Origin of the sequence: Methylorubrum thiocyanatum, from assembly GCA_014138645.1 — a bacterium.
Classification (GTDB): domain Bacteria; phylum Pseudomonadota; class Alphaproteobacteria; order Rhizobiales; family Beijerinckiaceae; genus Methylobacterium; species Methylobacterium thiocyanatum.
Window position 1 is genome coordinate 55148 of sequence record JACJIB010000002.1, and the last position, 57671, is coordinate 112818.

The 57671-nt window shown below is 71.5% G+C and carries 47 protein-coding genes (2 of these 47 running past the window's edge); 22 read left to right on the forward strand and 25 right to left on the reverse strand.

Annotated features, from left to right (window positions below; translation table 11 throughout):
- Positions 1 to 115, reverse strand: the 5' portion of a protein-coding gene (locus HNR51_RS04080) for a patatin-like phospholipase family protein (RefSeq protein ID WP_012456624.1). The gene continues 1079 nt to the left of window position 1, outside the view; the window shows 115 of its 1194 coding nt (coding positions 1–115); the start codon lies at positions 113 to 115; its stop codon lies off the left edge, out of view.
- A gap of 356 nt (positions 116 to 471) precedes the next feature.
- Between HNR51_RS04080 and HNR51_RS04085 the strand changes: the two genes are divergently transcribed.
- From HNR51_RS04085 to HNR51_RS04105, 5 genes are all read left to right on the forward strand, one after another.
- Positions 472 to 1026 carry a ComEA family DNA-binding protein gene (locus HNR51_RS04085; protein WP_182554062.1) on the forward strand — a complete coding sequence of 185 codons (555 nt, stop codon included), beginning with the start codon at positions 472 to 474 and terminating at the stop codon, positions 1024 to 1026.
- Positions 1027 to 1238: 212 nt separating this feature from the next.
- Entirely contained in the window at positions 1239 to 1454 is a 216-nt protein-coding gene (locus tag HNR51_RS04090; protein ID WP_012456626.1) for a hypothetical protein, read from the forward strand.
- Positions 1451 to 1969 carry a DUF3016 domain-containing protein gene (locus tag HNR51_RS04095; protein WP_012456627.1) on the forward strand — a complete coding sequence of 173 codons (519 nt, stop codon included), beginning with the start codon at positions 1451 to 1453 and terminating at the stop codon, positions 1967 to 1969. Before HNR51_RS04090 ends, HNR51_RS04095 begins: the two co-directional genes overlap by 4 nt.
- Positions 1970 to 2053: 84 nt before the next feature.
- On the forward strand, positions 2054 to 2953 hold the full coding sequence (locus tag HNR51_RS04100; RefSeq protein ID WP_182554063.1) for a diacylglycerol/lipid kinase family protein: 900 nt from the start codon (positions 2054 to 2056) through the stop codon (positions 2951 to 2953).
- A complete protein-coding gene (locus tag HNR51_RS04105; protein ID WP_012456629.1) occupies positions 2950 to 3834 on the forward strand; it encodes a metallophosphoesterase family protein in 885 nt (294 codons plus the stop codon). The genes HNR51_RS04100 and HNR51_RS04105 overlap by 4 nt, the downstream gene beginning before the upstream one ends.
- Positions 3835 to 3966: 132 nt before the next feature.
- Here the strand turns inward: HNR51_RS04105 and HNR51_RS04110 are convergent, their stop codons facing one another.
- From HNR51_RS04110 to HNR51_RS04165, 12 genes are all read right to left on the reverse strand, one after another.
- A complete protein-coding gene (locus HNR51_RS04110) occupies positions 3967 to 5427 on the reverse strand; it encodes a sodium:solute symporter family protein (RefSeq protein WP_182554064.1) in 1461 nt (486 codons plus the stop codon).
- Positions 5424 to 5627 carry a DUF3311 domain-containing protein gene (locus HNR51_RS04115; RefSeq protein ID WP_182554065.1) on the reverse strand — a complete coding sequence of 68 codons (204 nt, stop codon included), beginning with the start codon at positions 5625 to 5627 and terminating at the stop codon, positions 5424 to 5426. The genes HNR51_RS04110 and HNR51_RS04115 overlap by 4 nt, the downstream gene beginning before the upstream one ends.
- 142 nt (positions 5628 to 5769) lie before the next feature.
- Positions 5770 to 7839: an ATP-binding protein gene (locus HNR51_RS04120; protein WP_182554066.1), complete on the reverse strand. Its 2070-nt coding sequence runs from the start codon at positions 7837 to 7839 to the stop codon at positions 5770 to 5772.
- Between the two features lie 172 nt (positions 7840 to 8011).
- On the reverse strand, positions 8012 to 8461 hold the full coding sequence (locus HNR51_RS04125) for a tellurite resistance TerB family protein (RefSeq protein ID WP_012456633.1): 450 nt from the start codon (positions 8459 to 8461) through the stop codon (positions 8012 to 8014).
- A gap of 61 nt (positions 8462 to 8522) precedes the next feature.
- The gene (locus tag HNR51_RS04130; RefSeq protein ID WP_182554067.1) at positions 8523 to 9269 is read right to left on the reverse strand and encodes a nucleotidyltransferase family protein; all 747 of its coding nucleotides are present in this window, start codon (positions 9267 to 9269) and stop codon (positions 8523 to 8525) included.
- A gap of 34 nt (positions 9270 to 9303) precedes the next feature.
- A complete protein-coding gene (gene tsaE, locus HNR51_RS04135; protein ID WP_182554068.1) occupies positions 9304 to 10926 on the reverse strand; it encodes a tRNA (adenosine(37)-N6)-threonylcarbamoyltransferase complex ATPase subunit type 1 TsaE in 1623 nt (540 codons plus the stop codon).
- Between the two features lie 154 nt (positions 10927 to 11080).
- Positions 11081 to 13669, reverse strand: coding sequence for a sensor histidine kinase (locus HNR51_RS04140; protein ID WP_182554069.1), 2589 nt, complete (start codon positions 13667 to 13669; stop codon positions 11081 to 11083).
- 491 nt (positions 13670 to 14160) lie between these two features.
- Positions 14161 to 15567 carry an adenosylhomocysteinase gene (ahcY, locus tag HNR51_RS04145; RefSeq protein ID WP_012456637.1) on the reverse strand — a complete coding sequence of 469 codons (1407 nt, stop codon included), beginning with the start codon at positions 15565 to 15567 and terminating at the stop codon, positions 14161 to 14163.
- Positions 15568 to 15765: 198 nt separating this feature from the next.
- Positions 15766 to 16146: a hypothetical protein gene (locus tag HNR51_RS04150; protein WP_182554070.1), complete on the reverse strand. Its 381-nt coding sequence runs from the start codon at positions 16144 to 16146 to the stop codon at positions 15766 to 15768.
- 4 nt (positions 16147 to 16150) lie between these two features.
- Entirely contained in the window at positions 16151 to 16417 is a 267-nt protein-coding gene (locus HNR51_RS04155; RefSeq protein WP_012456639.1) for a DUF433 domain-containing protein, read from the reverse strand.
- Positions 16418 to 16477: 60 nt separating this feature from the next.
- Positions 16478 to 18097 (reverse strand): AMP-binding protein, encoded by a 1620-nt coding sequence (locus tag HNR51_RS04160; protein WP_239681462.1) that lies wholly within the window; start codon positions 18095 to 18097, stop codon positions 16478 to 16480.
- Positions 18098 to 18207: 110 nt separating this feature from the next.
- The gene (locus tag HNR51_RS04165; RefSeq protein ID WP_012456641.1) at positions 18208 to 18819 is read right to left on the reverse strand and encodes a nitroreductase family protein; all 612 of its coding nucleotides are present in this window, start codon (positions 18817 to 18819) and stop codon (positions 18208 to 18210) included.
- A gap of 125 nt (positions 18820 to 18944) precedes the next feature.
- Here HNR51_RS04165 and HNR51_RS04170 point away from each other — a divergent pair, with 125 nt between their 5' ends.
- From HNR51_RS04170 to HNR51_RS04185, 4 genes are all read left to right on the forward strand, one after another.
- The gene (locus HNR51_RS04170) at positions 18945 to 19250 is read left to right on the forward strand and encodes a type II toxin-antitoxin system RelE/ParE family toxin (protein ID WP_182554071.1); all 306 of its coding nucleotides are present in this window, start codon (positions 18945 to 18947) and stop codon (positions 19248 to 19250) included.
- Positions 19240 to 19530, forward strand: coding sequence for an addiction module antidote protein (locus tag HNR51_RS04175; RefSeq protein WP_012456643.1), 291 nt, complete (start codon positions 19240 to 19242; stop codon positions 19528 to 19530). Before HNR51_RS04170 ends, HNR51_RS04175 begins: the two co-directional genes overlap by 11 nt.
- Positions 19531 to 19584: 54 nt before the next feature.
- Positions 19585 to 20382, forward strand: coding sequence for an enoyl-CoA hydratase (locus HNR51_RS04180; RefSeq protein WP_182554072.1), 798 nt, complete (start codon positions 19585 to 19587; stop codon positions 20380 to 20382).
- Between the two features lie 79 nt (positions 20383 to 20461).
- Positions 20462 to 21241, forward strand: a complete 780-nt coding sequence (locus HNR51_RS04185; RefSeq protein WP_141953956.1) for an endonuclease/exonuclease/phosphatase family protein — start codon at positions 20462 to 20464, stop codon at positions 21239 to 21241.
- Here the strand turns inward: HNR51_RS04185 and cls are convergent.
- Positions 21132 to 22568, reverse strand: a complete 1437-nt coding sequence (gene cls, locus HNR51_RS04190; protein ID WP_182554073.1) for a cardiolipin synthase — start codon at positions 22566 to 22568, stop codon at positions 21132 to 21134. The genes HNR51_RS04185 and cls overlap by 110 nt on opposite strands.
- A gap of 225 nt (positions 22569 to 22793) precedes the next feature.
- On the opposite strand from cls, the gene addB reads away from it, so the two are divergent.
- The gene (gene addB / locus HNR51_RS04195) at positions 22794 to 25931 is read left to right on the forward strand and encodes a double-strand break repair protein AddB (RefSeq protein ID WP_182554074.1); all 3138 of its coding nucleotides are present in this window, start codon (positions 22794 to 22796) and stop codon (positions 25929 to 25931) included.
- Positions 25928 to 29371 (forward strand): double-strand break repair helicase AddA, encoded by a 3444-nt coding sequence (gene addA / locus HNR51_RS04200; protein WP_182554075.1) that lies wholly within the window; start codon positions 25928 to 25930, stop codon positions 29369 to 29371. Before addB ends, addA begins: the two co-directional genes overlap by 4 nt.
- Positions 29372 to 29427: 56 nt before the next feature.
- Here the strand turns inward: addA and HNR51_RS04205 are convergent, their stop codons facing one another.
- Positions 29428 to 30726 carry a PQQ-dependent sugar dehydrogenase gene (locus HNR51_RS04205; RefSeq protein WP_012456649.1) on the reverse strand — a complete coding sequence of 433 codons (1299 nt, stop codon included), beginning with the start codon at positions 30724 to 30726 and terminating at the stop codon, positions 29428 to 29430.
- A gap of 319 nt (positions 30727 to 31045) precedes the next feature.
- On the opposite strand from HNR51_RS04205, the gene trxA reads away from it, so the two are divergent.
- Positions 31046 to 31366 (forward strand): thioredoxin, encoded by a 321-nt coding sequence (gene trxA / locus HNR51_RS04210; protein WP_012456650.1) that lies wholly within the window; start codon positions 31046 to 31048, stop codon positions 31364 to 31366.
- A 173-nt stretch (positions 31367 to 31539) separates the two neighbouring features.
- Here the strand turns inward: trxA and HNR51_RS04215 are convergent, their stop codons facing one another.
- The 6 genes from HNR51_RS04215 to HNR51_RS04240 form a co-directional block, all read right to left on the reverse strand.
- A complete protein-coding gene (locus HNR51_RS04215) occupies positions 31540 to 32448 on the reverse strand; it encodes an outer membrane protein (protein WP_012456651.1) in 909 nt (302 codons plus the stop codon).
- A 583-nt stretch (positions 32449 to 33031) separates the two neighbouring features.
- Complete coding sequence (locus HNR51_RS04220) at positions 33032 to 34357, reverse strand: bifunctional folylpolyglutamate synthase/dihydrofolate synthase (RefSeq protein ID WP_012456652.1); 1326 nt, start codon at positions 34355 to 34357, stop codon at positions 33032 to 33034.
- A 32-nt stretch (positions 34358 to 34389) separates the two neighbouring features.
- The gene (accD, locus tag HNR51_RS04225; RefSeq protein WP_012456653.1) at positions 34390 to 35310 is read right to left on the reverse strand and encodes an acetyl-CoA carboxylase, carboxyltransferase subunit beta; all 921 of its coding nucleotides are present in this window, start codon (positions 35308 to 35310) and stop codon (positions 34390 to 34392) included.
- A gap of 126 nt (positions 35311 to 35436) precedes the next feature.
- On the reverse strand, positions 35437 to 36273 hold the full coding sequence (trpA, locus tag HNR51_RS04230) for a tryptophan synthase subunit alpha (RefSeq protein WP_182554076.1): 837 nt from the start codon (positions 36271 to 36273) through the stop codon (positions 35437 to 35439).
- A 169-nt stretch (positions 36274 to 36442) separates the two neighbouring features.
- Complete coding sequence (gene nudC, locus HNR51_RS04235) at positions 36443 to 37402, reverse strand: NAD(+) diphosphatase (protein ID WP_182554077.1); 960 nt, start codon at positions 37400 to 37402, stop codon at positions 36443 to 36445.
- A gap of 10 nt (positions 37403 to 37412) precedes the next feature.
- Positions 37413 to 37829, reverse strand: a complete 417-nt coding sequence (locus HNR51_RS04240; protein ID WP_141953971.1) for an HIT domain-containing protein — start codon at positions 37827 to 37829, stop codon at positions 37413 to 37415.
- A gap of 171 nt (positions 37830 to 38000) precedes the next feature.
- On the opposite strand from HNR51_RS04240, the gene HNR51_RS04245 reads away from it, so the two are divergent.
- Together HNR51_RS04245 and HNR51_RS04250 are read left to right on the forward strand one after the other, a co-directional pair.
- The gene (locus HNR51_RS04245; RefSeq protein WP_182554508.1) at positions 38001 to 39053 is read left to right on the forward strand and encodes an HD-GYP domain-containing protein; all 1053 of its coding nucleotides are present in this window, start codon (positions 38001 to 38003) and stop codon (positions 39051 to 39053) included.
- A 172-nt stretch (positions 39054 to 39225) separates the two neighbouring features.
- Complete coding sequence (locus HNR51_RS04250) at positions 39226 to 40929, forward strand: DEAD/DEAH box helicase (RefSeq protein WP_182554078.1); 1704 nt, start codon at positions 39226 to 39228, stop codon at positions 40927 to 40929.
- 272 nt (positions 40930 to 41201) lie between these two features.
- Here the strand turns inward: HNR51_RS04250 and HNR51_RS04255 are convergent, their stop codons facing one another.
- On the reverse strand, positions 41202 to 42122 hold the full coding sequence (locus HNR51_RS04255; RefSeq protein WP_182554079.1) for a hypothetical protein: 921 nt from the start codon (positions 42120 to 42122) through the stop codon (positions 41202 to 41204).
- 512 nt (positions 42123 to 42634) lie between these two features.
- Between HNR51_RS04255 and HNR51_RS04260 the strand changes: the two genes are divergently transcribed.
- The 4 genes from HNR51_RS04260 to HNR51_RS04275 all read left to right on the forward strand — a co-directional run bounded on the left by HNR51_RS04260 (position 42635) and on the right by HNR51_RS04275 (position 47241).
- Positions 42635 to 44155 (forward strand): ATP-binding protein, encoded by a 1521-nt coding sequence (locus tag HNR51_RS04260; protein WP_012456660.1) that lies wholly within the window; start codon positions 42635 to 42637, stop codon positions 44153 to 44155.
- Between the two features lie 10 nt (positions 44156 to 44165).
- Positions 44166 to 44855, forward strand: a complete 690-nt coding sequence (locus HNR51_RS04265) for a response regulator transcription factor (RefSeq protein WP_085985415.1) — start codon at positions 44166 to 44168, stop codon at positions 44853 to 44855.
- 41 nt (positions 44856 to 44896) lie between these two features.
- Positions 44897 to 45580 carry a TenA family protein gene (locus tag HNR51_RS04270; protein ID WP_182554080.1) on the forward strand — a complete coding sequence of 228 codons (684 nt, stop codon included), beginning with the start codon at positions 44897 to 44899 and terminating at the stop codon, positions 45578 to 45580.
- A gap of 170 nt (positions 45581 to 45750) precedes the next feature.
- Positions 45751 to 47241 (forward strand): amino acid permease, encoded by a 1491-nt coding sequence (locus tag HNR51_RS04275; protein WP_182554081.1) that lies wholly within the window; start codon positions 45751 to 45753, stop codon positions 47239 to 47241.
- Positions 47242 to 47363: 122 nt separating this feature from the next.
- Here the strand turns inward: HNR51_RS04275 and HNR51_RS04280 are convergent, their stop codons facing one another.
- The 3 genes from HNR51_RS04280 to HNR51_RS04290 form a co-directional block, all read right to left on the reverse strand.
- Positions 47364 to 48269, reverse strand: a complete 906-nt coding sequence (locus tag HNR51_RS04280; protein WP_012456664.1) for an MBL fold metallo-hydrolase — start codon at positions 48267 to 48269, stop codon at positions 47364 to 47366.
- Between the two features lie 190 nt (positions 48270 to 48459).
- The gene (locus HNR51_RS04285; RefSeq protein WP_182554082.1) at positions 48460 to 49662 is read right to left on the reverse strand and encodes a L,D-transpeptidase family protein; all 1203 of its coding nucleotides are present in this window, start codon (positions 49660 to 49662) and stop codon (positions 48460 to 48462) included.
- A gap of 131 nt (positions 49663 to 49793) precedes the next feature.
- Positions 49794 to 52397 carry an ATP-binding cassette domain-containing protein gene (locus tag HNR51_RS04290; protein ID WP_182554083.1) on the reverse strand — a complete coding sequence of 868 codons (2604 nt, stop codon included), beginning with the start codon at positions 52395 to 52397 and terminating at the stop codon, positions 49794 to 49796.
- 440 nt (positions 52398 to 52837) lie between these two features.
- On the opposite strand from HNR51_RS04290, the gene HNR51_RS04295 reads away from it, so the two are divergent.
- The 4 genes from HNR51_RS04295 to HNR51_RS04310 form a co-directional block, all read left to right on the forward strand.
- Entirely contained in the window at positions 52838 to 54850 is a 2013-nt protein-coding gene (locus HNR51_RS04295) for a DUF3341 domain-containing protein (RefSeq protein ID WP_182554084.1), read from the forward strand.
- The gene (locus HNR51_RS04300; protein ID WP_182554085.1) at positions 54847 to 56079 is read left to right on the forward strand and encodes a hypothetical protein; all 1233 of its coding nucleotides are present in this window, start codon (positions 54847 to 54849) and stop codon (positions 56077 to 56079) included. Before HNR51_RS04295 ends, HNR51_RS04300 begins: the two co-directional genes overlap by 4 nt.
- 51 nt (positions 56080 to 56130) lie before the next feature.
- Positions 56131 to 56952 (forward strand): class II glutamine amidotransferase, encoded by an 822-nt coding sequence (locus HNR51_RS04305; protein ID WP_041372182.1) that lies wholly within the window; start codon positions 56131 to 56133, stop codon positions 56950 to 56952.
- A gap of 239 nt (positions 56953 to 57191) precedes the next feature.
- On the forward strand, positions 57192 to 57671 hold the 5' portion of the coding sequence (locus tag HNR51_RS04310) for a sigma-70 family RNA polymerase sigma factor (protein ID WP_012456670.1). 255 nt of this gene lie beyond the right edge of the window; 480 of the gene's 735 nt are visible here — the first part of the coding sequence; the start codon lies at positions 57192 to 57194; its stop codon lies off the right edge, out of view.

Below are 57671 nucleotides of genomic sequence, written 5' to 3' on the forward strand. Positions count from 1 at the left end.
CGGCATCCGCCTCGTCCTTGGTGTAGCTCGTCCGCGGCAACGAGGAGCAGGCCGCGGCCTGCCCGGCAACCGCCGCGGCGAGGAGCAGGCGCGACCAGCGGAAACCCTTTGGCATCGACATGACCTGAACAAGCCCGGAGGAAGGGGGGCCAGCCTACACCAAACGAGCTTGGCCGTATTGCGTTCCCACACAGGGCCGCCGCGCTCGGCTATCGGCTGATGCCGCGCTGCCACAACGGGAGACGGCGGCCGGCCCTGACCGATCTCTCCTGACTCCGCTCGCTTGCGCGAGACTGTGGCGGCGAGCGGGAGCGGTCGGCGGGCGCTGCGGGTTAGGGTCGGGGTGTGCCCTATCTCTCGGAATTGTCATATGTTCTGCCCGTGCCCGCAGGTTAGGAGTCCACCGATGTCCGGAGCCGAGCACGAGACACCGATTGTGTTCCCCGTCCCCGGTGCGGGCGGGAGGCGCGCATGCTGAGTGGGTCGGCGATCCTGCGGGTTCTGCTCCTGATCGTGGCGGCGGCGGGCTTGGCCTGGATCGTCCAGTCCCTCTGGCTCCATGCCCCGGAATCGGGGGGGGCCGCGCCGGCCAACGGCACCGCGACCTCCGGCCGTCCGGCGGAGAGGGCCGCGGCGCCCCCTGCCCCCGAACCGGTGCGCGTGGTGAGGCCGGCCGAGCCTGTGAGGGAGCCGGCGCGGTCCGCCGAGGCGCCACCTCCGCCCGCCTCCGCACCGCCGGTCGAACCGACTCCTTCACCCGCTCCTGCCCCGGTCGCGCAGACGCCGCCGCCGCCCGCGCCGGATCCGGTGGCCGAGGCCGAGGAGAACGCTCCGGCCGCGGCGGTCGCCCTCGTCGATCTCAACACCGCCTCGCTCGCCGACCTGAATGGGCTGAAGGGCGGCGGCGCCATCGGCCGCACCATCATCCAGCACCGGCCCTACGCTTCCATCGATCAGCTTCTGAGCAAGCGCGTCCTCAACCGCGCCACCTATCAGCGGATCAAGGATCAGGTGACCGTCCGGTGACGGGCGGGGCCGTGAAGGGCGGGCCGTGCGAGGCCGAGGGCGGAGGGCCCCCGCCGGCTCGTGAAAAGCCGTTTCCCGGGAGACGAGCGGGCGCGAGAGAAACCGGCAGGCCGCTCTCCGGCGGCCGCAGCCCGCATCCGACCCTGGCACAGCGCGCGCCGAGGCCCTAAACAGGGGGGAACGTTCCCGTAAACGAAGGCCGAGGCCGCTCCATGCAAACGACATCCGGCGCACCGATCCTCCGCCGGGATCTGGGCGTCGAGGAGACGACGGAATCCGACAACATCGTCCGCTGGGACGGCGAGCGGCTCTACGTCGAGCAGGACATCTACCACAACGGCCAGCTCGTCCACCGCAAGTACCGGCGCACGATCACCGAGCCGGTGGCCCGCGCCCTGCAGGCGATCCTCAAACGCTCGCAGCAATGAGGGCGGCGGCCCTCGCCCTTCTCGCGGTTCTGGCCCTTCCGCCGTCGCTTCCCCTGGCCGCCTCGCCCGCGGCGGCCCAGGTGCGGGTGACCTTCGTCGCGCCCGAGCGCTACACGGATGCCCAGAACCGCTTCGGCTCGGGCCTGCCGCTGCGGGTGGTGCTGGCCGAGATGCGCCGCCTGTTCGAGACTTTGGGCAATGCCGTGCTGGCGCCGGGCCAGACCCTGGACATCGCGGTGCTCGACATCGACCTCGCCGGGCTGGACCAGCCGAGCTTCGGCCCGGCCCAGGGTGTGCGGGTGGTGACCGACATCACCCCGCCCCGCTTCCGCCTGCGCTACGCCCTGAAGGAACGGGGCCGCACGGTGCTCGCGTCGGAAGAGACCGTCAGCGACATCAACTTCCTGCTGCGCGCCAACCGCCTCTCGTCCGGGCAGACCTTCTTCTACGAGCGCGAGGTGCTGCGGGACTGGTTCCAGGCGCGCTTCGTGCAGCGGCGCCCGCCGCCGGGCTGATCGACGGGGCCGTCACACGCCCGACGCCCGCGCCTGCCATGTCCGTACCGTCACGGGCCGGACACAGGCGAGTCACCGAACGGCATGCGGATCGTCCTCGTCGTCAACGCCGCGTCGGGCGCCTTCGCCGACGGTCTGAGGCCGGACGCGATCCGCGCACGCCTGACGGCGGCGGGCCTCGACCTCGCGCCGGAGCCGGACGAGAGCCTCGCCCTGCCGGAGCGCCTGCGGGCCGCGCTCCGCACCGAGGGCGTCGGGGCGGTGGTGGTGGCGGGCGGCGACGGCACGCTCAACGGCGCGGCCGGCGTGCTGGCGGGAAGCGGCGTGGCGCTCGGCATCCTGCCCCTCGGCACCATGAACCTGCTGGCCAAGGATCTCGGCATCCCGCTCGATCTCGATGGCGCCATCGCCGTGCTGCGGGCCGGGCATGCGCGCGCCATCGATGTCGGCCGCGTCAACGGCCACGTCTTTCTCATCAACTCGGTGCTCGGCATGCCCGCCCGCATGGCCCGCCACCGCGAGGGGTTCCGCGGGCGGCGCCTCGGCCCGTCGGCCCTGCTGCGTCTGGCGGTGGCGATCCTGCGCCATCTCGGCCCCTACCCGCCCCTCTCCGCGGTGATCTCGGAGAGCGGACGGCGGACCCGGCGGCGCGTCCGCCTGCTCGCGGTCGTCAACAACGACTACGCGCAAGCACCGGGAAAGCTTCTGGAGCGGAGCCAGGTCGATGGCGGTGAGTTGACGCTCTACATCGCCCGCCGGCTCTCGCCGTGGCGCCTCGCCCGGCTGGCGCTCGGGTTCGGACTCGGCCGCTGGCGCGACGGGCCGGATCTGGAGCGCCGCGGCGCGACCCGGTTCGCCGTCGCCGCCCGGCGGCGGGCGCTGCGGGTGATGAACGATGGAGAGGTTCGCTTGATCGCCCCGCCCCTGCGCTACCGCCTGATGCCCCGCGCGCTCACCGTGATCGTGCCGGAGCCGGTCCGGTGAGACGGATCGCCCATATTTCCGACCTGCATTTCGGGCGCACCGATACGGCGGTGGTCGACGCGCTCGCCGCCGAGCTGAATCGCGATCCGCCGGACCTGATCGTGGCATCGGGCGACTTCACCATGCGGGCCCGGCGCAAGGAATACGTGGAGGCGCGCGCCTTCCTCGACGGGCTCACCGCGCCCTGGATCGCGGTGCCGGGCAATCACGACATCGCCTATTTCAAGCTCTTCACCCGCTTCTTCCACCCGTTCGGACGCTACCGCCGGTTCATCGCGCGGGACACCGAACCGACCTTCCTCGACGACGAGATCGCGGTGGTCTGCCTCAACACGGTGCGCACCTGGGCGCCGGAGACCGACTGGTCTCAAGGGAAGATCACCCGCGCACAGATCGCCCGCACCGAGGAGCGGCTGGCGGCTTTGCCGGAACACGTCTTCCGGATCGTGGTCGGGCATCATCCGTTCATGCCGCCGCCCTGGGACGCGGAGGCCCGCCTCGTCGGCCGCGCCGACGAGGCGCTCGATGCCTTCCGCCGCCACGGCGTCGGGCTGACGCTCGCCGGCCATCTCCACCGCCACTACGCCCGCTTCGCCGAGGCGCCGGAGACCGGTGCCGAACCCGACAGCGTCGCCGTCGATCGCGGCTCGGCGCAGGCCGGCGGCACGCGGCTGCTCGCCGTCCAGGCGGGCTCGGCCACCTCGACGCGGCTGCGCGGCAACGAGCCCAACGCCTACAACCGCATCGTCATCGAGGACGGCCGCGCCACCGTCACCGTGCGGGTCTGGACCGGCGCGGGCTTCGAGGACGTGCGGGAGGACGGATCCGCGCCCGCTGCGGTGGAGGAGCGTCCGGGCGCGACGGCGCCGGCCGGGCGCTGAGCCTCCGCCCCTGTTTGCGGGTGCGTCCGGCCTCGACGGACCGTCATTCCGGGTTCGCCTGCGGCGCCCCGGAATGACCGCGGGGACGCGACGGCTCGGTCGATGGCGCGCCGCCCTTCCCGGGTCGAAGGCTTACGGCATCGCCGTCCGCCGTGCCCCCCGCCCCGCGAGGCTGACGGCGAAGGCCACCGCGAGGTTGAGCGCCAGGGCCACGACGCCGATATTGAGATCCTGCACCGGTCCCGGCAGGTCGGGGAACAGCTTGGCCAGGGTGTAGCCGCCGACCACCGTCACCGCCACGGCGGCGACGCCCGCCAGGATGCCGGCCATCGCCCCCGCCCGCGTCAGCGGGTTGTTGGGCAGGAGGCTGAAGAAGAAGGCCGGAAACAGCTGCGTCACGACGGCGTAGCCGATCAGCAGCAGTTGCACGATGGTCTCGCCGCCGTAGAGGGTGAAGCCGACGCAGGCGAGCGCCAGCAGCGGCGCGATTCCCTTGGCGAGCCGGCCGGTGGTGGCGTCGGTCGCGTTGCGCGCCAGCGGCCGGTAGAGGTTCTGCGCGATCAGCGTCGAGCCGGCGATCAGGATCATGGAACCCGGCACCAGTGCGGTCAGTACGCCGGTGGCGCCGATGACGCCGACGAACCACGGCGGGAAGGTCTGGAGCGCGATCTTGAAGAGCGAGAGATCGACGTCCGGCCCCGTCAGCCCCGGCACCTGCAGCACCGCGGCGAAGCCCGCGAAGAACACGAACAGCAGCATGAGCTGGTAGAGCGGCAGGAACACCGCGTTGCGCCGGAAGGTGCGTTCGTCGCTCGCGGTGTAGATCGAGGCGAAGATGTGCGGAAACATCCAGCCGCCCAGCGCCGTGAGCAGGGTGGTCGAGGCGAACCATGTCGCGCTCTGGCCGCGATCCGGCAGCGCCAGGAAGCCGGGCTTGGCCCCATCGATCGCGGTGAACATCGCGCCGATGCCGCCATAGTAGTGATAGGGCAGGTAGATCCCCAGAAACAGCACCACGAACAGGATCATGAAGTCCTTGAGCACGGCGGTCCAGGCCGAGCCGCGCACGCCCGAGACCATGACGTAGACGGTGAGCACGGCCGCGCCGATCCAGATCGCCAGCGTCGGCGAGATCGCCCCGTAGGAGGCGGTGGCGACGATGATGCCGAGCCCCTTCAACTGGAGCACCATGTAGGGGACCAGCGCCACGATCCCGACGAGCGCCACGAGGATGCCGAGGCTTTTGCTGTCGTAGCGCGCCGCGAAATAATCGGGCTGCGAGAACAGGTTGCGCTCCTTGGCGAAGCGCCAGGCCGGCGGCAGGATCCAGTAGGAGATGACGTAGATCAGCGTCAGGTAGCAGAGGATGTAGTAGGTCGGCCCGCCCTTGCCGTAGGCCCAGCCCGAGCCGCCGAGGAAGGTGAAGGTGGTGTAGATCTCGCCCGCCATCAGCAGGAAGACGAGCAGCGTGCCGAAGCCGCGCTTGCCCACGCTCCACTGCTCCATGTCCATGTCGTGGCCCGACCGCGCCCGCAGGCCCAGACCGAGCGCCACAAGGACGGCGAGCGCGATGATCGGAAGCGCCGCGTTCATGGCTCCTCTCCCGGTTCCCGATTGGCGGGATCGGTGAGGTAGATCAGCGCCATGATCGCCGAGGTCGCGACCGTGCAGCCGACGAGCCACGCCAGCAGCAGCGGCATGCCGAGCACCAGCGGCTCGACCCGGTTGAGGAAGAACGGACCGGCCATCATCCCGAGGAAGGGAAGGGCCGCGAGCCATTGAAGCGATTTCATCGCCGGGCCCTCCCCGGCGATGCCTTGCGGAAACGTGCCTGCGGTCCGGTCATGCGCTCCCCGTCGGTTCGGCGCTGGACCATGAGGCAGAATTTGCACCAGGGCGAGGGGATGAATTCCTCTTTTCCGTCCGGGCCGCCGCTCAGGCCGCCTCGGCGCGGCGGTTCAGCAGCCCCGGCAGGGCCCGCAGGTTGAGGGGTTTGGGCAGGAAGTTGTCGAAGCCCGCCGCGAAGGCGGCGGTCACGTCCTCGCGGCCGGTATTGGCGGTGAGCGCCACGAGATGGAGCGGCTCGGCACCGGTCTCGGCCTCGCGGGCGCGGATGCGGCGGGCCACCTCCAGGCCGTCGAGGCCGGGCATGCGGATGTCGATCAGCGCGAGGTCGAACGGCCCCTGCCCGTCCACCGCCGCCAGCGTCTCGAGGCCGTCGCGGGCGAGGATCACCTGCGCGCCGAGCCGCTCCAGCGCCTTGGTCGCGAGCAGGGCATTGATCGGGTTGTCCTCCGCCAGCAGCACGCGGCGGCCCGGCCCGGATTGCGCCATTGCGGATTGGACCGGCTCGGATTGAACCGGCGCAGGCAGGGCCGGGGCATCGGCGGTACCGCGGGCCGGCGTGGGTCTCGGCTCCAGCAGACGGTCGAACAGGGAGCGGGCGCGCACCGGCTTGATCAGGTAGCTGTCGAAGCCCTTGGCGCTCGGCGCGCCGAATTCCCGCCGGTCGAAGGGCGAGAGCAGGATCAGGCTGCAGCGCACGCCGCTGCGGGCGGCCTCCGCCGCGAGCCGCCGCACGGCCGCGTCGCCCAGGCTGCGGTCGGCGATGAGCGCGTCGAAGGCAACCCCCGACAGCGCGTCAAGGCCGGCTTCCGCACTGTCCACGACCACCGCCGCCGCGCCCGAGCGGCTGAGCCGCCGCGCCAGGAACGGCGCTTGGTAGGGCGAGGCTGCCACGATCAGGATTTTCCGCGGGGCCAGGGTGGGTTGGGGGACGGGGACCGGCGCTCCCTCCGCCGCCGGCAGCGGCAGCACGACCCGGAAGATCGAGCCGCGTCCCACGGTCGATCGGGCCTCGATCGTGCCGTTCATGCGCTCCACGAGGCGGCGGGTGATGGCCAGCCCCAGCCCGGTGCCCTCGTGGCTGGCGCTGTCCTCGCCCTGCTCGAATTCCTCGAACAGGATCGGGATACGCTCCTCCGGGATGCCCGGTCCGGTATCCTCGATCGTGAGGACGAACCCTTCCCGTTGCCCCTCCCCCGCCCGGGCGAGGCTGACGCCGACGCCGCCGGCTTGCGTGAACTTGATGGCGTTGCCGGCCAGATTCACGAGGATCTGCCGCACCCGGTCGGCATCGCCCACGCGCAAGGCGGTGAGATCGTCGGCGATGTCGAGGGCGATCTCCAGGCCCTTGTCCTGCGCCCGCGGGGCCAGCAGCTCGACCACGCCCTCGACCAGGGCGGCGACGTCGAAGGGCTCGGCGGCGAGGTCGAGGCGGCCGGCCTCGATGCGGGAGAAGTCGAGGATGCCGTCGACGAGGCCGAGCAAGGCCTTGCCGCTGGTGCGGAAGGCCTCGACATAGGTGCGCTGCTCCGGATTGAGCGGCGTGTCGAGCAGCAGGTCGGCCATGCCGAGGATGCCGTTGAGCGGCGTGCGCAGTTCGTGGCTGACGGTGGCGAGGAATCGGGATTTCGCGACGTTGGCGGCCTCGGCCCGGCTCTTCGCCTCGTCCAGCGAGCGGGCCGCCTCGACGCGCCCGGTCACGTCCTGCCCCGCCCGGAGCCAGCTCGGACCGTCGGTACGGCCGGCCGCCGGCATCTCGATGAACGAGAACCAGCGCGGCACCCCGTCCACCGGCACCAGACGCTCCTCCACCACCCGCACGCCGTCGGGGCGCTGCTCGCTGGCGCCGCGCTCGATCACCTGCGGCGTCAGGGTCGAGCCGATCAGCTCCAGCGGCTTCACGCCGAGCAGCGCGGCGAAGCCCTCGCTGGCGAAGGTGATCCGCCCCTGCCCGTCCCGCTGCACCACGGCCTGGGTCGTAGCCTCCACCAGCACCCGGTAGCGCTCCTCGCTCTCGGCGATCTGCCAGAGCCGGTCCTGAAGCGCTTCGGCGATGTCGGAATCCGGCACGACCGGCTCGCGGCGGCGGAGCGAGACCAGGATCAGCGCCAGCATCGCACCCGCGATGCTCAGGCCCATCACGCTCACCGCAAGGGTCATCGGTTCCACGCTCGTCCCCCAAGGCTGCCCGTGCCGGAAGCCCGGCGCGTCAGGGGATCGACAGTGCCAGCCGCGCGTGAAGCGGCGCTTGAGAAAGAGGCTTAAGGGGGGATGAGCGGGATCGATGGGATTTTGACGACCGGATGCTGCCGCGCACCGGTCGGCCGACGGCTCACACCTCCGGAAACCGCTGGAGCAGCGCGTTCCCGTCGAGCCGGAGTGCGGCGCCGACCTCGGCCAGGGCCGCGTGCTCCTCGCGTCCGATGCCCTCGTGGTCGGCGACATCCGTAGCGACGAGGAAGACGTTGCGGCGCTGCTCCTCCGGCCGCTCCGCGATGGCGCCGATCCGCACGAGGTTCTCCGCGCGGCCGGCGCGGGTGCGGGCGCGGCCGAGCGCCTCGTAGAGGGCGTGTTCCAGCATCAGGCTGTCATAGCCCTTCTCGATGATCGGGTTCGCGCGGATTCCGGCCAAAGCCGTCTCGAATTCCTCACTCATCAGTTCGCCGTCGGCGACCGCGACATTGGCGCAGGCCGAGACCGCCGCCTGCATCAGCGACTCGTCGCCGGCATAGGCCTTGAGGGTGGTGCGGAAGCGCTCGACCGCGTCGTGAAGAAGACCCATGTCCTGAAAAAATCCTGCCCGACAAAACCCCATCTCGGAGCCCCGACAACGGGGATGCCGGTCAAACGATCCGCGCGCTGTCCCGCACCCGCGCCTCGGCGGCTTGAATCGCCTCCGGCGTGCCGACATGCAGCCACTGCCCGTCGAGGCGCAGACCCTTGAGGCGGTTGCGTCGGATCGCCCGGTCGAAGAGCAGGGTCAGCGAGAACGGACCCTCCGGCGTGTCGGCGAACAGCTCCGGCTTCAGGATCGCCACGCCGGCATAGATGAAGGGCGCGACCTCTCGCTCGCCGCGCCACGACAGGCGGCCGTCCGCGTCCATGTAGAAATCGCCCGCCCCGTCGTAGCCGAGGCTCGTCGCGGTCGGGGCGACGAGGAGCAGGATGTCGGTCGTGTCCGGATCCCAGGCCTCGATCAGCCGGCCGAGATTGGGCCGCGGCCCCTCCAGCCAGAACGAATCCGAGTTGAACACCACGAAGGGCTCGTGCCCGAACCGGTCGATCGCCCGCTTCACGCCGCCGCCGGTCTCGAGCAGCGCGTCGCGCTCGTCGGAGACGACGATCTCCGGCGCGCCCGTGCGATGGGTGAGGTGACCCTCCATCAGGTCGGCGAGCCAGTGGACGTTGACCACCGCCGTCTCGATGCCCCCCGCCGCCGCCCGGTCGAGGGCGTGGTCGATCAGCGCCTTGCCGGCGACCTCGACCAGGGGCTTGGGCAGCGTCGCGGTGATCGGGCGCATGCGCTTGCCCAGGCCCGCCGCGAGCACGAAGGCGCGGGTGATCTTCTTGGGATTCTGCTCGTCGCTCATGACGCGTTCGCGGGCCGGTTCGAGGGGAGAGCACTCAGGGGGCGGGGTCGGCGTCCGGCCGCGGTGCGACGAGGCTCGGCAGATGGGTCTCGTGCCAGGTCCGCAGCCCTGCCAGCGCCGGATGGGCGAGATTGCGCGCGAGATAGCCCTCGATCCGCGGCAGGTGGGCGAGGTAGCCCGGCTTGCCGTCGCGCTTGTCCAGGCGGGCGAAGATGCCGAGGATCTTGGTGGCGCGCTGGGCCGCCAGCACCGCGTAGGCGCGGGCGAAGGCTTGCATGTCGAAGCCGATATCCCGGCCGCGGCGCTCGCGGATGTAGAGGCCGAGGAGACGCAGCTCGAAATCCGCGCTGGCATCGACCCGCGCGTCCTGCAACAGCGAGGCGACGTCGTAGGCCGGGTGGCCCATCACCGCGTCCTGGAAGTCGATCACGCCGACCCGCTCCAGCCCGGTCCGGTCGGGCAGCCAGATCAGGTTGGGCGAGTGGTAGTCGCGCAGGGTCCAGGTGGCGGGCTCGGCCACCAGCTCCTTCAGCGCGTCGGCCCACAGGTCGCGGAAGGCGCCGCGCGCCGCCGGCGACAGGCTCGTGCCACGGATCGCGGGGGCGTACCATTCCGGCAGCAGATCCGCCTCGAACAGCAGCGCTTCGAGGTCGTAGGGCGGGATGACGTGGTCGATCCCCTCGCTCACCGGCACGGTGGTGGGCAGGTCGGTGGCGTGGAGCTTGGCCAGCAGCCGCACGGCCTCGGCGTAGCGCTCGGGCCGCGGCGCGCCGTTCTCGATCACCGGCTCGGTGCCGAGATCCTCCAGGATCAGCAGGCCGGCCTCGAGGTTCTCGCCCAGGATCTTGGGAGCCGAGAAGCCGATCGCCCGCAGCGCCCGGTCCATGCCGACGAAGGCGTGGACGCTCTCGGCGAGCTTGACGATGGCGCTGTAGGGCTTGCCGTCCTTCACCGGCGGCCCGTCGGGCCGGGGGGGCGAGATCATCAGCACGGCGGTCTCGCCGTTCGGCTTCACCAGCCGCTCGTAGGCGCGGGCCGAGGCGTCGCCCTGCATCAGCACCCGGTCGGCCTCGTCCCAGCCACTGCGGGCGAGAAGCGCCCGGACGGCGCGGGCGCGCTGCAGCCGTTCGCGCATCTCGCCGCTGCCGTCGATCCGCACGAGGCGGGCCTCCTCGCCGAACTCCGCCCGGAGCGACAGCTCGACGGTGAGCGTGGGGTTTTCGCGCACGCCCAGCCGCTCGGGCCACTCGACCAGGGTGATCGCGGTCTCGGAGAGTTCGTCGAAGCCGAGTTCCACCAATTCGTCCGGCCCGCGCAGGCGGTAGAGGTCGGCATGGATCACGCTGCGGCCCGAGCGCGTCTCGTAGGGCTGCATCAGGGTGAAGGTCGGGCTCGGCACTTCGAGTGCGGGATCGCCGGCCAGCTCGCGGATCATCGCGCGGGCGAGCGTGGTCTTGCCCGCGCCGAGCCCGCCGGAGAGGGCCACAAGGTCGCCGGGCCGGAGGATGCCGGCGAGGAAGGCGGCCATGTCCTCGGTGGCGCTCTCCTCGGGCAGCAGCACCTCCCAGGCGGCGCGCCGCGGCGCCGCGGGCGGGGCCTCGCCCTGCGACGGGCCGGGCTGCGGGCTTCCCGCCGTGCCGTCCGGAACCTCGCTCAACGCCCCAATCCTCCCCAAGGCCAAGACCGGCCACCCCGATCAGGATGAAGCCTCGACCATCCTAGCGGGGGATGTTTAACCATTTTCGGCGCCCGCGGTGAGCCCTGCCCATCGACGGCCGCCGACCTCATCCCGATTCCGTGAACGCGCGATCCTACTCGGCGGCCTCGGCGAGACGGCCGTTGCCCGGCGGCGGCTCGACCGGGAACAGGCAGGTGACGCGCGTGCCCGTGCCCGGCGCCGAGTGGATCTCGACCCGGCCGCCATGCAGCTCGACGAAGGAGCGCACGATCGACAGGCCGAGGCCGACGCCGCGATGTTTGGTGCCGAGCGTGTTGCTCTCGAACCGGTCGAACACCCGGTCGATGACCTCGGGCGCGATGCCGCGGCCGCGGTCGATCACCGTCAGCCGCAGTTCCGCGCCCTCGCGCCGCGCCTCGACGCGGACCTGCTGGCCGGGCTCGGAGAAGCCGACGGCGTTGGAGAGCAGGTTAAATAGGATCTGGCGCACCCGCTTGCCGTCGGCGAAGACGCTGCCGACGCCCTCCGGCACGTCGAGGTCGAGGCGGATATCGGACTCCGCCAGCCGGTCCTCGATGCCGCGCACGGCGGCGTCCACGGTGGCGCGCACGTCGATGGTCTCGCGCTGGAGTTCGAGCGAGCCGGCATCGATCGAGGCGAGGTCGAGGATATCGTTGATGATGACGAGGAGCGCCGCCGACGAGCGCATGATGTGCTCGGAATATTCGCGCTGGCGCTCGTTGAGCGCGCCGACGGTCTCGTCGCCGAGAAGTTGGGTGAAGCCGATGATGTTGGTGAGCGGCGAGCGCAGCTCGTAGGAGACGTGGTGGACGAAGGTGTCGCGCAGCTGCGAGGCACGCTCCAGGGCGTCGTTCTTCTCGGTCAGCGCCCGCTCGACATTGGCGCTCGCGGTCACGTCGATGAAGGTCAGCAGTGTGGCGCCGAGCGGCAGCGGCTGCGAGGAGCAGTCGAGGACGGTGCCGTCGTTGATGTCGAGGCGGCAGGCATGGCCGCTGCGGGTTTCGGAAAGGCCGGTGATGGATTGCCGGATGCCGGCCCAGGGGCTCTGGTCCGGGGTCAGCGCCCGGCAGGCGGCGATCACCGCGTCGACATGCGGCTTGCCCGCGAGCGTCGCCGGATCGAGGCGCCAGGTCGCGGCGAAGGCACGGTTGGCCACCGTCAGGCGCCCGTCTGCGCCGAACACCGCCACCGGCTCCTTGAGCGCCTCCAGGGTCTCGGCCTGCTCCTTCATCAGCGCGTCGTAGCGCGAGGCGAGCTTCATGCTCTCCGAGACGTCGTGGTAGAGATAGGTCAGGCCGCCCTGCGGGTTGGGATCGGCGACGACGCGCAGCGTCCGCCCGTCGGGCAGGTACCAGGGCGTGTCGGTCGGCTCGACCGCGCGGTAGGCGGCGAGCACATCGGTCTTCCACGAGCGGAAATCGGCCTGCTCGGGCAGTTTGCGGGCGGCGCGCAGCCGGTCGAGGATCTCGCCGTCGAGAGGGCGGCCTTCGAGGAAGGCCGGATCGAGATCCCACAGGCGCTGGTAGGCGGCATTGTGGAAGATCAGGCGCTGGCGCGCATCGAACATCGCCACCGCGGTCGGCAACTGGTCGAGGGTGCGGACGTTGGCGTCCATTTGCCGCTGCAGGTCGGCGCGCACGCTCTCCAGCTCCGAGACGTCGACGGCGATGCCGACGCGGCCGGTCTCCAGGGTGCTCTCGCTCACGTCGAGGGTGCGGCGGGCACCCGCCACCACCGCCGACAGACGCAGAGGCTGCGCGACGAGCCCCGGCCGGCCCGTCTGCCGGGCGATCTGCTCGCGGGCGCTCCGATCGAGCAGTTCCAGGCCGTGGCTGAGGGCGGCTTCGCGGTTGGGCGCCTCCACGGCGGCGGCGTAGGCGGTGTTGACGAAGGCGAGCGCCCCGGCCGTGTCGCGGTGCCAGACCGGCTGCGGCAGCGCGTCGAGCAGGCCGGCAAGCGCGGAGAGGCCGCGCTTGGCTTCCTCCAGCCTGTGGCGCAGCTCGATCAGCTCACGGCGCTCCTCGGTGGTCTCGCGCAGGCGCAGCAGCGCCCGGCCGCCCACCGCCTGCCCCTGCGCCTCGATGAAGCGCCCGGCGAGGCTGCGCAGGTTCATCCGGAAGCCGGTGCCGCGCTCGCGCAGGGTCGCCACCGCCGCCTCGAGCAGCTGCGCGTCCTGAGCGGCGAGCCAGGTGCCGAAGGTGAGCAGGTGCCGCGAGCCGCGCGGAGCCCCCTGCGGATCCTGCCCCCAGGCCTCGTAGCCGCGCAACTCCTGGTTCCGCAGATCCGGGTTTCGCAGGTCCTGATTCCGAAGGTCCTGGTTCCGAAGGTCCTGGGCGAAAGCCGGATCGCCCACGATCATCGGCTCGCCGCGCCCGGCCCAGGCGACGAGGACTTGGCGCTCGGAATGGAGCAGCATCTCGGCCCGGTCGTGCGCGCCGCGCAGATCGGTGAGTTCGTCCTGAAGCGCGCGCTCCTTGCGCATCCAGCCGACGCGCTCGCGCAGGTAGACCAGCGACAGGATGGTCGCGAACAGGATCAGGCCGAGGATGACGGCGAGGCCGGCAACGTTGTGCGTGTGCATCGCTCCCAGCATCGGCCTCGCTTCGATGGACGGAGCGCCCTCGGCGCGTGCCGCGAACGGTGCCGCGACGACGAGGACGCCGACGCGCGACAGGACGCGCGCCGCCCGTTCCAGACCCATGTCCCGCCCCCACCCCAAACCCGCCGCCCCGCGGAGCACCGGTCCACCACGTGGAACGGCGCCTGCAACGCGCCGGGCAAACACCGGCCGCCGCGTCCGGCTTTTCACCGCCGCGCAGGCCCCTGCTTCCGAAGATTCGCGCCACTGTAACGCGGGGGCGATTCCGGCTGAAAGCGCCTTTATGAGCTTGAGCCCGCCGCACCTGCATTCGGGCGGCGCACAGCGCACAAAAGCCACACCACCCAAATGAGGCCTTGACGGTCGCCCGGAGGGATCCGGCGGCCCGGCCGCCGCCGTCACCGCGCCGCTAAGCGACCGGCGGCGCTCGGAAATCGCGGGCGCCCCCGCTCGCATCGCCGGCCGGCGGCGCTCGACAGCGCCGCGTAAAACGGCGAAAGCCCGACCAGGGGCCGGGCTTTCTCGTGAACATCGACCGAAATTCCGTCGGCCCCGGGCAGCCCCCACGGAGGGGACGGCCGCCCGAGGAGCGATCAGTAGCGGTAGTGCTCGGGCTTGAACGGGCCGTTCTGCGACACGCCGATATAGGCGGCCTGATCGGGGCGCAGCTTGGAGAGCTTCACGCCGATCTTCTCGAGGTGCAGCGCCGCGACCTTCTCGTCGAGGGTCTTGGGCAGGGTGTAGACCTGACGCTCGTACTTGCCCGGGTTCGTCCAGAGCTCGATCTGGGCGAGCGTCTGGTTGGTGAACGAGGCCGACATCACGAAGGACGGGTGGCCGGTCGCGTTGCCGAGGTTCACCAGGCGGCCCTCCGAGAGGAGGATGATGCGGTGGCCGTCGGCGAACTCGATCTCGTCGACCTGCGGCTTGATGTTCTGCCACTTGAGGTTCTTCAGGCCGGCGACCTGAATCTCGTTGTCGAAGTGGCCGATGTTGCAGACGATCGCGCGGTCCTTCATCGCCCGCATGTGCTCGATCGTGATGATGTCCTTGTTGCCCGTGGCCGTCACGAAGATGTCGGCGCGCGGGGCGGCCTCCTCCATGGTGACGACCTCGTAGCCTTCCATCGCCGCCTGGAGCGCGCAGATCGGATCGATCTCCGAGACCAGCACGCGGCAGCCGGCGTTGCGCAGCGAAGCGGCCGAGCCCTTGCCCACGTCGCCGAAGCCGGCGACCATGGCGACCTTGCCGGCCATCATCACGTCGGTGCCGCGGCGGATGCCGTCGACCAGCGACTCTTTGCAGCCGTAGAGGTTGTCGAACTTCGACTTGGTGACCGAGTCGTTGACGTTGATCGCCGGGAAGAGCAGCTTGCCCTCCTTGGCGAGGTTGTAGAGGCGGTGCACGCCCGTGGTGGTCTCCTCGGAGACGCCCTTGATCGAGTCGGCCAGACCCGCGAACCAGCCCTTCGGCTTCTCGGCGAGCTTCTTCTTCAGGAGCGCGAAGAAGACCTCCTCCTCCTCGGATTCCGGCTTGTCGAGGAAGGCGGTGTCGCCGTTCTCGGCGCGCAGACCCAGATGGACGAACATGGTGGCGTCGCCGCCGTCGTCGAGGATCATGTTCGGCATGCCGCCGTCATGCCAGTCGAACAGCTTCGAGGTGTAGTCCCAGTACTCGGTCAGCGTCTCGCCCTTCACGGCGAAGACCGGGATGCCGGCGGCGGCGATCGCGGCGGCGGCGTGGTCCTGGGTTGAGTAGATGTTGCAGGACACCCAGCGGATGTCGGCGCCGAGATGCTTCAGGGTCTCGATCAGCACCGCGGTCTGGATCGTCATGTGCAGCGAGCCGGCGATCTTGGCGCCCTTGAGCGGCTGGCTGGCGCCGTATTCGGCGCGAGTCGCCATGAGGCCCGGCATCTCGGTCTCGGCGATCGAGATCTCCTTGCGGCCGTAATCGGCCAGCCCGATGTCGCGGACGATGTAATCGTTGGCAGCTGCCATCTCGGTATCCCTTTCAGTCGTGGCCGGCGCGAAACGGCCAGCCGTTCCGGCCCTTCGGCCCGGCGCGTCGGCCGGTTCACCCGGCCGGGTCGGCCATCCCTGTAGCAGGGGTCGGCTTAGGGAGCAATCAAGACATAAAGATGTCTTTATGCGTTTAATTCCAGAGGGGCCGGAGGGGAGCCGCGTAGCCGGATGGCATCATCCACGGAAGGAACGGACCGGACCGAGTTCGACGGCGGTCGCCCCGGCGGCATCCAGGCGGCGCAGGCTGCGGCGACCCCGCCAATCGAGGGTGACGATGACCCGATGATCCAGGGCAGCAATCTCGTCCAGCGTCTGAAGGATCGCCACGCCATTGGCACGCAGATGCGTGAGGTTGTTGGTTGGGACGACGATCATCGAGAGAGCGCGTCCCGCCAGCGTCTGCTGGTAGGCAATGTTCCCGTCGGAAGTCAGGATGAAGTCGAAACGCCCCTCGACCAGAGCCAGCAACTCGCCGTTCTCCTTGCCCTTCCAGCCTTCCTTTTCGACGTAGGAGACCTCGTGCCCGGCCAGCGCGTGGCGCAGCGGGCGCGGCATGTTCTCATCTAGGAACACGCGCATCGGCGGTCGCCTTCGGTTCCGTCACATTGGGGGCGGCGCGCTTGAGTGCCTCGCAGGCCTGCGCCAGAGCGACCTGGAGATCGGCGCGATCCAGCGTCGGGAAATTCTCGACGATCTCGTCGAGACTGTAACCCTCCGCCAAATTTTCGAACAGCAGTTCCACTTGCACACGTGTGCCGCGGAAGACAGGGCGGCCGCCGAGGACGCGTTCGTGACGGACGACGATGGGATCGGAAGCGGCGGGCATGACCGAACCTCGCTGTGACGGTGGATTGGTCCTGATATAGGTCTTACCACGCGGATCGCGTCAGCCCTCGTCCCGCAACTGCCGCCGGATGATCTTGCCGCTCGTCGTCATCGGCAGGCTGTCTCGGAAGGCCAGCGTCCGCGGCACCTCGTGGGCCGAGAGCCGAGCTTTGGCGAAGGCGAGGATCTCGGCGGCGAGCGACTCGGAGGGTGAGAACCCCTCGCGCAGGGTCACGAAGGCCTTCACGACCTCGGTGCGCAGCGGGTCGGGCACGCCCACCGCGGCGGCCAGCGCCACCGCCGGATGGGCGCACAGGCAGGCCTCGATCTCGGCCGGGCCGATCCGGTAGGCGGCCGAGGTGATGAGGTCGTCCTCGCGGCCGACGAAGCGGACATAGCCCTCGCTGTCGCGGCGCGCCCGGTCGCCGGTCATCCACCAACCGTCGCGGAATTTCTTCGCGGTCGCCTCCGGCTGGTTCCAATAGCCGAGGAACAGCACCGGATCGGGTGCGCGCACGGCGATCTCGCCGGTCTCGTCCGCATCCGCCTCGGTCCCGTCCTCGCGCAGGACCGCGACGCGGTGGCCCGGCACCGGTTTGCCCGTGGCGCCGGCCCGCGCCACGCCGACCCGGGCGCAGGAGGCGAGGACAAGATTGCACTCGGTCTGCCCGTAGGCCTCGCCGATGGCGAGGCCGAGCGCCTCTCGCGCCCATTCGAAGGTCTCGGCCCCGAGCGCCTCGCCGGCCGAGGCGATGTTGCGCAAGGCGGAGAGGTCGAATGTTTTCCGCGGCTCGGCAACCCCGCGCAGCATCCGCAGCGCGGTCGGCGGCAGGAAGGCGTTGGTGACCCCGAGATCGGCCATCAGCCGGAACGCCGCCTCCGGCTCGAACCGGCCGAAGGGCCGGGCCACCACCGGCATGCCGAGGCGGAGCGACGGCATCAGCACGTTGAGGAGCCCCCCGGCCCAGGCCCAGTCGGAGGGGGTCCACATCAGGCCCGTCCCCTCGGGCGGGAAGCCGTGCATCAGGGTCCAGCCCGGCAGGTGGCCGAGCAGCACGCGGTGGCCGTGCAGCGCGCCCTTGGCGAGCCCGGTGGTGCCGGAGGTGTAGATCATCAGCGCCGGGTCGTCGGGCCCGGTGGCCCGCGTCTCGCAATCCTCCGCGGCGGAGGCGAGGACGGCGGAAAAATCCTCGGCCGGGCCGGAGGCGCCGTCGACCGACAGGATCAGGGCAAGGTCCGGCAGGTCGGCCCGCAGGCGCTCCAGCTTGGCCAGGCCGGCCGCATCGGTGACGACGGCCCGCGTGCCGGAATCGCCGAGGCGATGGCGCAGGGCCGCCTCCCCGAACAGGCCGGCGAGCGGCAGCGCGATCGCCCCGAGCCGGTAGGCGGCGAAGTGGGTGATCACCACCGCCGCCGATTGCGGCAACAGCACCCCGACCCGGTCGCCCGGCCCGATGCCGCGCGCGGCGAGCGCCGCGGCGAGCCGCAGCGAATCGGAGCGCAGACGGCCGTAGCTCACCGGTTCGGGGCGGTCGTCGGGCCCGAGCACGAGGAGCGCCGTACGGTCGGGCTCGCTCAGCGCCCAGCGGTCGCAGACATCGGCCGCGATGTTGTAGCGCTCCGGGATTTCCCAGCGGAAATCGGCCACGAGTGCTTCGTAGGTGTCGGCCGGCTCCAGCACGGCAATGTCCTCGACCCTGCGGCCGCGCTGCCTCCGAGCGCGGCCGGGCGCCTCTCATCCGTCCCCGCCGGGGCCGGCGCAATCCGCCTTTTACACTCAGCCTCGCGAACTCAGCCTTCGCGCTGCGGAAAGCCGCCGCGGAAGGCGAAGTCGGTGATCGGGCGGCGGGCGTTCGGGCGCTCCTTGGCCTGCTGCTCTTCGGTCAGCTGCGCCCAGGGCGTGGCGCGCCCGACGCCGTAGGCTGCCTCGACCCGGTGATGCTCGGGCACGTTCAGCACCGTGACCGCCCGTTCGCGGTCGAAGCCGGTCATGCCGTGGACGTGCCAGCCCTGCCGGTTGGCCTGGAGCGCGAAGGCGAGGGAGGCGGCGCCCGCGTCGAGGGAGTGGCTGGTGGAGGGCTTGAACTCGTCGCCGACCTTCATCCGGGTATTCGAGACGAGGACGACGAGGGCGCCGGTATCCTTGGCCCATTTCTGGTTGCCGGGCACCAGAAGGTCGAAGAGCGGCTGCCATTCCGGCGTGTCGCGCAGCGCGTAGAGGAAGCGCCAGGGCTGGGAATTGTAGGCGGAGGGCGACCAGCGCGCGGCCTCGAACATCCGCAGCAGCTCGGCCTCCGGCACCGCCTCCCCGGTGAAGGCGCGGGGCGACCAGCGCTCCGTGAAGATCGGGTCGATGGCGTGGTCGGGCGTGCGGGTGATGGGTCGGGTCGTCGCGTCGGTCACCGGGGGCGGTCTCCAGGTTCGTCGGTGCTTTGGTGCGGCGCACGGTATGGCAGCGCACAAAGGCCGGCTAGGGGGCGTCCCCGCAGAATGCTTGATCGCATGTAGCCTTAAAGCTACAAAGTGCGATGCCGACGATCCGCCAGACCCGAACCTACAGCGATTGGTTCGATGGTTTGACCGATCGGCAGGCCCGAGCCCGGATCGATGTGCGTGTGCGCCGTCTTTCGCTCGGTAATCCCGGTGATGTGCGGCATCTGACCGGGGGCGTGTCCGAACTTCGGATCGATCACGGACCTGGATATCGGGTTTACTATACGCAGCGGGGCCAGGAGATCGTCATTCTGCTGTGCGGTGGGGACAAGCGCCGACAGGCACGCGACATCGCGCTGGCTCTGGAGATGGTGAAGGAGGTTTGGTCTGATGGCTCTTGAGACGAAGCCCTGGGACGTCGCCGAACATCTCCAGGACGAGGAGGCGATGGCTGCCTATATCGAGGCTGTGCTGGAAGATGGCGACCCGGCCCTTGTCGCTGCCGCAATCGGGGACATCGCCCGTGCCCGGGGCATGGCGCAGATCGCCCGCGAGACGGGGCGCTCACGCGAGAGTCTGTACCGGGCGCTCTCTGATCGGGGCAATCCGGAACTCGCGACCCTCATGGGTGTGCTCAAGGCCATGGGGCTGCAACTGAGCGTGCGCCCGCGAACCGCGTGAGCGAGCGCGGCAGCATACCTCACTCATTTCGATTTCTCAGGGGAGACACGCGCCGTGACCGGTTCCGATCGTCCATCGGAGGATCTCCTGCTGCGCGAGGATCGCGACGGCGTCGCCACCCTCACGCTCAACCGGCCGCAGGCGCGCAACGCTCTTTCGCTCGGTCTGCTCGAAGCCCTGCGCGAGGCTTTCGCCGGCTTGTCGCAGGATGACAGCGTGCGCGCGGTGGTGCTGGCCGCGTCCGGCCCCGCCTTCTGCGCCGGGCACGACCTCAAGGAGATGACCGGCTACCGGGCCGCCAGCGACCGCGGCGCGAAAAAGTTCGAAGAGCTGTTCGCCCTGTGCTCGGGCGTGATGATGGCGATCCCCGCCCTGCCCCAGCCGGTGATCGCGGCGGTCGAGGGCGTCGCGACGGCGGCCGGCTGCCAGCTCGTGGCGTCCTGCGACCTCGCGGTGGCGGGGGCGGAGGCGCGCTTCGCCACGCCCGGCGTGCAGATCGGCCTGTTCTGCTCGACGCCGATGGTGGCGCTCTCGCGCAACCTGTCGCGCAAGGCGGCGATGCGGATGCTGCTCACCGCCGAGATGACGGATGCGGAGACGGCGCGGCACCTCGGCCTCGTCAACGATGTGGTGGAGGCGGGCGGGGCTCTCGCCGCCGCGCAGGCGCTGGCCGCGGGCATCGCCGCGCGCAATCCCTACACCGTCCGCGTCGGCAAGCGGGCCTTCTACGAGCAACTGGAGATGCCGCTGGCCGAGGCCTACGCCCATGCCGGCCGGGTCATGGCGCAGAACATGCTGGCGCGGGCCGCGGAAGAGGGGATCGAGGCCTTTCTCCACCGCAAGACGCGGTAAGGCGCGAACCGATCCGCGGCCCGCGCATTGCCTCCGCGCCGCCCTGAAGCGGTCACGCGCCCCGGGCAAACGGACTCGCATGCTCCTCAGACGCCCCCCTCCGATCACCCCCGAGCCGGGCCCGAACGCGAAGAAGATCGTGAGCTGGAATCTGCTGCGCCGCACCGGCGCGGCGGTGGATTGCCTCGTCACGCTAATCGAGCAGGAGCGCCCCGACCTGCTGCTGATGCAAGAGGCAACGAAGGAGATCGCCGCCCTGAAGGACCGGGTTGGCGGCGTCTATGCCTGGGCGCAACTGCCGGGGCGCATTCACGGACTGGCGATGTGGAGCCCGATTCCCTGGGCCAAGCCGCCGGAGATCGTCACCCTGCCCCCGGGCGTGCTGATCGACCGGGTCTGCCAAGTGCTCGACTGGGGCGAATTCGGCGTCGCCAACGTCCACCTCTCGCACGGGCAGGTGCTGAACCGACGCCAGCTCCGGCGCATCGAGAGCCATCTGCCGGTCCGCGCCGCGGTGCTCGGCGACTACAACATCGTCGGCCCGGCCCTGCTGCCGGGCTTTCGCGATGTCGGCCCGCGCCGTCCGACCCACGCCATGGTCGACGTGCTGCCGCTGCGGCTCGACCGCTGCCTCGTGCGCGGCCTCGTCTGCCACGAGCGCATGGTCCTGCCCCGCGGGCTGTCCGATCACCATCCGATCGTGGTGCGGCTCTCGCCCGCGCCGGAGGGCGCCGCCTCGGTGGGGCGTCTCAGAGGTATGGCAGAAGCAGTCGGACGGCTGCGTCGCGCAAACGTACGGGGAGCGCGCGCGCGTCGAGATCGGCCTGGGTCAGACGGGTCCGCCGCTTCCCCGCGATGAAGGCTTCGAGCGCCTGGGCCAGCGGCACGTCGTAGACCTCGACATTCAGCTCGAAATTCAGGCGGAAGCTGCGCGAATCCCAGTTCGCGCTGCCGATGAAGCACCATTGCCCGTCGACGGTCATCGCCTTCGAATGGTCGAAGGGCGGGCCGTCGATCCAGATCCGCACCCCGCTCTTGAGGAGCGGGTCGATATGGCCGCGGGTCGCCCAGTCGACGAAGCGGTGGTCGCTCGCCTTGGGGATGACGACATCGACCTCGATGCCCCGCGTCGCGGCGAGGCAGAGCGCGTTCACGATGAGGTCGTTGGGCAGGAAGTAGGGCGTCGTCAGCCGGATCGAATGTCTTGCGCAGGCGATGACCTGCAGGATCACGGTGGCGATCTTCTCGATGTCGGCATCCGGCCCCGAGGTGACGACCCGGGCGGTGACGGTGCCCGCCGGCGCCAGCGGCGGCAGCCACGCCTCCCCTTCCAGCTCCTCGTCGCTCACGAACAGCCAATCGGCGATGAAGGCCTGGGTCAGGTGCTCGACCACCGGCCCTTCGATCCGGAAATGCGTGTCGCGGATCGGGAAGTCCGGCTTCTCCCGGACGCGGTTGCCGTCGGAGATGTTGACGCCGCCGGTGAAGGCGATCTGCCCATCGAGGATCAGCAGCTTCTTGTGGGTGCGCAGGTTCAGGAACGGCATCCGCCAGGGCAGGACGGAATGCATGAACAGCCCGGCCGGCACGCCGAGCCGGCGCAGGCGTCGCCACGCGGCGGGGAAGAAGTAGCCGCTGCCGATGCCGTCGAGGATGACGCGCACCTCGGCGCCCCGCTCCTGCGCGGCCTTCAACGCGTCGCAGAAGGCCCGGCCGATCTCGTCGTCGCGGAAGATGTAGCTCGACAGGGCGACGCTGCGGCGCGCCTGCCCGATCGCGTCGAGCATCGCCGGATAGGCCTCGTCCCCGTTGCGGAAGATCTCGATCCGGTTGCCCGCCACCGTCGGCAGGCCGGTGATCGCCTGCACCGCCCGGTCGAGCGCGCGGAAGGCCTCCGGCACGTGGGCGGAGGGCTGGGGCGTGTCGTCGATCGTCTGCGACGGGCGCCGCTTCAGCCGCCGGGCGCGCCGCTCCACGCGGTTGATGCCGAAGGTGATGTAGAGCAGGCTGCCGAAGACCGGCGCGAGCCAGGCGAGCCCGATCCAGCCGATCGCCGCCCCCACCACCCGCTTGCGCAGCAGCACGTGAACGCTGACGCCGAGGGAGATGACGAGGCCGATGGCCGCGACGATCTCGGTCCGAAGCGAGGCCGTCGTGCCGAGCCATCGGGTGAGGACTTCTTCCACCGGTCCGCCTGCCGTCCTGCTCTGTCGGGTAACGGCGGGGGAGATAGGCCAAGCCTGAGGCGGCGAACAGGCGGGCCTCCACAAATCGCCGTCACGTGCTAGAACAAACCTCGAACGGCGGGTGGGCCGGCCGAGACCGGCGCCCGCCGCTTTTCGAAAGCCTTCACCATCTTGCCCTCAGGTGGTCGCCCCCGACCACAGCGCGTCAGGTTTCAAGCGTCGAGCATGTCCGCGACCGCCGCTCCCCGCGTCTTCACGATTCCCCCCGGCGCGCCGTTCCTGCCGACGCTGGCGGATGCCCTCGTGTCCGGTCGGCTGGTCGGCGCGGTCGGCCACGATCCGTTCGCGCTCGCCTCTGTCACCCTCTACCTGCCGACGCAGCGCGCGGTGCGCGCCCTCTCCACGGTGCTGGCGCAGCGCCTCGGCGGGGCGGCTTTGCTGCCGCGGATGATCCCCCTGGGCGAGGCCGACGAGGCGGAACTCGATCTCTCGGCCAGCACCCTGCTCGACACGCCCGAGGATCTGCTGCACCCCTCGATCCCTGCGCTGGAGCGCCGGCTGATCCTGGCCCGCCTCGTCCAGAAATGGGCCGAGACGGTGGACCGCGAGTTGCTGCCCATCGACGACGAGGTGCCCTTCCTCGTTCCCTCCTCCCCCGCCGATGCGGTGGCGCTCGCCGCCGACCTCGAGGGGCTGATGGATGCGCTCACCGTCGAGGGCCTGCCCTGGAGCGAGATCGCCTCCGCCGTCGAGGCCGAGCATTCGCGCTATTTCCGCCTCACCCTCGATTTCCTCAGGATTGCCGCCGAGCACTGGCCCGAGATCCTCGCCGCCCGCTCGCTCGCCGACCCCACCGCCCGCGCCCGCCGCCTCGTCCTGGCCGAGGCCGACCGGCTCACGCGCGACCGGCCGGACGATCCGGTGATCGTGGCCGGTTCCACCGGCTCGGTGCCCGCCACCGCCCGGCTGATCGCCGCGGTGGCGCGCCTGCCCCGCGGCGCCGTGGTGCTGCCGGGGCTCGACCTGCATCTCGACGAAGAGGGCTGGGAGGCGATCGATGGCGCCGGCGGCACGCGGGACGAGATCGCCCACGGCCACCCGCAGGCGATCCTGCGGGCGCTGACCGGGCGGACGGGGCTCGCCGTCGCGCGCGGCGAGGTCGAGACGCTCGGCACGCTGTCGCCCGAGGCGGTGGCCCGGGAAAGGCTGCTGTCGCAGGCCCTGCGCCCGGCCGAGACCACCGACGCCTGGGCCCGGCTCGATGCGGCCGAGCGGCTGGCGCTCGCACACGAGGGCATGGAAGGCCTCGCCGTGGTCGAGGCGGCGGACGAGCGCGAGGAGGCGCTGGTCGCCGCGCTGGCCCTGCGCGAGACCCTGGAGACGCCCGGCGCCACCGCTGCCCTCGTCACCCCCGACCGGGGGCTGGCGCTCCGGGTCTCCGCCGAACTCGCCCGCTGGGGCATCGCGGCGGAGGATTCGGCGGGCCTGAGCCTGGCCCGTTCGCAAGCAGGCCGCTTCGCCCGGCTCGTCGCCGAACTCGCCGCCGAGGTGGCACCGGCCCGCGTCATCGCGCTGCTCGCCCACCCCTTCGTCCGGCTCGGGCTCACCCGCAGCGAGGTCGTGCGCGCCGCCGCCGCCCTGGAGATCGGCGGCCTGCGCGGTCCCGCCCCGATCCCGAAGAACAGTTTCGACGGCATGCGCGCCGCGGTCGCCCTGCAGCGCAACGCCACCGAGCGGGTGCCGCGGGCCAAGAAGCGCCTCAAGGCGATCGACTGGGATCTCTCTGAGACCATCCTCGACCGGCTGGAGATCGCCCTCGATCGCTTCCGCACCGACCTCCAGCCCGCCATCGGCAACCTCGTGGCGCTGGCCGCCCTCCACCGCGAGGCCTGCGAGCGGATGATGGGCGGGGCGGAGGCGGAGGAGGAGATCGACGACCCCTCCCTCGACACCCTCGACGGGCTGTTCGACGATCTCGAATCGGCCGAGCAGGAGGCGCTGCCGGGCCGCTTCTCCGATTACGCCGCCTTCTTCACCGCGCTCGCCCGCGATCGCACGGTGGCCTGCGCCCAGCGCGACGCGCATCCGCGCCTGCGCATCCTCGGGCCGCTCGAAGCGCGCCTGCTCTCCGTCGACCGCATCGTGCTCGGCGGGCTCGACGAGGCAGTCTGGCCGGTGCGCCAGACCACGGACGCCTTCCTCAACCGGCCGATGCGCGGAGAAGTGGGCCTGAGCCCGCCCGAGCGGCGGATCGGACAGGCCGCCCACGACTTCGTGCAGGGCCTGGGCATCCACGACGCCGTGGTGACCCGCGCGGCCAAGCGCGAGGGCTCGCCGACCGTGCCCTCGCGCTTCCTCCAGCGCCTGCGCGCCTTCGGCGGCGACGCGGTCTGGGCCGGGGCCATCGCCCGCGGGCAGCGCCTGCGCGGGCTCGCCGCGCGGCTCGACCGCGGTCGGGAGGCGCCGCCGCCGCGCCTGACAAGGCCCGCGCCGAAGCCCGATCCCGCGCTGTTCCCGTCGCGCCTCAGCGTCACCGAGATCGAGACGCTGGTGCGCGACCCCTACTCGATCTTCGCGCGGCACATCCTGGGGCTGGAGGCGCTGGAGCCGATGGCGGTGGTGCCCGGCGCGGCCGAGCGCGGCAGCCTGATCCACAAGATCCTCGGCGACTTCTCGCAGGCCCATCCCGGCCCGCTGCCGGCGGATGCGGAGACGCTGCTCTACGCCATCGCGCTCGACGCCTTCGGCCCGCTCCAGGACCAGTATCCGGAACTCTACGCCGAGTGGTTCCCCCGCTATGAGCGGATGGCGGTCGCCTTCCTCGAATGGGAGGCGAGCCAGCGGCAGGGCCTGCACGCCATCCATGCGGAGCGATCCGGCAAGCTCACCATCCCGCTCGGCGAGCGGACCTTCACCCTCTCGGCCCGCGCCGACCGCATCGAGGTCCGCGCCGACGGCGGCTACTGCATCGTCGACTTCAAGACCGGCACCCCGCCGAGCAACCGCACGGTCTTCGCCGGCTTCTCGCCCCAGCTCACCCTCGAGGCGGCGATGCTGATGCACGGCGCCTTCGAGGGGCTGAAGGCGGCTTCCGCCCCGGATCTCCTCTATGTCCATGCCTCGGGCGGACGTGAGCCGTTCCGGCCGATACCCGTGAAGGCCCCACCGGGTGACGCGCGGGCGGTGGAGGCCATCGTCGAGGAGCATCTGGAGCGCCTGCGCGGGCTCATCGCCCGCTACATGACCGGCGAGGCCGCCTATCCGTCGCGCCCCTACCCGCAATATGTGCGCGCCTACAACGAGTACGACCATCTCGCCCGCGTGCTCGAATGGTCGCTGGCGGGCGAAGGAGAGGCCGCGTGAACGCCCCGCTGACCGGCTTCACCGTCGATGACCTGACCAAGGCGGCCCAGCGCCGGGCGGCGGACCCGCGCCTCTCGGCCTGGGTCTCGGCCAATGCGGGAGCGGGCAAGACCAAGGTGCTCACCGACCGGGTGCTGCGCCTGCTCCTCGACGGGGCGCCGCCCGGCCGCATCCTCTGCCTCACCTTCACCAAGGCGGCGGCCGCCAACATGTCGATCCGCGTGTTCCAGCGCCTCGGCCGCTGGGTGACGCTGGACGACGCGGCGCTGACCGCCGAACTCATCGAACTCACCGGCGAGCGGCCGGCCCGCGACACCCTGCGGCTCGCCCGCCGCCTGTTCGCCCGCGCCGTCGAGACGCCGGGCGGCCTCAAGATCGAGACCCTGCACGCGCTCTGCGAGCGGCTGCTGCACATGTTCCCGTTCGAGGCCAACGTGCCGGCCCGCTTCGTCGTGCTCGACGACAACCAGTCGCGCGAGGCGTTCGAGATCGAGACCGACAACGTGCTCGCCGACGCGTTCCTCGGCAACGATCAGACGCTCTCCGACGCGTTCGCCGTCGTGGGCGCGGAAGCCTCCGGCGATACCCTGCGCGAGGCGATCCGCGCCGCCATGCGGACCCGCGCCCTGTTCTCCGACCATCGCGCCCTGGAGCCGGCGCTCGCCCGCCTGCCCCGCGCGCTGGCGCTCGCGGACGGCGCCAGCGTCGAGACCATCGAGAGGGCGATCCTGGAGGGCAGCACGCTGGGCGACTGGCGCGCGGTCGCGGGCCGGCTGCGCACCGGCAAGGCCACGGACGAGCGGCTCGCCGACGGGCTCGTGGAGGCGGACGCCGCCCTCGAAGCGGGCAAGGCCCTGGCGCCCTACCGCTCGGTCTTCTTCACCGACAAGGACGAGCCGCGGGCGGCGAAGTCGTTCGGCACCAAGGCGGTGCCGGAGGAGGTGAAGCAGGCGCTCCTCGACGAGCAGGCCCGGCTGATCCCGCTCTTCGACAGCTTGCGCGCCGCCCGCGCGCTCGCCCGGACGCAGGGGCTGTTCCGGCTGGCGGCCGAGATCCACCGCCGGGTCGAGGCGCAGAAGACGCGGCTCGGCGCCCTCGATTTCGACGACCTGATCCACAAGACCCTCGACTTGCTCTCGCGGGTCGGCGCCTCCTGGGTCCTGTACAAGCTCGACCGCGGCGTCGATCACGTCCTCGTCGATGAGGCGCAGGACACCAACCCGCAGCAATGGGAGATCCTGCGCACGCTCACCGCCGAGTTCGCAGCGGGCGAAGGCGCGCGGGGCCTGACCCGCACCCGCTTCGCCGTGGGCGATCCCAAGCAGTCGATCTACAGCTTCCAGGGTGCCGACCCGCGGGAGTTCGAGCTGACCCGCCGCGCCTGGGAGCGGGCGGCGAAAGGCGCGGAACTCGACTTCGCCGATGTCAGCCTGCGGCTGTCCTTCCGCACCGCGAGCCACGTGCTCGCCGCGGTCGATGCGGTGTTCCGCGTGCCGGAGCACTTCGCCGGCCTCTCCTTCGAGGCCGGCACGCCGGGCACCGTGCACGCCTCCGCCCGGGCCGGGGTGCCCGGCGCGGTCGAATTGTGGGGCATCGAGGAGCCGGCGGAGGCCGAGGAGCCCGATGCCTGGGCCGCGCCCGTCGATGCGCTCGAGCCCAACGCTCCGGCCATCGTCACGGCGCGCCGCATCGCCCGCGCGGTCAAGGCCTGGACGACCCGGGGCGATGCCTGCGGCCGGGTCTGGCGGCCCGGCGACGTGCTGATCCTCGTGCGCAAGCGCTCGGCTGCCTTCGAGGAGGTGATCCGCGCGCTCAAGGGGCTCGGCGTTCCGGTGGCGGGTCAGGATCGGCTGGAGGTCGCCGGGCACATCGCCGTGCTGGACCTCGTTGCGGTCGGCCGCGCCGGGCTTCTGCCCGCCGACGACCTGACGCTCGCCACCGCCCTCAAGACGCCGCTGGTCGGGCTCACCGACGACGACCTCACCCGGATCTGTGCCCGCCGCCCGTTCTCCGAGACGCTGGAGGATGCGCTGACCCGCCACGCGGAGGCCGGCGATGCGGCGGCGATCCGCGGCCTCGCGGCGCTGCGGCTGTGGATCCGCCTCGCGGCGGAGAACGGCCCCTTCGGCTTCTACGCCGCCCTGCTCGGCCCGCATGGCGGGCGCAGCCGGCTGGTGGCGCGGCTCGGCGGCGAGGCGGGCGACGCCATCGACGTGTTCCTCGCCCAGGCGGCCGAGGCCGAGACCGGGGGCGACGCCCCCTGCCTCGAAGCGTTCCTGGCCGATTACGTGGTGCGGCCCGGCCGCGGCAGGAGCGGCCTCTCGGTCAAGCGCGACCTGGAGGCCGGCCGCGACGAGGTGCGGGTGATGACGGTGCACGGCGCCAAGGGCCTGGAGGCGCCGGTCGTCGTCGTCATCGACGGCTGCGAGCCGCTCGGCCGCAACGATCCGCCGCTGCTCGGCCTCGACCCCGCCGCCGACGGCCCGCTGCCGCCGGTCTGGACCGGGGGACGCACCCAGGATTGCGCGGCGACGCTGGCCGCCCGCTCCGCCCTCCAGGCGCGGGCGCGCGAGGAGCATAACCGCCTGCTCTACGTCGCCATGACCCGGGCCGCCGACCACCTCGTCATCGCCCCCTATCGCGGGGCGACGCGGGAGACGCCGGCCTCATGGTGCGAGATGGTCCGCATCGGCCTGGAGCGGGGGTTGGGGCCCGGCGAGGCGATCGAGACCGAGCACGGGCCGATCACGATCTGGCGCGACGGCTCGGCCGCGTCGCTGGCCGCGGCGGCGGAGGCCACGGCCCTGCCGGAGCCCGAGGCGGTGCCGGACTGGCTGTTCTCGAACGCCGCGCCGGAGGCCGAGGCGGCGCCCCCGCTGAGTCCCTCGGGCGCCCTCGGTGCCGCGGACGGGCAGCGCCAGCCGCAGCGCCGCCTGGGGGATGCCGAGGCGCGCCGCCGCGGTGCCCTGGTCCACGCGCTCCTCGAACACCTGCCGCGGATCGAGCCGGCCCGCCGCGCCGAGGCTGCCGAGCGCTTCACCCGCGCCCGGGCGCCGGCCCTGGGCGAGGGCAAGCGCACGGATCTCGTGCGCTCCGTGCTGCGGCTGATCGAGGCGCCGGACCTCGCTCCGCTCTTCTCGGCGCAGGCACGGGCCGAGGTGGCGCTCTCGGGTCGGATCGTGGTGGACGGCGTGGAACGCGACGTCACCGGCCGGATCGACCGCCTCGTCGTCGAGGACGGCCGGGTGATCCTGTGCGACTTCAAGACCGGCCGCCCGCCCGCGGACGACGCGCCGCTTCCCGAGCGCGAGGCGGCGCAGGTCGCCCTCTACGCCCGGCTCGCCGCAGCGATCTGGCCGGATCACGCGATCACCGCCCTGCTGGTCTGGACCTCGGGGCCGGTGGTGCGGCGGGTGGAGGGATCGCGGCTCGGGCTCTGATCGGCCCCCTCTCCCCGCCCGGTGGGGAGAGAGGAGGCCGCTGCGGGTCTGGTGTCTCAGCTGCTCTTCTTCGGCGTCAGCTTGACGATCTGGCCGTCATCCTCGGTCACGGCGTAGACGGCGCCGTCCGGGCCGACCTTCACGTCGCGCACTCGGTGCTCCAGCGGGATGCGCTCCTCGGTCACGACCTTGTCGCCGTCGAGCTTGAGCACGACGAGGCCGGTGCTGACGAGGCCGCCGATGAGGAACTGGTTCTTCCAGGCCGGGAACGCGTCCTTGTCGTAGAACGCCATCCCCGACGGGCCGATCACCGGATCCCAGTAATAGACCGGCTGCACCGTGCCGCCGGCCTGGGTCTGGCCGTCGCCGATCTTCTCGCCGGAATACTCGATGCCGTAGGTCACCACCGGCCAGCCGTAGTTGAGGCCGGGGCGCGGGCGGTTCAGCTCGTCGCCGCCGCGGGGGCCGTGCTCCACGGTCCAGAGCCGGCCCTGTCCATCGAGGGCGGCGGCCTGCACGTTGCGGTGGCCGTAGGACCAGATCTCGGGCTTGGCCTTCTCGCCGCCGGTGAAGGGGTTGTCCTTCGGCGCGTTGCCGTCGGTGTCGATGCGGAAGACCTTGCCGAGCCCGCTGGTCAGATCCTGCGCTTGCCCGCGGGTCTGCTTGTCGGAGCGCTCGCCCACCGTGACGAACAGCTTGCCGTCCGGCGCGAAGACGAGGCGCGAGCCGAAATGCTTGTCGCCGTCATAGGTCGGCATCTGGCGGAAGATGACCTTGACGTCCTCGAGCCGCGCCTTCCCGTCGCTCTCGACCAGCTTGGCCTTGGCGACCGTGGTGCCGTTGCCCTTGTCGCGCGGCTCGCTGAAGCTGAAATAGATCGTGCGGTCGGCGGCGAAGCTCGGGCTCAGCGCAACGTCGAGCAGACCGCCCTGCCCCTTCGCATCGACCTTCGGCACGCCCGCCACCGGCTGGCCCACCGTACCGTCCTTGGCGACCAGCCGGATCTTGCCGGCCTTCTCGGTCACGATCATCCGCCCGTCGGGCAGGAACTCCATCGCCCAGGGGCTGTCCAGGCCCTTCACCGCCACCGCGGTCTCGACCTCGGTCTTCTGGGCCGGCTCCGGCGCGCGGGTCTGGTTGGGCAGGAGCGGCTTGTACTCGGTGTTCGGCGGCTCCTTCTCGGCGATCGAGGTGCCGGCGCTCGGTGCGGCCGGCGCCTGGAACGATTCGCCCTGAACGCGCGGCGCGCGCGTGTCCTCGCCGCCGCCCTGCCCGGACGGCGCTTGCGCGAAGGCGGAGGCATCGAGGCCGAGGGCCGCGACGGTGGCGAGCAGAAGGGAAAGAGTGCGCGTCACGTCGATTGATCCTTGTGCGGGTCGCCGATCCTGCCCGCCAAATGGGGCGCGGGCGGCGCACGGCGAGGGTCGCACCGCCGCAGGCATCGCGGAGTCGAGACAGAGCCGCGGATCTGCGAGGGGATTGCGGGGACGAGCGCGGCCGATCCCATGTGGCTTCGGCGCATCAGACCCGCGGGCGGAGCGGGATGCCTTGACCGGGCGGCGGGGCGTCGCCAATTCTCCGCTCACCGTGAGGCGCCGAACCCGCTCCCCGGTGCCCTCCACGCAAGGGGCCTTCCATGCACCCGCGTGGGACCGCGTGTCGAAAGGACGTACGATGGCGACCGTGAAAGTGACCGATGCGAGCTTCGAGCAGGACGTTCTGCAGTCCGCCGAGCCCGTCGTGGTGGATTTCTGGGCGGAGTGGTGCGGGCCGTGCCGGCAGATCGGCCCGGCGCTGGAGGAGATCTCCGTCGATCTTCAGGGCAAGGTGAAGATCGCCAAGGTCAATGTCGACGAGAATCCCGGCATCGCCTCGACCTACGGCATCCGCTCGATCCCGACGCTGATGATCTTCAAGGACGGCAAGCTCGCCAGCCAGAAGGTCGGCGCTGCGCCCAAGGGCGACCTCTCCCGCTGGATCCAGGCGAGCGCCTGACGCGCCGCCCGATCCGGGCCGCATCATCCGAGACAGCCCGGCCGCGAGGCCGGGCTTTTTTCATGCCCGCGTCCCGCCCGGCTGCACCCGTCCGCGACGATCCCAAACGCAAGAAGCCCGGCCTTGCGGCCGGGCTCCCTGGTTTCGAGACCCTGTTTTATGAACGGTTCGGCTTAGTAGCTGCCGAACTTGTAGTTCAGGCCGGCGCGGATGACGGCGAAGTCGTTGTCGCGGCGGGCGGTGTTGTTCAGGATGGTCGAGGGCGAGATCGGGCCGGCCGCGGTCAGCGGGGTCGCGGTCACGATGGTGCCGTTGGCGTTGGCGAAGCCGTAGCGGCTGTTGTTGCCATCGAAGTTCACGTACAGACCTTCGACCTTGATCGTCACCGCCGAGGAGCGGAAGAAGTTCAGGAACGAGTCGGTCGGGAGCGCGTACTCGACACCACCACCAGCGGCGTAGCCGGTCTTGAAGTCGTCGGTGTCGACGGCGCGGCCGCCACCGAAGCTGCCGTAGGCGAAGCCGCCGGTGCCGTAGAACAGGACGCGGTCGAAGGCGTAACCGATGCGGCCGCGGACGGTACCGAAGAAGTCGAGGCCCTGGAGACCGGTCGGGTTGATCAGGGTCACGCCCGGCTGCACGAAGGCGCCCGGGGTCACGGCGCAGGCGATGCCGCCGGTGCCGCAGAGGCCGTTACGGCCGAAGCGGCCGCCGAGGTCGGCGTACTGAGCGTCGGCTTCGATACCGATCACGACACCCGAGCCCGGGGTGAACTGATAGTTGTAGCCGATCTGACCACCGCCGACGAAGCCGTCGCTGCGGCCGCCGTTGTCGAAGGCGAAGCCGGCGATCGCGCCGACCGGACCGCCGACGACGCGCCGATCGATCGTGACGACCTGCGTCGGAGCCAGGGAGTCCTCGACGCCGAAGCCGTAACCGGCGTTGAAACCAGCGTAGAAACCGGTCCAGGTGAACACCGGAACGGGGGTGAAGACCGGCGGAGCGGCGCGGCGCGGCAGGTCGGCGGCGGTGGCCGCGGCGGTCATCGCCGTGAAGGCGGCGAGAGAGGTGAGAAGCTTCTTCATTTGTTGATCCCCAGCAGAAACCCTATCAACGGCAAGCTAGACCATTTCCCTGCACCGAGATGTAGCCGGCAGGACACACCCGCCGCGCGACAATCGAGCCGCAGGCGCCTGCAACCCCTTCCAGGCGGTGCCGAAAATCAGACTTGCGCAGCGCCGGCGCAGGCGTGGCGCATCGGCCACCAAGGTGAGGCCGCGCCGATCCCCTGCCCTTGCGTATCGCTGACGTTCATGCCGATCGATAGCAAGTAAAGATCATGCGCGGCGGTGTGGGGAACAGAATAGGGGTCGTTTTAGAGAGCGTTGCTGCCAGGGTGTGGTCGCCGGATCTGGTGTCTTCGCAGATCCGCACGGCTGCGAATGCGCTCACCTCCCCGCGGCGACGGGCATCTCTGCCGGCCGTAAGACCGAACTGATCGGACGGGACTTACCCCATAGGAGAGTCCGCCGCCGCGTTCACAGTCTGGTTACCCTGCAGGATCCGGCGGCGCGGACGCTCGACAGAGGGCCGGCGATCCTGTGTCCGGCGGTTGCTCCCGCCTCCGGGGGAGCGTCGGCGGCGATTCGGCATCGTCGCCGACGGGGATCAGACCGGGATCGTGCCGTTGGCTTCGAGCACGGCACCCGCCAGGTAGAGCGAGCCGCAGATCAGGACGCGGGGCGGACGGTCGAAGATCGTGTCCGACAGAGCCGCCAGCGCCGCCTCGACGCTCGGTGCCACCTCGGCAGGCAATCCGACCGTGCGGGCGATGTCCGCCACTTCCTCGGCGGGGCGCGCCGCCATCTGGCCGGTGATCGGCACGGCCACGAGGGAGCGGGCCAGCCCGACGAAGTTCTTCAGGAAGCCTTCCGCGTCCTTGGTGCCGAGCAGCCCGACGATCAGGACCAGGGGCGCGTCGCTGCGCTCGCCGAGATCGGCCATCGCGGCGGCAAGGATGCGTCCGCCATCGGCGTTGTGGCCGCCGTCGAGCCAGAGTTCGGCGTCCTTGGGCATCCGCTCGGCGAGCGCGCCGCGCACGAGGCGCTGGAGCCGGCCCGGCCAGTCGACGTTGCGCAGCCCCGCCTCGAGGGCCGCCGTGCCGATGTCGCCGAAGCCCGCCGCGCGCAAAGCCGCGATGGCGGTGCCGGCATTGGTGAGCTGGTGGCGCCCGGCGAGGCGGGGTCGGGGCAGGTCGAACAGGTCGGTCTCGTCTTGGTAGACAAGCCGTCCGCTCTCCTCGTGGACGGAGAAGTCCTGATTGCCGACGCGCACCGGCACCGCGCCGACCCGCTCCGCCTGGCGGCAGAGCACGGCGTCGGCCTGGGCGTAGTCCTGGGCGGCGATCACCGCCGGGCAGCCGCGCTTGAAGATGCCGGCCTTCTCCATCGCCACCGCCTCGACGGTGTCGCCGAGATATTCGGCATGGTCGCGCCCGATCGGCGTGACGACGGCGCAGGCCGGATGGTCGATGACGTTGGTGGCATCGACCCGTCCGCCGAGGCCGACTTCGAGCAGCAGCACGTCGGCGGGCGCCTCGGAGAACAGCAGAAGGGCGGCGGCCGTCGTGATCTCGAAGACGGTGATCGGATCGCCCTTGTTGGCCGCCTCGCAGCGGGCGAAGGCATCGGCGAGCCGGTCCTCGGCGACGTAATGGCCGCCGCCGATACCCCCTAGGCGGATGCGCTCATGGAAGCGCACGAGGTGGGGCGAGGTGTAGACGTGGGCGGCCAAGCCCCCCGCCTCCAGAATCGCCCGCATGAAGGCGATGGTCGAGCCCTTGCCGTTGGTGCCGGCGACGTGGATCACCGGCGGCAGGCGCCGCTCGGGATGGTTGAGGGCCGCGAGCAGGCGCTCGATGCGCCCGAGCGACAGGTCGATCGTGCGCGGATGCAGGGCGAGGAAGCGCGCCATCAGCGCGTCGGAGGAGTCCATCTCGCGCGAAGACCTTCTGTCGCAGATCAATCTCAGGCCGCGTCCGGCACGGGCTCGGGGGCGACCGGCGTCGACGGCTTGCCGGCCGGCGTTTGCCGCACATCCATCAGCAGGCCGCAGAGACGGGTGATCGTCTCCTTGAGCTGGTGCCGGTGCACCACCTGATCGACCATGCCGTGCTCGCGCAGGTACTCGGCCCGCTGGAAGCCGTCGGGCAGCTTTTCGCGGATCGTCTGCTCGATGACCCGCGGGCCGGCAAAGCAGATCAGCGCGCCGGGTTCGGCCAGATGCACGTCGCCGAGCATGGCGTAGGAGGCGGTGACGCCGCCGGTGGTCGGGTTGGTCAGCACCACGATATAGGGCAGCCGTGCGGCCCTGAGCCGGCGCACGGCGACCGTGGTGCGGGGCATCTGCATCAAGGAGAGGATGCCCTCCTGCATCCGCGCCCCGCCGGAAGCGGCGAACAGCACGTACGGGGTGCGCTTCTCCAGCGCGGTCTCGGCGCCGCGGACGAAGGCCTCGCCGCCGGCCATGCCGAGCGAGCCGGCCATGAAGCCGAATTCTTGCGCGGCGATCGTCATCGGCAGGCCGCCGACGCGGCCGAAGCCGATCTTGAAGGCGTCCGGCATGCCGGTCTTGGCCCGCGCCTCCTTGAGGCGGTCGGCGTAGCGCTTCTCGTCGCGGAACTTGAGCGGGTCGGCCGGCACCTCCGGCAGCGGCACGTCGATCCAGGTGCCTTCGTCGAACATCATCTTGAGGCGCGCCGCCGCGCTCATCTTGAGATGGTGCTCGGAGCCGGGGATCACCCAGTGATTCTGCTCGACTTCCTTATGGAAGACCATCTGGCCGGTGTCGGGGCACTTGATCCAGAGGTTTTCCGGCGTCTCGCGCTTGAACAGCGTCTTGATCCGGGGGCGCACCACCTCCGAAATCCAGTTCATCGGCTCGACCATGGCGTCGAATTCCTCGTCTGACCGCGTTCTCTTGCCACGCTGATATCGGATGACCGCCGCCCCGATGCCAAGGAGCGGTCCGAAAAGGACACTCCCCCGGCGCGGGGCGCGGCGGATTGAAGAGGCTCAGGAGCCCGTCTTGACGGTGCTGCGCACGCCCTCTGACAGCTCGCGCACGAGGGCGGCGACCGCTTCCACCGTGCCGCTGCCGGCCCGGTCGCCGGGCTCCAGGCTGCGGGCCAGGGCATCGACCAGGGCGGAGCCCACCACCACGCCGTCGGCGCCGCGGGCGATCTCGGCGGCGTGCGCGCCGGTCCTGACGCCGAAGCCGACGACGACGGGCAGGTCGGTCTGCGCCGCGATCCGGCCGACCGCCTGCGAAACCTTACCGAAATCGGGCGTCGCCGTGCCGGTCACGCCGGTGATCGACACGTAGTAGACGAAGCCCGCCGTGTTCGCGAGCACCGCCGGCAGGCGCGCCGCGTCGGTGGTGGGCGTCGCGAGGCGGATGAAGGCGAGGCCCTTCTCGCGGGCCGGCAGGCAGAGTTCCTCGTCCTCCTCCGGCGGCAGATCGACGACGATGAGGCCGTCGATGCCGGCGGCCTGGGCATCCTCGAGGAAGCGGGGCACGCCGTAGGTGTGGATCGGGTTGTAGTAGCCCATCAGCACCACGGGGGTCCGGTCGTCGCCCTCGCGGAAGCGGCGGACGAGGGCGAGGGTGCCGCGCAGGTCCTGGCCCGCCTTCAGCGCCCGCAGGCCCGCCGCCTGGATCGCCGGCCCATCGGCCATGGGATCGGTGAACGGCAGGCCGAACTCGACGATGTCGGCCCCCGCCTTCGGCAGGGCTTCGAGCACCTTGAGCGAGGTTTCCGGATCGGGATCGCCCGCCATCACGTAGGTGACGAGGGCGGCGCGCCCCTCCGCGCGGCAGCGGGCGAAGGCGGCATCGATGCGGGCGGTCATGGTTCTCGCTCCCGGCGGCACGTCCGGCCTTGAGGCCCGGGGCACGGAATCCCCGAGCCGGGTCGCCGTGCAGGGCCCGGCTTCCCTGGCCAATGTTCCGGCCAACTCCCGGCCAAGTGGGGGCGCCTACACCATCCGCTCGCGTCCGTGAAGCGCGGGCGCGCCGGGCTTACGCCGCGGGACCCGGCGCGGGGCCGATGAGGCCGTCGATCCAGTCGCGCAGCAGCAGGTGGGCGATGGCGGTGGCCGGCGGCACGGTCAGGCCCTCGGGATGGTCGCCCGCGATCATCCGCACCACCTCGGCGCGCGAGAACCAGCGCGCATCCTCCAACTCGTCCGGATCGGTCCGGATGTCCTCCGAGACGGCCTCCGCCACGCAGCCGAGCATCAGCGAGGCCGGGAACGGCCAGGGCTGCGAGGCATGATAGGCCACGGCCCCGACCGCGATGCCGGTCTCCTCCCGGGTCTCGCGGCGCACGGCGTCCTCGACCGTTTCGCCGGGCTCGATGAAGCCGGCGAGGCACGAATACATCCCCGGCTTGAAGTGCGGGCCACGCCCGAGCAGGCAGGCCTCGCCCCGCCGCACCAGCATGATCGCCACCGGATCGGTGCGGGGGAAATGGTGCAGCCCGCATCCAGCGCATTCCCGGCGGAAGCCTCCGGCGGTGAGGGTGGTCGGGTTGCCGCAATTGCCGCAGAAGCGGTGCCGCGCGTGCCAGGCCAGCAGCGACTTGGCGGTGGCGACGAGCCCCTGCTCCTCGCGGACGACCGCGCCCTCGGCGGCGAGCGCCCGCAGGTCGAGGGCGCGATAGTCGGGCTCCGGGAACAGGGCTGCGTCGTCTCCGGGGATCGCGCCGGCGAAGACCGGCCGCCCCTCGACCCGGCCGAGGAAGATCTCGACTGCGCGCGCCCCCGTCCGCTCCGCTTCCTCGGGCGTCAGCAGGGCTGTCCCGAGCGCCGCGGGGGCGGCGCGCAGGATCACCGCCTCCCCCGCCATCAGCACGAGGCGGGCGTCGGGGCCGGCGCCCGAGAGGGAGGGGGCACCGCTGAATTCGGCGGAGTGACGCACGAGGCGGCTCGCGACGTAGGCGAGCGCGTCCCGGCCGGTGGTGTCGGGCGAGCCGGTCATGTCGGGCGCCTCACGCGGCCAGGAACAGGGTGGCGGCCCGTTCGAGCAGGGCGGCACGGGCATGCGGCGGATAGGGCTTCCGCTCGCCGACGCCCCAGACGGGGCCGGGCCAAGCGGGGTCGGAGCGGAAACGGGCCACGACGTGGACGTGGAGCTGCGCCACCACGTTGCCGAGCGCTGCGACGTTCACCTTGTCCGGTTGGGCCAGCGCCTGCATCACTCGGACGGCGATGCGGATCTCCTCGAAGGCGAGGCTCGCCTCCTCCGGGGTGAGATCGGTGAGTTCGCTCAAACCCGGCCGCCGCGGCACCAGGATCAGCCACGGGAAGCGGGCGTCGTCCATCAGCAGGACGGAGCAGAGGGCGAGGTCGCCCACGGGGTGGGTGTCGGCGGCGAGCCGCGGATCGAGGGAGAAGGCGTCGGTCATGCGGGGGATCTAGCGCACCGGCCCGAAAAGTGGCGGCCGGTGTTCGGACCGGCCGCTCGCGGAGCCAGTGCTTTCGATCAGGGTCGGTTAACCCTATTCTGGCACGCAGGGGCGCAGCGATCGGGAGTCGGCAAGGCGGCGGGCCGTGCCGAGATCGCCGTGGATGACGCGATGACGGGCGGCGCGGAAGCAAGCGAGGAGGCGGTCGTCGCCATCGTGGCGGCGCGCACACCGGCTCCCCTCGTCCTGGCTCTGCGCGGGCAGCCCTTGAGCGCGAGCATCGTCGCGGTCTCGACCCATGTGATCGAGGATCTCGTCGCCGAAGCCCCCGCCGTGATCGTGGTGGAGGCCGAGCCCGAACGCTTCGATGCTCCGGCCCTGGTCCGCAGCCTGCGCGCGCAGGAGAGCCTCGCCCGCACGCCGGTCCTGCTGGTGGCCGGCGGCGACGCCCGCAGCCTGCGCCGGCTCGGCCGCGAGGCCGGCGCCACCGACGTGCTGCCCAAACCCTTCGACGCCCTCGAATTGCAGGATCGCGTCGGCGTGCTGATCGACCTCGCTCTGGCGCGCCGGGAGAACGACCGTCGCGCCCGCACGATGCGGCGCGATGCGGAGCAGGCCTCGGCGGAGGCCGTATCGCGCGAGCGCGAGCTGATCCGCCGCCTGATGCTGGCCGCCGAGTTTCGCGACGACCGGGCCGGGGACCACCTCACCCGCGTGGCCGGCTGCGTGATCGCAGTGGCCGAGGGGCTCGGCCTGTCCGCCGCGGAGGCCGACGACGTGGCGCTTGCCTCGACCATGCACGACATCGGCAAGATCGCGGTGCCCGACCACATCCTGATGAAGGCCGGCCCCCTCACGCCGGAGGAGTGGGACGAGATGCGCCAGCACGCGCTGCGCGGCTACCACATGCTGCATGACAGCCCCTCGCGCCTGCTCCAGATCGCCGCCGAGATCGCCCTCACCCACCACGAGCGCTGGGACGGCACCGGCTATCCTCGCGGCTTGCGGGGCGAGGAGATCCCCCGCTCCGGCCGCATCGTCGCGGTGGCCGACGTGTTCGACGCGCTGATTTCCGCCCGCAGCTACAAGCCGGCCTGGTCCCTGGAACGGGCGCGCGCCCATCTCGAGGCAGAGGCCGGCCGGCATTTCGATCCGGCCTGCGTCGCCGCCTTCCTCTCGCGCTGGGAGGACATCGTCGCCTTGGTGGAGGAGCAGGCGGCGTAGACATCCCATTCGCCGTCTTCCGGCGAAGGGCCGGCGCTGTTGCCGAGAAGACTCTGGCCCGCATGCAACGCCCCTACGCGGTGCGGGTAGTGGTCGGGGCGCCCGGTTGAGGCTAGAAGCGGCGCTTGATTCCGATCCGGTCGATCATCGCCGGTCCGAAGGCGCACCTCCCTTGCCATTTCCGTCTCTGCCCTCCCCCCTCGCCCGGGCGCTCACCGAGCGCAACTATGCCGAGCCGACCCCCGTCCAGCAGGCGGTGCTCGATGCCGCACCGGACCGCGACCTCCTCGTCTCGGCCCAGACCGGTTCGGGCAAGACCGTCGCCTTCGGTCTCGCCATCGCCGGCACGCTGCTCGGACCCGAGGAGGCTCTGCCGCCGCCGGCCGCGCCGCTCGCCCTCGTCATCGCCCCGACCCGCGAACTGGCGCTCCAGGTGCAGCGGGAGCTGACCTGGCTCTATGCGCAGACCGGTGCGCGCGTCGTCCCCTGCGTCGGCGGCATGGATCCGCGCCGCGAAGCCCGCGCGCTGGAGGGCGGCGTCCACATCGTCGTCGGCACCCCGGGGCGCCTGCGCGACCACATGGAGCGCGGCCGGCTCGTCACCGAGGGGCTGCGTGCGGTCGTCCTCGACGAGGCCGACGAGATGCTCGACATGGGCTTTCGCGAGGATCTCGAATTCATCCTGGCGGCCACCCCTGAGGACCGCCGCACCCTCCTGTTCTCGGCGACCCTGCCGAAGGCCATCGTCGCGTTGGCCGAGAGCTACCAGCGCGACGCCCTGCGCCTCGCGGTCGCCGGCGAGACGCGGGGGCACGCCGACATCGTCTACCGCGCCGTGCGGGTGATGCCCCGCGAGATCGAGCACGCCGTCGTCAACGTGCTGCGCTACGTCGATGCGCCGGTGGCGATCGTGTTCTGCAACACGCGCGACGGGGTGCGCCATCTCCAGGCCTCGCTGACCGAGCGCGGCTTCTCGGCCGTGGCGCTCTCGGGCGAACTCGGCCAGGGCGAGCGCAACGCCGCGCTCCAGGCCCTGCGCGACGGCCGTGCCCGGGTCTGCGTCGCGACCGACGTCGCCGCCCGCGGCATCGACCTGCCGGGCCTCGACCTCGTCATCCACGCCGACCTGCCGCACGACGCCGAGGTGATGCAGCACCGCTCCGGCCGCACCGGCCGCGCCGGCCGCAAGGGCACGAGCGTCGTGCTGGTGCCCCCCGCCCGGCGGCGGCGGGCCGAGCAGATGTTCGCCATCGCCAAGGTCAGCCCCGATTGGAGCGGCCCGCCGAACGCGGACGAGATCCGCACCCTCGACCGCGAGCGGATGATGTCCGACCCGCTGCTCGCCGAACCCGAGACGGAGGAGGAGCGCGAGTGGGAGCGGGACTGGGCCGAGGCGCTGATGGAGCGCTTCCCCCCGGAGCGCCTCGCCGCCGCCTTCGCCCGGCTCTACCGTTCGCGCATCCCCGTGCCGGAGGAGGTCAGCGATCCCGCCTACGAGACCAGCCGCCGCCCGGATTCGCGCAGCGGCGTCCCGGTCGGCGCTCCGCGGGTCGGCGAGGACGAGCCGGCGGCGTGGTTCCGGCTCAATCTCGGCCGCCGCGACCGGGCCGAGCCGCGCCGCCTGCTGCCGATGCTGACCCGTCGCGGGCAGATCGGCCGCGGCGACATCGGCGCGATCCGGATCTTCGACAACGAGACGACCTTCGAGGTGCGCGCCAGCGCCGCGGAGGATTTCGCGGCCGCCTTCGCCCGGCGCGGGTCGGCGGATGTCCGCGTCGAGCGGATGCAGGGGGACGGACCGGCGCCGGCCAAGGCGAAGAGCCCGCGCGCCCAGCGTCACCGCCGCGAGGCCTCCAAGTCGAGCCGCGGCGGCTGAGACGGCTTCCGCTGGATCAAAGCGGAGCCTGGCTCGGCGGGTCCACGCCGCGCTCGGGCGACGACCCGATCCGCCATCCCGAAGGGATCATGACGGGATCGATCGGATGTCGCTCGAGACGCCCGCTTCCGGTTCATCGGATCGGGCGCCGGCGCCGCCCCCGAACGGATCCGCCGGACAGGGTCGGAGACGTCGTTCCGCGTAAGCCGAGGCGGGCGACCCGATGAGGCCGTGTCCGGCTCGACCGAGCCGGACCGTCCGGCGGGCCGCCGCTACTCGCCGCCCGACTTGCCGCCGAGCAGGCCGCTCACGGCGGCGTCCCAGCCCTCGCGGATCTGGCGACCGCCGGGAATCTTGACGCCGAGCAGTTCCGGCTCGTCCGCCGCCTCCCTCGCCGGGCCGGCGGGCGCCTGCGCCGAGGCGGTCTGGGTCGGCCTCGGCTCCGCGGCGCGGTTGCGCGCAAACGGCGCGGGCTTGCGGGCGGGATCGATCTTGGCGGCCTCCGCCTTCTTCGCCGTCTCTTTGGCCGGCTCCTTGGCCGTTTCCTTGACAGCCTCCGCCTTGGCTTCGGGCCGTGACTTGATCTCGGCCTTGGCCTCGGTCCGAGCCGGCTCTGGCTTGGCCTTGGCCGCGGGCAGCGAGACGAACTGGGCTGGCTGCTCCGTCTTGGCCCGCACCGTCTCGCTCCGGCTGGGCGGAAGCGGAACCGCAACCTTCGTGGGAGTGACGGTCGCCGCAGTGCGCGCCGCGGCCGGAACCGTGGCGGCGGGCTCGATCGGCAGGGGCGCCCGGGCGGGCGCCGGCGGCGGGCTCTCGAGCGCCGCGGCCTGGACCTGTGCGGCGGGCAAGGCGACTGGGATCGCAGCGGGCATCGCGGCCGAGATTGCGGGCTCGGCGGCCGGCAGGCTCGCTTGGCGCGTTTCCCGACGCGTTTCGTTCGGCGGTCCAGCGGAGGACGGTGCCAGCGCCGGAACGCCGTCCTTCAGATCGGGCCATTGCGAGGCGACGGGCGCGATCCGCACCGGCCGGCTCCGCGGATCGGCGAGATCGGAGAAGAACGAGAACGCCCCGACGGCGAAGGCGAGGAGGGCGACGCTTCCCCCCGCGGCGCCGACGAGGACGGGCAGGCGCAGCCGCGACGGCGTCTGGCCCTCGGTGCGGCGCGTCTCGGACGGATGGATCGCCACCGACATGTGGCTGGCCTCTTGCACGTTGTACCCCTGCAACAACACGGCCTCGCCAATGCGGCGGCAAGATGTCCGAGCGGCCTGAACAGAATTCAGGCGCCGGCCATCCACACGAATCGGGCGGATTCTTCAAAGCGGCTGGGCCTGACCGGTCCGCGCGCGCCTCGGCCAAGTCTCCCGGCGATCTGTTCTCGTCCGGATCTTTTCTCGCAGGCGACCTTAACGGACCCGGTTTAACGGAGGGTGTAGCCGGGCCGGCGCGGCGCACCGCTTCCCAGCCGGGCTCATCCCCGATCGATCGACATCGCCGGTCAATCTAAGAGAAACATCAGTGTGCCGTGCGACCCTGCGGCGCGGCGTCGGCATGGACTTTCGTCCGGGGATCGGCCACGGTGCCGCCCGTGCCGAAACTGTAGAAATCTGAGCCTTTTATCCGATGTCGGCTTGCCGAAAAGTCCCGGGTCCGGTCGGCCCGCGGCGCCGTCGGCGGGCGGTGGCCTGATCGATCGCGAGGGCCCGTGCCGATTCCCGCCGCCACGCAACCGCCTCTGACGCCCGTGATGGCGCAACGCGCTGCCGATACCGACACGATGCAGGATCGTCCGGCCGCCGCCGCGCCGTTCTGGGCCGGCTGGCCGACGCGCACGCGCCTGATCCTGATCGTGCTCGCCATCGACATCGTCGCCGCGCTGGCCTCCTGCGGCGTGATCGTGCTCACCGCCCGCAGCGCGGTGAAGGTGGAGATGGCAGCCAGCCTCGCGACCGTCGAGCCGCTGGTGGCCGACACGATCCGCTCCCTGCGCAACCCGAATCCCGAGAGCGTGCTCCATTCCCTCGACCTGCGGTTCCAGGCCCTGCGCCACGTGCGAGTGACGATCCTCGACGCGGAGGGGCAGCGGGTCGGCCACGGCCCGGCCGACGGGAGGCGGGAGGTGCGCCAGGCCCCGCTCTGGTTCGTCCGCCTGATCGAGCCGGCACCGCGCCAGCATGACCTGCCGATCGTGGTGCGGGGCGAGCGGATCGGCACCGCCGCGATCACCACTCAGCCCCTCGACGAGATCGAGGAGGTCTGGGGCTATGCCCGCTCGCTGGCGCTCGCCAGCCTCGTCCTCAACCTCGCCGTGCTCGCCGCCCTCACCCTGGCGCTCGGGCGCATCCTGCGGCCGCTGGGCCGTCTCGCCGAGGGGCTGACCCGGCTGGAGCGGCACGATTACACCGCCCATCTCGACCCGCCCGCCTCCCGCGAGCTGGCGGTGATCGCCGAGCGCTTCAACCGCGTGGCCGGGGCGCTGTCCGAGGCGCGGGCCGCCAACGGCCGTCTCAACCGCCAGCTCCTGACGGCCCAGGACGACGAGCGCGCCCGCATCGCGCTCGAACTCCACGACGAGTTCGGGCCCTGCCTGTTCGCTCTGGAGGCGAACGCGGCCTCCGTCGCGCGGCTCGCCGCCATGCCGGGCGACATCGACCGCAGTCGGCTCGCGTCCCGAGCCGGCGACATCGGCAGCATCGTCGGCCAGGTCCAGACCCTCAACCGCGACCTCCTCAACCGCCTACGCCCGCACGGACTCGGCGAGGTGCCGCTCGCCGATTGCCTCAACCTGCTGCTGCGCGACTTCCAGCGGCGCCATCCCGAGACCGTCTTCAAGGGCGCGTTCGAGGGGCTGGCCCGCGGCTACGGCGACATCGTCGACCTCACCGTGTTCCGCTGCATCCAGGAGAGCAGCACCAACGCCGTGCGCCACGGCGCCGCCCGCCACGTCCGGGCAAGCGCGGCCGAGCAGACCGACGCGGCCGGCCTCACGACCCTGCGGGTGAGCGTCGAGGATGACGGCACCGGCATCACCCCCGGCCACCGTGTCGGCCTCGGCCTGTCGGGGATGCGCGAACGCGTCGAGGCGCTGGGCGGCCGCTTCAGCCTCGACACGGCGTCTCTTGACAACGGGGCCTCCGGAACCGTTGTCCGGATCACCCTACCGATCGATCCCGAGCGCGAGGACGGAGCGGTTCTGCCTCTCCCCGCCGCGCCGCAACCCAAGTGATGCGTGTACGATGAACGCGCCGATCAGCAGCCCCATGATGAGAGCGGCGTCGAGCAAGGGCGCCGCCACCCCCGTCCTGGTCATCGACGATCACCCGATCGTCCTCCAGGGCTGCCGCCGCGTGCTGGAGGATGCCGGGATCGAGACCGTGGTGGAGGCGACCGGCGTCGTCTCCGGCTACCGCGCCTTCCATCGCCTCCGCCCGCCGGTGGTGATCTGCGATCTGACCTTCCAGGGCAGCGGGCTCGCCGGCCTCGCCCTGATCCGCCGCATGCGCGCCATCGAGCCCGAGACCCGCGTGCTCGTGTTCTCGATGCACAACGATCCCGTCATCGTCTCGCGGGCGCTGGAGGCCGGGGCCCTCGGCTACGTCCTGAAGGATCATGCCTCGAACGAGCTGTTCCAGGCGTTCGATCGGGTGCGCGCGGGCGAGGTCTATCTCGACCGGCGGCTCGCCACCGAAGTCGCCATGCTGCGTGCCGACCCGCGCCGTACGCCGGAGACCCAGCTCACCCCTCGTGAGCAGCAGATCCTCGCCCGCCTCGCCCAGGGGAAATCCTACGGCGCCATCGCCGCCGACCTCTCGGTCAGCTACAAGACCGTCACCAATGCCTGCTCGCAGATGCGCCAGAAGCTCAGGGTGCGCACGCTCGCCGAGCTCATCCACGTGGCGGTGACCCAGGCCCAGAGGCAAGGCTGAGGCAGGGCTGATCCTTTTTTGTAAGCGATGGAGCGCCGCTCTTGGCCGACACTCCCTCCGCCGGGCGCTTCTCGCAGGAAGCCTGGACCCGCAATCTTGCGGCCTACGAGACGATCCGAACGATGCCGTTCAACGCGGAGTTGGCGGACGGCTCGCTGAGCCGTGAGCGCTTCCGCCGCTACATCGTGCAGGACGCGCATTATCTCATCGGTTTCGGCCGCGCGCTGGCGCTCGCCGCCGCCAAGGCGCCCCATCCCGACCGGATCGTGCAGTTCGCCCGCGGCGCCGAGACCGCGATCGTGGTCGAGCGGGCGCTGCATGGCGGCTTCTTCCAGGAATACGGCATCGATGCCGGCACGTTCGCGGCGACGCCGCTGTCGCCGGCCTGCGACCACTACGTCGCGTGGCTTCTGGCCTCGGCCTATGCCGAACCCTACGAGGTCGTGCTCGGGGCGCTCCTGCCCTGCTTCTGGATCTACGCCGAGGTCGGCCGCGACATCTTCTCCCGCGCCGGCTCAGACAATCCCTACCGCGCCTGGATCGACACCTATGCCGGCGAGGAGTTCGGCGAAGCCGTGGCCGCGATGATCGCCGCGACCGACGAGGCGGCGGCGGGGGCGTCCCCCATCCTTCGCGCGCGCATGCACGCGGCCTACGCCCACGCCACGCGCCTCGAATACGGGTTCTGGGACGGCGCCTACCGTGACGTTTCCTGGCCGCTGTGATCGGGCTTCGGCACGCTCGCTCCGTCTCGACCGTTTCTCGGCCGCATCTTGGCCGTTTCCTTGCACGGCCTTGTCACGTGAGACCGTTGCGTGCACGGCGGTTTCACGATTGATCTATGGGCCGTCACGGAATGCGCGTGCCGCATTCGTCGAATGGGGGTGGGGCGGATATGGCGTCAGGCTTGGCGAGTGATCTTTTCAGGATCAAGACGCTGGAACGGCTCAATGCCGACGCGGAATCCGGCGAGAACAAGCTGGAACGCCATCTCGGTCCCTGGAGCCTGATCGGCCTGGGCATCGGCGCGGTGATCGGGGCCGGCCTGTTCTCGCTCACCGGCATCGCCGCCGCCGAGCATGCGGGTCCGGCGGTGACTCTCTCCTTCGCCATTGCGGCCATCGGCTGCGCGCTCGCCGGCATGTGCTACAGCGAGCTCGCCGGCATGATCCCCGTGGCGGGCTCGGCCTACACCTACACCTACGCCACGATGGGCGAGTTCATCGCCTGGATCATCGGTTGGGATCTGGTGCTCGAATATGCGGTCGGCGCGGCCACGGTCTCGGTGAGCTGGTCGCGCTACGTCACCCGCTTCATGCGCGACACGCTGGGCATCAACCTCCCCGGCTCGCTGGTGCATTCGCCCTTCGAGACCTACCAGCTCGCCGACGGCACGGTGGCCCACGGCCTGGTCAACGTGCCGGCGATCCTGATCGTCGTCGCGGCCTCGGCCCTGCTCATCATCGGCATCCGCGAATCGGCCCGGGTCAACGGCGCCGTGGTGGTGCTCAAGCTCGCGGTGGTTCTCACCGTGATCGGGGTGGGCCTGTTCTACATCAAGGCCCAGAACTACGACCCCTTCCTGCCCGCCAACACCGGCACCTTCGGCGAGTACGGATGGAGCGGCGTGATGCGCGCGGCCGGCGTGGTGTTCTTCGCCTATGTCGGCTTCGACGCGGTCTCCACCGCGGCGCAGGAGGCCAAGAACCCCCAGCGCAACATGATGATCGGCATCCTCGGTTCGCTCGCGATCTGCACGGTGCTCTACATCGCGTTCGCAGGCGTCCTGACCGGCCTCGTCCACTACGACGCCATGCGCGGTGACGCCGCCCCGGTGAACACCGCGATCGCGGCGACGCCCTTTCCGTGGCTGAAGAGCCTCGTCACCTTCGGCGTGATCTGCGGCTTCTCCACCGTGATCCTCGTGCTGCTGCTCGGCCAGAGCCGGGTGTTCTACTCGATGTCGAAGGACCGGCTGCTGCCGGCCTTCTTCTCGGCGATCCACCCGAAGTGGAAGACGCCCTATCGCTCGAACCTGTTCTTCATGGTGTTCACCAGCGCGCTCGGCGGCTTCCTGCCGATCTCGCAGCTCGGCCATATGACGAGCATCGGCACCCTGCTCGCCTTCATCCTCGTCTGCGCCGGCGTGGTGATCCTGCGCCGCACCCAGCCCGATGCGCCGCGGGCCTACCGCACCCCGCTGGTGCCGTTCGTGCCGATCCTCGGCGCGCTGTTCTGCCTCGGGATGATGCTCTCGCTCGACGGCGACACGTGGCTGCGCCTGATCATCTGGCTGGCGATCGGCCTGGTGATCTACTTCGCCTGGAGCCGCAAGCACAGCCGCGTCGGCCGCGAGGAGGGCGCGCAGGTGACGACGGCTCTCTAAGGGGATCGGCGGCGGCTGCTGGCATCACTGCCGGCGGCCGCGTTCATCAGTTCGGAGGATTTCATAGGAAGCGCGGACGACAGCCGGCCTCGCCCTGTCGCTTCCGGTGCTAACGCGCGCCCTCAGGCCCGGCGCGCCAGCGCCACCACCGGCGCCTCGGTCAGGCCGACGAGGGGGCGGCCCACCTCGATCGACTGGCGCTCGCGGGCGATGAAGGCGGTCGGCATCTCGGCCTGCATCTCCGCCTCGACCTTACGCAACTGCACGTCGGAATGGGCCGGGTGCAGGTGGATGATGGCGAGCGCCTTGGCGCCCGCGCCGCGAGCCAGTTCGACGCCCTTCTGCCAAGTCGAGTGGCCCCAGCCCTTGCAGCAGGGATACTCGCCCTCGGTAAACATGCCGTCGTAGACGAGGAGGTCCGCCCCCTCGACGAAACGGCAAAGCTCCGGGTCCGGCCAGTTCGCGCTGTGCTCGATGTCGCTGATCACACAGAGGCGCTTGCCGCCGTAATCGAAGCGGTAGCCGGTCGAGCCCTGCGGGTGGTCGAGCAGGATCGTATCGACCTGGATGCCGTCGGCGAAGGTCAGCGTCTCGCCGGCCCGGAAACCGTGATGCTTGAAAGTGCAGGGCAGCACATCGAGGGTCACGGGGAAGAGCGGCGGCGAGAACAGCCGGCCGAGCGCGTCCTCCGCGCTTTCGCCGTCGAGATTCCCGCAATAGGTGTGGATCGTGTGCTCGCAGCCCATCACCACGGGCTTGAAGAAGGGCAGGCCCGCCGTGTGGTCGAGATGGAGGTGGCTGAACAGCAGGTCGATGTCCTGCGGCATGCTCTCGCGGCAGCCGCGGCCGAAGGCGCCGAGCCCGGAGCCGGCATCGATCACGAACAGGCGTTCCCCGCAGCGGATCTCCAGGCAGGGCGTGTTGCCGCCGAACTCGGCGGTTTCCGGGCCGCTGACCGGCGTAGAGCCGCGTACGCCCCAGAAACGCAGGACGAGGGTGTCGTCCTTGGCTGGATATGGCAGGGTCATGGATCGGTACCGATGCCCGGCCTCGCGCCGGACTTTCTCTGGTGGTAGCGGTGCCGCCGCATGCATCCGCTTACGGATCCGCGGCTGTCCTTCGGCCCCTCTTCGGGCACGGAGTGTACAGCGGTGAGATGGGTCCCCGCCATTCGGTTTTGTGTGCGTGCCCGCACACGCCGTTTTGAGTGGATCCAAGTCAGCGCTGCGCCACCTTCTCAATCGGAGGCTGTGTCGGTGCGATGTCCGGTGGCGGCAAGGCCGCCTCGATCGCGGCGCGGGCGAAGCTCGGCCATGTCTGCGCGTAGCGCGAGATCGGCGCGGTGAGGCGCGGGGGCTCGGCCGCATAAGGGGGGAGGAACTCCGCGACGCGCATCGTCAGCGAAGGGCTCGCCGTACCGATCCAGGCCGCCCATACGGCTTCCGGCACGGGCGGCGGCGGCGGCAGCCGGCGCCGGGCCGGGATCATCACGACCTCCTGGCCGGCATAGGCCAGTGCCTCGGGCCGGCTGACATCGCCCACCGGAAATCCCTGGCGGATGCGGGCGGCCCAGAAAGCGTGCTGGCCGCCATCGGAATAGGTGGTGCGCACGGCCGCCGCGCCCTCGTCCACCAGGGCGGCGATGCGGTCGGTCTCGTCCTTGTGCAGGGCGGTGAAGGCCGCCTCCTTGGCGGCGTCGCGCGAGGGCGCGAAGGCATAGCGCCCGCCCGCGACGGAGACGACCGGCTCCTCGCCGGTCGCCTCGAAGCGGTCAGAGCCCTCTTTCAACTGGCGCCAGAAGGCGATGTTCGGGTCGGTGCGGTGGCGGGCCATGTTCGCGGCGGTCATCCGGAACGGGAAGGACTGGAACTGGAACGCGCTCTGCCCCCCGGCGAAGGCCTCCCGGGCGATGGAAAATAGTTCTCCCGCCACGGCATCCGTCATGGCGAAGCAGCCCATGGACGAGCAGATGCCGTGCACCATCACCGCCGAGCCGGTGGAGCCGTGGGCCCGGTCGTAGGCGTTGGGGTAGCCGATGTCGAAGGAGAGATAGTAGCGCGAGTTCGGGTTCATCTGGCTCTTGGCCACCGTGTAGAACCCTTCCGGCGTCTGCCGGTCGCCGCTCTTGGTCTTCGGCCCGAGCTGCCCGGACCAGCGGCAGATCGGATAGGTCTTGATCGGCACGTAGCGGCCGGCGGCGTTGCGCTTCCAGACCTCGATCTCCGATTCCTTCTTGTAGGCCCGCAACACGATCGGCGAGGCGGCATGGGTGCCGCGCGCGGCCATCAGCGCCAGGGTCGCGGCCGGAATCGGGGCGCTCGCCTTGTCGGCCAGGGCGGCCGAGGTCCAGGCCATCGACGTCCAGGCGGCGAGCAGCCCCCCGAGGAGAGCCGGCACGAAGGTGCGCAGGAGAGACCTCACGGAGCCTCGTGAGCCGTTCGGGGGACAATGCACCGTCTCGATCGAGGCCGGGCCCGACCCGCGGCGCCCCGCGGTCGACGAAACCGGATCGTGCCCAAGCTTTGAGGCGGTTTTGCGGGAAACGGAAGCGGTCAGGCGGTCACCGTGGCGGTTTCCTGCGGTTCCGCCGTCACCACCGTGTTGCGCTCCACCCGCAGCACGGCGTCGAACGGCGCCTGACGGTCGAGGGTGTCCTCGTCGGGCAGGCAGACGATCAGGGCCGCCCCCGCGCGCAGGGCCCGCAGGCGCTCGATTCGGGCGGTGATCTCGTCGGGCTTGCGGTCGTCGAGGGAGAGGCCGACCACGAGGATGTCCGGGCGGCGCACGAGGCAGCGCACGAACTCGATCGCCACCCGCTCGCGCGGACCGATGGCGCCCTCCCCCAGCACGGCGCGCTGGCCCTGGCCGGCCACGGCGACGCCGGCCTCGATCCGCGCCGCGAGGCCGAGCCGGTAGACGGTGGGCTCCAGCCCCTGCTCCGCGAGTACCCGGCGCACCAGGGAGCGCACCCGCCCCTCGGCGCCCGCCTCCCCTTGCGTGATGCGTCCGAACAGGAGGTTCTCCTCCAGGCTCGCGGCGGCCGTGAGCCGGGACGGATCGTAGAACTCGACCTTCTCGCGGTAGCGCGGCGGCAGCATCGCTGCGAAGGAGTGGCGCGCGGCGACCAGACGTTCCTCGAGCGCGGCGTCGATCAGGCCGAAGCGGTGGCGCGTCTCGCTGTAGCGGAGCGCCAGCCCGATCAGGCGCTCGCGGTCGCGATGCCCGGCCGGGCCGCGGCGGAAGCCGCGGGCCTCGGGCTGGCGCGCGACGAGATCCTCGAAATAGCCTCGCTCCGCCGCCGGGAAGAGCGAGAAGGTCTCGAACAGCGGGTGGTCGTCGGGCAGATCGGAGAAGATCTCGACGGTGGAGCGGGCGACCTGGAGCCCGACATCGACCAGTGTCCGGGTGAGGTCCTCCGCCTCCAGCACCGCCCGCAGGTAGGGATGCGCCGCGAGCCGCGCCTGCGAGAAGGCCGGGCCCACCGCCTCGCCGAACAGGATGTTCTCGCCGATATCGGCCTGATGGTTGTAGCGGGCGGGGTCGAACGGCTCGACGAGCCGGGCCATGCCCTCGTGGGCCAGCGCCTCGCGCACGGCCCAGCGGGCGGCCACCACCGCTTCCGCCGTGGCGGGATCGTCGTCCGGGTCGATGGAGGCTTCGAGGCCGCGCTCGTAGACGAAGGCGTCGAGGCCGGTGAGCTTGAGGATCGCGATCCGCTCGGCCAGCCCCGAGGCCTCGCGGTCGCCGCTGCGGGCGCCGTAGAGCAGGTTCTGGCGCAGCGTTCCCTCGATCAGGATCGCCTCGGATCCTGCGAGCGCGATCCGCCGGGCGCGCTCGGCGGAGTCGAAGGCGCGCAGGTCGGTGCCGCCATAGGTGACGGCGCCGGCGGTGGGCTCGATCTGCCCGGCGAGCAGGGCGGCCAGCGCCCGCGATCCGCTGCCGCGGGTGCCCACGATCGCGACATGGGCCGGCATCGGCAGGGCGAGATCGACTCCGGTCAGCCGCTCGCCGCTGCCGGGATCGTAGGCGCCGACCCCCTTGGCCACGAGGGCACCGGCCTCCGGGAACGGGGCGGCGCTGCGGGCGCGGTCGCCCGGAGCGCGGGGATTGAGGGCGTCCAGGGTCTGGGCGATGGCGCGGAACAGGGGCGCGACCGCCCGGTACTGGTTCCACAGGCGCAGGCTGACGGCGACGAGGGTCGCGGCCAGGGCGAAGGCGCCCGCCGCCGCGACCAGGGCGCCGGGCAGGACGTTGTCGGCCTCGGTCGCAGCCTCGCCCTGCCACAGGGCGGTGGCGACGAGGAGGGCGGGCAGGATCACGACGAGGGCGAGGGCCGGGGCCCGCGCGTAGGCGAGCCGGGCCTCGGCGCGCACCAGGGCGGTGCGCGCCGCCCGCGCCCGCAGGCCCAGGCGCCGCCGCTCGAACGCCGCCGCGCCGTGCGCGCGCACGGCCGGCATCCGCCGGATCAGGTCGCGCAGGCCCGCCTCGGTCGCAGCGATGTCGGACCGGCGCAGGCCGCGCCGGGCGGCGGTGCGGCTGGCGAGCAGGGCGCGGGCGAGGCCGACGGCCGCGAGCAGCAGGGCGATCACCGGCACGAGGCGCGGGGCGGCGAGTTCCGCCATGACGAGGGCGAGGAGGATCGCGGCCAGCGTCAGGCCCGGCACGACGATGCCGACCGCTGCGAGCGATCCCATCCGCGCGAGCGCCTGGCCGACGAGGCCGGGCAGCGCCCGCAGATCCTCGCGGGCGCCGGGGGGCGAGGCGAGGATCGCCTCGGTGGCCCGCGCCCGCAGACGCGCCGTGGCCCGGGCCTGGACGGAGAAGCAGAGATAGGCGACCGCGGCCCCGAGGATCGCCAGCAGCAGGGCGGCCGCGGCGAGGGAGGTCAGCGCGATCAGCGGCAGCTCGGTCGGCGCGAGGCTCCAGCCCTGGAACAGGATCGGGGCCTCGTCCCCGTGGTGACCCGGCAGCGGCAGGGCGATCCGCAGGAAGGGCAGCGCGCCGGGGCTGCTGCGGGTGAGGACCGCGATGAGGTCGCGCAGGCACAGCAGCACGAACAGGGCCAGCGGCCCGCCCAGGCCCACCGCCAGCCCGAGCGCCGCCGCGTGCCGGCGCGGCGACGAGGCCCAGGCGAACAGGACGGGGTTACGCTCCATCGGCATTCCGGGCGACCGGCGAAGGGTTCGCCGACGCGTTCGCGGCTATGGGATGCGGCATCGGAGGGGGATTCCGGCGCGGTGAGGGGCGCATCCGGCGAGCCGGCGCGTGGGAGGCGGTCACGGACCGCCCTCTTCGCACGGAAACGCCGCGGCGCAAGCCCGCTCTGCGGGCGTGCCGCATTGCATTCCCGGCGTGGCATTGCTCTTTGGTGCGGGAGAGCACATGGCGGGCGGACCCCGCCGGATCCTGCGTGCGGGGGGCCTGCTTTTCGCACGTTTTCCAGCCATCCCGTTCGGCGGTCCTTCGCTTCTGCCTTGTGCCACCCCTCCTTCCGACCGGACGATGCCGGATGGCCGTGCGAGACCTTCCATCGCCCCTCCCTCCCCGCCGAGGCCGCGGCCGTCGCGCGGCCGGCCGTTGAGCCGGTGAGCGGCCGATGACCGAGCGCCCGCAGCCCGTCTTCCCGTCCTCCTCTCCGCTCTCCTCCCGGCCCGCCTTCCTCTACGGCGCGGCGGTGATCGGAGCCGGCGAGACGGTGGCCTCGATCGGCGAGGCGCTCACAACGGCGGTGCTCGCGCCGGCTTCGGGCGGCTGGCGGCTCGCCGTGGCCGGGACGCTCCCACCGATCCTCGTGTGGATCGCGCTGCGCCCGTCCGTGCCCGCCGCCCTCGGGGCCGCCGGGGCGGGATGGTGGATCGGGATCGCCGCGGGCTGCCTGATGATCTCGGGGCTGCTGCTCCTCGCCGATGTCGCGTGGCGCTGCGGCATCGCCCGTCTGGCGCAGAGCGCCGCCCTGCTCGGCGCGGGGCTGGCCGCGCTCCATCCGGTGCCAGCCCATCCCGTGAGCCTGGCCGCCCTGATCGTGACGGGCTTCGGGCTCTGGGCAGCGGCGCTCCTGCCGGATCTCGCGGTGCTGCGCGACCGCCTCGGCGCCGGGCCGCATCGCCGCACCCGGCTCTATCGCGCCCTGTCCCTGGGCTGGCGGGGCTCGGCGCTGCAATGGCTCGCCTGGGAGCGGGCCTGCCGCGGGCTCGCCCTGCTCGGCATCCTCGCGGCGGTGGCGGTGCTGATCGACCTCGCCCTCGCCGCCGCCCTTCGCACGGACCGGCACGACACCTTGCTCCCCATCGCCCTCCTGGTCGAGGCGGTGCTGTCGGGGGCGGGGCTGATCGCGGCGCTGGCCGTGGTCCTGCGCCGGAGCCTCGGGCTGGGCGGCCTCGTCACCGGCCGGCATCTCGATATCCTGGGTCGGCTGATCCTCGCCTTCGGGCTGGCCGCCCTCTATTGCCACGTCACCGAGATCGTCACCGCGATCCTCTACGGCGACGCGGCCGAGCGGGCACGCCTGACCCGCCGGCTCCTCGGTGACGAGGCGCCCGCCTTCTGGACCTTCATGCTCGCCGGTCTTCTCCCGACACAGTTCTGCTGGATCCCCGCCATCCGCCGCAGCCCCGCCGCCCTCGGGCTGACCGGCGCCCTTGTCGCCTGCGGCCTCGGCGCCGATCACGTGCTCGCCGCACGGATCGCGGCAGCCGGAACGGGCCTGCCGGATCGTCTGCCCGAACTGATGGCGGCGGGGGCGGCGGCCCTGGGCTCGGTCGGCCTGTTCGTCTTGGGCCTGCTGCTCCTCTTCCGCCTCGTGCCCCCTGTCTCGATCGCCGAGACGCGGCGCCTCGCCCTCCTCCACAACCCGCAGGCCGGGCCGTCGCCGCCGCCGATCGGGCATCCGGCGCTGCGAGGGGCCATGCAGGGGGCGATGCAAGGGGTTGTGCAGGGGGCTGTGCAAGGGGCTGGGCAAGAGCCCGGACAAGGGGCCATGCCACGGACCGGCCGGGACCCGTCGCCGGGTCTCGTCGCCGTCTTCGCTTCGGAGGCGGGGCTCGCCGAAGCGGCGCGGGAGCTCTCGGCCTCCGATGCGCCGCCACGGCTCGACGCCTTCGGCCCGGTGCCGATGCCGGAGGCCGGTGCCGCCCTGCACCGGGACGAGCGGAGCCTGAACCGGTTCGCCCTGTCCGGCGCCTTCCTCGCCGCCGCGGCCTACATCGTCGTCCGGGCCGCGGGCTTCGTCGGCGAACTGCCCAGCGGGATCGCGGACGGGCTGATGGGCGTGGCGGTGTCCGCCTGGACGCTGTCTCCGTCGCTCTCCTCTCTGCCTGTCCTGCCGCCCGTCTGGCCGCTCTCCTGGGCCATGGCGGCGGTGCCGGCGCTCTCGGCCGCGGCCGCCGGCGGGAGCGTCGGCATCGCGGTCGCGCTCCTCCGCGCTCTGCGGGGCGCGAGAACGGGACGCCCGCTTCCGTCGGATCTGGCCGGACACTTCCTTCTCACGGTCGAGCCGGCCTCCGAGCCGTTCAACCCGGCCGCCCTCGCCCGGCGCCTCATGAGCTTGCCGGCGAGCGCGGGCCGCCCCCTCGCCGTCTACGGCCCCGCCGCGGGGAGACCGCTCCGGTGAGCGCGGAGGAGAAGGGCGGCGCCGCCCGCAAGGCGGCGGGGGCGAAATCCGCCAGCGGCTACTTCCTCGATCCGGACCGCCGGCCGGCGGCGGCCTTCGCAGTCGGGATCGGCTGCCTCCTGCTGGCGCTCCACCATGCCGGGCTGTCGCGCCTCACCCCCGCCTATCTCGCCGCCTGGACCTGCCTCCTGGCCCTGCCGGCAGGGGCGCTGCCCGTCGTCATCATGATCGAGCGCGCGGATGCGTGGCGTCCGCAGCCGGAGACCGCCCTGCTGGAGACCCTGCGCGGCCTGCTGGTGCTGATGCCGGTGGCGGCACTCCTCGCCCTGCCGATCCCGTTGGCCGCCCCCCTGCTCTACGCGGGTCCGGGAAGCGCCGGACCGGACGGGCCGCTCGCCCTGTTCGGGGCCGCGCCGCCGTTCCTCGCCCTCCGTCTCGGCCTCTACTTCGCCCTCTGGACCGGGCTCGCCCTGCTCTTCGCCCGCCGCGGCGGCGAGCCCTGGGCCAAGGCCGGCCGCATCGACGATGGACGCGCCGTGCTCGGCCTGGGACTCCACACCGTGGTCGGCACGCTGGCCGCGGGCGACCTCGTGATGTCGGTGGGCACGAACCCGGCGCTGCGCTTTCACGCCAGCGCCTTCGGCCTGCTGGTGCTGGCGGCGTGGTCGAGCCTCGCACTCGCCGCCGCGATCCTCGTCGCGCCCCCCGATGTCGGGCCGGCCCGGCGTCGCCATGACCGCCTGACGCCGCTCGCCGTGCTGCTCCTCGTCTGGGCCGGCCTGCACCTCGTGCAGTTCCTGATGCTCGGCGCTGCCGCCGATCCGGAGGCCGCCGCGTGGTACCGGCTGCGCTCAGGGAGCGCCGGCCGCGCCCTGGCCCTGTCCGCCGCCGCGGTGGTCGCGCTCGCCGCCGTCCTGACCCTGCGCCCCGGCGAGAACCGCACGCGGCTCGTGGCGGCCTTCGCGGTCGCGATCCACCTTGCCGAGCTGTTCTGGTTCGTCACCCCGGCATTCCGCGGCAGCTTCCGTATCGGGCTCACCGACGTCCTGGCGCTGGCCGGCCTCGTCGGGCTGGCCATGGGGCTGGCACCGGTCGTCCGGCGCTTGGTTCCGGGGCTGGCCGTGACCCCCGCATGGCCGGGCCGCGAGCGCGCGCGGTCGGGTGCGCCGGGTTTGGTGGCGGGGGACAGGGCACGCAAGCCGGTTGTTCGCCCCCCCGAAGCTTCCTAGTTTTCCCTCCCCATCCCGATCGTGCGCGAACGCGAAAAGATCCCGGCCACCATGTGCGAACTGCTCGGAATGAGCGCGAATGTGCCGACCGACATCCGGTTCTCCTTCGCGGCGCTGGCCCGGCGCGGCGGCGAGACCGGTCCGCACGCGGACGGATGGGGCATCACCTTCTACGAGGGGCGCGGATGCCGCTCCTTCCACGATCCGGAGCCGAGTGCCCGCTCCGAACTCGCCAAGCTGCTGCGCCGCTATCCGATCAAGAGCCGCATCGTCGTCGCCCATGTCCGCAAGGCCAATCGCGGGCGCGTCAGCCTGGAGAACACCCATCCCTTCTCCCGCGAATTGTGGGGCCGGCGCTGGACCTTCGCCCATAACGGCCAGCTCAAGGGCGTGAAGCGGCTGCCGCTCGGCCGGTTCGAGCCGGTCGGCACCACCGACAGCGAGCACGCCTTCTGCTGGATGCTGTCGCAGTTGCAGGAGCGCTTCCGAAAGGCCCCCCGCGCCGCCACCCTGGAGGCGGCGATTGCGGAGTACGCCCTCACCCTGTCCGAACTCGGCGTGTTCAACATGCTGCTCACCGACAGCCGCGTGCTCTACGCCCATTGCGGCAAGCGGCTCTGCTACCTCACCCGCCGGGCGCCGTTCGGCACGGCGACGCTGATCGACGAGGATTGGCGGGTCGATTTCGCGCAGGAGACCACCCAGACCGACATCGTCACCGTGATCGCCACCCGGGCGCTGACCCGGGACGAGACGTGGACCGAGTTGGAGCGTGGCGACACTCTGGTCCTCACCGATGGGGCGGTGCGGGTGCTGAAGGGCACGTCGCGGCGGCGCCCGCGCGCTGCATCGGAGATGCACGGCGCGGCCTGACCTTGATCGCCCGGCGGTCGCTGCCGATTTGCCGCATTCACGTCGCAGCATCGGTCGATCATCTCCCTCATCGGGCGATGTCCGACCGTCTTGTGTGCAAGCGTGGCAGTATTTCGCGTGGCGCGGGTGTGCTGGGCGGGGCCGATGCGCTACAACTATGTTAAGGACCGTGCCCGGGCTCGCCCCGCGTGCGGCGCCGCCCCGTCGTTTGCCGACACGCCCCGATCGCGAAGAACCCGATGCGCAACGATACCGAAGCGACCCTGGATCGTCCCGCGATGACAGACGGCCGTCCCAAACTGTCCGACACGATCCGCAGCCATCTCGGCGATCATCTGCGCAGCGTCTACGACACGCTGGGCGCAGGCGAGGATACGCCGGCCCGCTTCGCGGAGCTGATCGGCAAGCTCGAAGCGGCCCTGAAGGCGCAGGGCGAGCGGATCGATCCCGAATTCCGCAACGGCCTGCTCGCCGCGGTGCCGTCCTTGCGCGCCTTCGCCCTGTCGCTGACCTCGAACCCGGCCCGCTCCGACGACCTCGTGCAGGACACCCTGCTGAAGGGCTGGCAGCATCGCGCCCGCTTCCAGCCGGGCACCAACCTGAATGCGTGGCTCTTCACGATCCTGCGCAACATCTTCTACTCGGATCACCGCAAGCGCGTGCGTGAGGTCGAGGATCAGGACGGCTCCTACGCCGCCCGCCTCGCCACGGCACCGCAT

Excerpts from the sequence above, each read along its gene's own strand:
- HNR51_RS04085 (WP_182554062.1), top strand. The coding sequence starts at position 472 with ATGCTGAGTGGGTCGGCGATCCTGCGGGTTCTGCTCCTGATCGTGGCG.
- HNR51_RS04090 (WP_012456626.1), top strand. The coding sequence starts at position 1,239 with ATGCAAACGACATCCGGCGCACCGATCCTCCGCCGGGATCTGGGCGTC.
- HNR51_RS04095 (WP_012456627.1), top strand. The coding sequence starts at position 1,451 with ATGAGGGCGGCGGCCCTCGCCCTTCTCGCGGTTCTGGCCCTTCCGCCG.
- HNR51_RS04100 (WP_182554063.1), top strand. The coding sequence starts at position 2,054 with ATGCGGATCGTCCTCGTCGTCAACGCCGCGTCGGGCGCCTTCGCCGAC.
- HNR51_RS04110 (WP_182554064.1), bottom strand. The coding sequence starts at position 5,427 with ATGAACGCGGCGCTTCCGATCATCGCGCTCGCCGTCCTTGTGGCGCTC.
- HNR51_RS04115 (WP_182554065.1), bottom strand. The coding sequence starts at position 5,627 with ATGAAATCGCTTCAATGGCTCGCGGCCCTTCCCTTCCTCGGGATGATG.
- HNR51_RS04120 (WP_182554066.1), bottom strand. The coding sequence starts at position 7,839 with ATGACCCTTGCGGTGAGCGTGATGGGCCTGAGCATCGCGGGTGCGATG.
- HNR51_RS04125 (WP_012456633.1), bottom strand. The coding sequence starts at position 8,461 with ATGGGTCTTCTTCACGACGCGGTCGAGCGCTTCCGCACCACCCTCAAG.
- HNR51_RS04130 (WP_182554067.1), bottom strand. The coding sequence starts at position 9,269 with ATGAGCGACGAGCAGAATCCCAAGAAGATCACCCGCGCCTTCGTGCTC.
- HNR51_RS04140 (WP_182554069.1), bottom strand. The coding sequence starts at position 13,669 with ATGGGTCTGGAACGGGCGGCGCGCGTCCTGTCGCGCGTCGGCGTCCTC.
- ahcY (WP_012456637.1), bottom strand. The coding sequence starts at position 15,567 with ATGGCAGCTGCCAACGATTACATCGTCCGCGACATCGGGCTGGCCGAT.
- HNR51_RS04150 (WP_182554070.1), bottom strand. The coding sequence starts at position 16,146 with ATGCCGCGCCCGCTGCGCCACGCGCTGGCCGGGCACGAGGTCTCCTAC.
- HNR51_RS04155 (WP_012456639.1), bottom strand. The coding sequence starts at position 16,417 with ATGCCCGCCGCTTCCGATCCCATCGTCGTCCGTCACGAACGCGTCCTC.
- HNR51_RS04170 (WP_182554071.1), top strand. The coding sequence starts at position 18,945 with ATGCCGACGATCCGCCAGACCCGAACCTACAGCGATTGGTTCGATGGT.
- HNR51_RS04175 (WP_012456643.1), top strand. The coding sequence starts at position 19,240 with ATGGCTCTTGAGACGAAGCCCTGGGACGTCGCCGAACATCTCCAGGAC.
- HNR51_RS04185 (WP_141953956.1), top strand. The coding sequence starts at position 20,462 with ATGCTCCTCAGACGCCCCCCTCCGATCACCCCCGAGCCGGGCCCGAAC.
- addB (WP_182554074.1), top strand. The coding sequence starts at position 22,794 with ATGTCCGCGACCGCCGCTCCCCGCGTCTTCACGATTCCCCCCGGCGCG.
- trxA (WP_012456650.1), top strand. The coding sequence starts at position 31,046 with ATGGCGACCGTGAAAGTGACCGATGCGAGCTTCGAGCAGGACGTTCTG.
- HNR51_RS04215 (WP_012456651.1), bottom strand. The coding sequence starts at position 32,448 with ATGAAGAAGCTTCTCACCTCTCTCGCCGCCTTCACGGCGATGACCGCC.
- HNR51_RS04220 (WP_012456652.1), bottom strand. The coding sequence starts at position 34,357 with ATGGACTCCTCCGACGCGCTGATGGCGCGCTTCCTCGCCCTGCATCCG.
- accD (WP_012456653.1), bottom strand. The coding sequence starts at position 35,310 with ATGGTCGAGCCGATGAACTGGATTTCGGAGGTGGTGCGCCCCCGGATC.
- trpA (WP_182554076.1), bottom strand. The coding sequence starts at position 36,273 with ATGACCGCCCGCATCGATGCCGCCTTCGCCCGCTGCCGCGCGGAGGGG.
- nudC (WP_182554077.1), bottom strand. The coding sequence starts at position 37,402 with ATGACCGGCTCGCCCGACACCACCGGCCGGGACGCGCTCGCCTACGTC.
- HNR51_RS04240 (WP_141953971.1), bottom strand. The coding sequence starts at position 37,829 with ATGACCGACGCCTTCTCCCTCGATCCGCGGCTCGCCGCCGACACCCAC.
- HNR51_RS04245 (WP_182554508.1), top strand. The coding sequence starts at position 38,001 with ATGACGGGCGGCGCGGAAGCAAGCGAGGAGGCGGTCGTCGCCATCGTG.
- HNR51_RS04255 (WP_182554079.1), bottom strand. The coding sequence starts at position 42,122 with ATGTCGGTGGCGATCCATCCGTCCGAGACGCGCCGCACCGAGGGCCAG.
- HNR51_RS04265 (WP_085985415.1), top strand. The coding sequence starts at position 44,166 with ATGAACGCGCCGATCAGCAGCCCCATGATGAGAGCGGCGTCGAGCAAG.
- HNR51_RS04275 (WP_182554081.1), top strand. The coding sequence starts at position 45,751 with ATGGCGTCAGGCTTGGCGAGTGATCTTTTCAGGATCAAGACGCTGGAA.
- HNR51_RS04280 (WP_012456664.1), bottom strand. The coding sequence starts at position 48,269 with ATGACCCTGCCATATCCAGCCAAGGACGACACCCTCGTCCTGCGTTTC.
- HNR51_RS04290 (WP_182554083.1), bottom strand. The coding sequence starts at position 52,397 with ATGGAGCGTAACCCCGTCCTGTTCGCCTGGGCCTCGTCGCCGCGCCGG.
- HNR51_RS04295 (WP_182554084.1), top strand. The coding sequence starts at position 52,838 with ATGACCGAGCGCCCGCAGCCCGTCTTCCCGTCCTCCTCTCCGCTCTCC.
- HNR51_RS04305 (WP_041372182.1), top strand. The coding sequence starts at position 56,131 with ATGTGCGAACTGCTCGGAATGAGCGCGAATGTGCCGACCGACATCCGG.